Below are 56,820 nucleotides of genomic sequence, written 5' to 3'. Positions count from 1 at the left end.
CGCCAGGCGGGCGGCGTCAGCGCCGCCGGCGCGTAGGTCCAGAACGCGGTGGCGCCCTCGCCGGAGAAGAACGAGCAGTTGCGCGGACAGCCACCGCGCGGGTCCCACCACGGCTTGAACGGCAAATCGCCGCCGAACTGCGTCACGAACACCGGCCGCGGCCGGCCCCAATAGTTCTTGAAGGTGAGGTTGGTGAGCACGCCGGCCGAGAGCAGCATCGTGGTGAGCAGGAACACCGCGGCGCGGCCGGACATCAGCATCGGCCGGTCCGGCCGGATGAATTTCCAGACGATGGTCACGATCGCCGGCAGCACCAGCGCCCAGGCGATCCACATCGCCGCATCGCGCGCGAACTGCGCCACGGTATCGAGCTTCACGGGGAAGGTGTTCTGCGCGGCATTGTAGAACAGCGCCGCCAGCTTGAGGTCGAGCTCGGGATAGATCCCGAACAGGATGCCGACGACGAGCGCCAGCGCCAGCGCAATGAAAAGTCCGGTCCGGTTCATGGCGCGCGGTTTAGCCGAGGCGGGAGGGCATGGGAAGCATCACGGCCGCGGCGATTGCGACGGCAATGGCGGGGGCGGCGGCAGGGGACGCGGCGGCTCGCGCCAGGCGCCGGCAGCGCGGCCGGCGATCAGCCAGTAGACCAGCCCGGCGACGATGCCGGCGCCGGTCATGATCTCCATGTGCCGGCGCACGATGCCGTGGAACTGCATCGTGTCAGGATCGAATGGGATCAGCCCGAGATAGCAGGCCGCGCCGACGATGGCACCGCCGACCGCATAGGCCAGCACGCCCCTGATGAAGAACGCCTCGGTGATCAGCACCACGATCAGCGCCGGCAGCAGCGCAAAGCCCGAGATGAAGATAAAGCCGAAGCCGAGCACGATATCGATGGCGCTCTGGTCGATCCGCCCACCGAAATCAGAGATCTCGGGATACAGCACCGCGCCGACCACGATGATCCCGGCCACGAAGCAAGCCATCAAGAAGCCGAACGCGACGACGAACAGGCGGCCGATCAAGGCCATGCTACAGGCTCCCCGTCATTGCGAGCGGAGCGAAGCAATCCATGACCCACCATTGCTGAGGAATGGATTGCTTCGTCGCTTCGCTCCTCGCAATGACGGCACTTCTCAATCCGTCATCGCCATCGCGCGCAGCGCCTGACGCTCGCGGGCGGAGAGCTTCTCGGTCTCCGACTTGAGCTGGCCGCAGGCGGCGAGGATGTCGCGGCCGCGCGGCGTGCGCACCGGCGAGGAATAGCCGGCGTTGAAGATGTATTCGGAGAACTTTTCGATCTGCTCCCAGTCCGAGCATTCGTAGGCGGTGCCCGGCCACGGGTTGAACGGGATCAGATTGATCTTGGCCGGAATGCCCTTGAGCAGCTTGACCAGCAGCTTGGCGTCATCGAGCGAATCGTTGACGCCCTTGAGCATCACATATTCGAAGGTGATGCGCCGCGCGTTCGAGGCGCCGGGATAATCGCGGCAGGCCTGCAACAGCTCCTTGATCGGATATTTGCGGTTCAGCGGCACCAGCTCGTTGCGCAGCTCGTCGCGCACGGCGTGCAGCGAGATCGCGAGCATCACGCCGATCTCCTCGCCGGTGCGCTGGATGTTCGGCACCACGCCCGAGGTCGACAGCGTGATGCGGCGGCGGGAGATGCCGATGCCCTCATTGTCGCCGACGATCAACAGCGCATCGCGCACCGCGTCGAAATTGTAGAGCGGCTCGCCCATCCCCATCATCACGATGTTGGTGACGCGGCGCGTGCCGTCCTCGCGGTCGGCCCAATCGTTCAGCCGGTCGCGCGCCACCATCACCTGGCCGACGATCTCGCCCGCGGTGAGGTTGCGCACCAGCCGCTGCGTGCCGGTGTGGCAGAACGCGCAGTTCAGCGTGCAGCCGACCTGCGAGGAGACGCACAGCGTGCCGCGATCGGTCTCGGGGATGTAGACGCACTCGACCTCGTGCGCCCGCTCGACCTTGTCGCCGCTCGGCAGCCGCAGCAGCCATTTGCGGGTGCCGTCATTGGAGATCTGCTCGGCGACCACTTCGGGACGGTCGACGGTAAAATGCTTCTCGAGCTCGGCGCGCATGTCCTTCGAGACGTTGGTCATCTCGGCAAAGCTCTTGGCGCCGCGGAAATACATCCAGTTCCAGAGCTGCTGGGTGCGCATCTTGCGCTGGCCGGCCTGCACGCCGATCTCGCCCAGGAGATCGGCGATCTCCGCGCGCGACAGCCCGATCAGCGACGGCTTGGCCGGCGGCACATAGGTTTCGAGCGGAACCTTCTCGACCAGCGCGCTGGCGCCGGGTACGGCCTTGGTGGTTGCAGTGTCGGTCATGAAACCTCAAATAGGCCTTCCAGCCCGCGCTGGAAAGCCACCAAATATCTCGATTTTGCGTCTCTGAGCGGACTTTGTCGGCCGGATCGCGCTCTAGCGCCGGCAGTCCTGCCCCAGCCGGTCGAGTGCCTGCGCCAGACCCTTCAGCGAGAAGCTGTCGATCGTCTCGGTACCCTTCGCCGAAACGGCTTTTACCGTCAGATCGGCCGATTTGCGCATGGCTTCCACCATCCGCTCCTCCTCGGCCGCATTCTTGATCCAGAGGCCGTCGCCCTGCGTGTACATCGCATAGGTCCCGCCGCCGACCTGCAACGTCGATTCAGAGCCCGGCTTCACGGTATAGCCGATCATGATCGAGACTTCGTTGACGACCTTCTCGGCCGGACGGGTGGAGATGAAAGCATAGGCCGGATCGCGCGGCCGGTTCGGCGGGCTGGTCTTCGACGACGACGGCTTGGCGAGCGCAAAGCACACCTTCTTGCCGTTGGGCGAGGCGGTATACGCGCCCCAGGTGCCGAATTGGCCGATCAGCGTGGGCTCCGCACCGCCGGCCGCAGCCGCGGCGGCCGAAGGCGCCGGCTTGGCCGCTTCCTTCTTGGGCGCAGCCTGCGTCGGTGCAAGGGAGATGATCCCGCACAGAACACAAGCCGCCAATGATGTCAGAATCTGCCGCACGGCCAACTGGTTCCCCCATCATTGTGACTGCAAGATGGCCCGGCGATTCCCCCTCCGCCGGCTCGGATGGATAACCGGGAAACGCTTTTTTGGGAAGGCAGTTACGCGCGGACGCGCGTCAGCCAAAAGCCGCATACGCGTTGCCCGCATCTCAGTGCTTGTTGTCGCTGATCAGGTCTTGATCAACGCATGATCAACCCTTGGCGCGCGCCGCGCGCTGGCTCTCCCATTGCGCGTCGGTCCATTGCAGCAGGTCCTCGGCACCGGAACTGCGTAAGTGCGAGCCGCCGTCCTGCACCACCATCTCGCCATTGATGTAGCCGGCCTGATCCGAGATCAGGAAGGTCGCGAGATTGGCGAGCTCGGAATGCTCGCCGGCGCGGCCGAGCGGATTGCGGTGCGCCCAGGTCTCGCCGCGCCCTTCGGGACGCAACTGTCCGGTCGCACCTGGCGTCGGAAACGCACCCGGCGCGATCGCTACGGTACGGATACCCTTCGGACCCCATTCGACGGCGAGGCTCTTGGTCATCGCCAGCACCGCGGTCTTGGCCATCGACGACGGCACCGTGAAGGCGCGGCCGGTGATGGTCGAGGTCGAGAGGATCGAGAGCACCACGCCCTTGTGCTTGCCGTCAATCCAGCGGCGGCCGGCAGCGAGCGTGCAGTACATCGTGCCATGCAGCGTCGGCGCGAGGATCGCGTCCGCGGCACGGAATGACAAATGTTCGCTCTGCGCAATAAAGGTTGCGGCAGCATTGTTGACGAGTACGTCGATCGGCGCGTCCTGCCAGACCTGATCCATCATCGCCTCGACCGCGGCGCCATCGCGAATATCGCAGCGCGCGATCGAGACCTTGGCGCCGAGCTCGCTGCGGAATTTTGCGGCGGTTTCCTCCAGCAGCCCCTCGCGCCGCCCGCAGATGATCAATTCGGCGCCGAGTTCGGCGAAGCGTCGGCCCATCGCCGCGCCAAGACCGGAGCCGCCGCCGGTGATCAGGATGCGCTTTTTCGCTAGCAGGCCTTTTTCAAACATAGTTTGATCCCTCCGCACTGTATTGTCGCTCCGCCGCAAATCCGGCATGAAGCTTGTAGTCCACGATCTTGCAGCTCTTTCTGCGTCCGAAACTCAGGTGTGTCCATGAAAGCCATCCTCTGCTCGCAATACTGTCAACCCGACGATCTCGTGCTGGCAGACGTGCCCGATCCGGTGGCCGGACCTGGCGAGGCCGTGATCGCGATCAAGGCGGCGGCGCTGAATTTCTTCGACATCCTGATGATCCAGGGCAAGTACCAGATCAAGCCGCCGTTCCCGTTCTCGCCGGCCGCCGAAGTTGCCGGCGTGATCGAGAGCGTTGGCGCTGGCGTCACCGATCTCAGGGTTGGTGATCGCGTCGTGGCGTCATGCGGCCACAACGGCGCGCGCGACAAGATCGCGCTGCCGGCGAATACGATCGTGAAGATTCCCGACAATCTCGATTACGACCGCGCCGCAGGGATCATCATCATCTACGGCACTGCGCTGCATGCGCTGGAAGATCGCGCCAGCCCGAAGCCCGGCGAAACGCTCGCGGTGCTGGGCGCCGCCGGCGGCACCGGCCTTGCCGCGTGTGAGCTCGGCAAGTTGATGGGCCTCAAGGTGATCGCCTGCGCCTCATCGGACGAGAAGCTCGCATTCGCCAAGCAGCACGGCGCCGAGCTGACGCTGAACTACGCCAAGGAAGATTTGAAAGAGGGCCTGCGCAAGCTGACGAACGGCAAGGGCGCCGACATCGTGTTCGATCCGGTCGGCGGCGCCTATGCCGAGGCCGCGCTGCGCTCGACCGCATGGGAAGGCCGCTTCCTGGTGATCGGCTTTGCCGCCGGCGACATTCCGAAGATTCCGCTCAACCTCGCGCTGCTGAAGGGCTGCGATATCCGCGGCGTGTTCTGGGGCGCGTGGGCGCGGCAGAACCCGGAGAAGAACCGCAAGAACCTCGAGAAGCTCGTGCAGTGGACGGCGGAAGGCAAGATCTCCTCGCATGTCGACCGCACCTTCCCGCTGTCGCAGACCGCTGAAGCGCTGAAGGTGCTCGCCGGCCGCAAGGCGATGGGCAAGGTGATCCTGCATCCGGGCAGCTGAGCGCGGATGGAAGCTAAGTAGCCCGGATGGAGCGAAACGAAATCCGGGCTACGCGTACGCGCGCTTACTCCGCGTCCTCAGGCACGCCGCGCTTCAGCGCCGCTCGTGCGGCTTCGCGATGCTCCGGCGTGATGTGGCTTGCCACCATGCGGATCGCGGTTGCGAGCACCGCGGCATCGTCGGTGAAGCCGAGCACCGGCAGCATGTCCGGAATGAAATCGAACGGCAGGATGAAATAGGCTATCGCGCCGAGCAGCGCGGCCTGGACATGGCGCGGCGTCTGCCGGTCGAAGGCGCAGTAATAGGCGGCCAGCAGTTCCTCGGCGAAAGGCAGCCGCGCCACCACTTTCTTGAACTTGATCCAGAAACGGCGGCGCACGCTTTCGGGGTCCTGCGCCAGCCGGTCGGCAGGCCCAAATCCCACACCATAGTCGGTCGAAGGCATCGCTGGGTTCCTCGGCGCCGGGCGACGTTTGCGCGGCGAACGATGCGAATCTGGGGATGTCGGCCAACCGGCGCAAGGTTGCGGCCGGGTCAATTCGACCCAGCTGCCGTGCGATCGCGTTCATGGCCTTGGCGAGATCGATATCGCGCTTGGTTACCCCGCCGACATCGTGCGTCGCCAGCACGACCTCGACCGTCTTGTAGACGTTTTTCCATTCGGGGTGATGATCGTTCTTCTCGGCAACCAGGGCGGCCCGCGCCATGAAGCCGAAAGCTTCGTTGAAGTCCTTGAACACGAAGGTCTTTGCGATTGCCTCGCGTCCGGCCAGCTCCGACCAGCCGGCGAGTTCCCAGAGCGCAGCCTTCCTTGCTTCCGCTGACAGCTTCTCGACCATGGTAACCCTCCCGTCTGGCGCCGACCTTAGCCTAACAACCGGCCTCCGGGTGGGATCCATGCCGAAATTAAGGCCGAAATCGCGTCCTATCGCCGCTGGTAACCATGACGGAGATGTAACATCTGTCCGTTCAGTAATTTGCTACAAATAGAGGATGTATCCCCGTTGGTAGTTTGCGAAATTGAGCCCAGACGATTGTTTGCGAGATCGATGATCCCAGGCCGATGACAGACGGCTCCGCCAGCATATCGCCCAAGCCGTTGCGCTCCGCAAAGCGCCGGCTGATGTTCGTTTTGATCGCGGGCGCGCTCGCCATCATCGGCGCGCTGATCGCCGGCTACTATTTCGCGGTGCGTCCGGTGACGCTCAAGATCGCGGTCGGTCCTGCGAACAGCGATGACCTCAAGGTCGTGCAGGCGCTGGCGCAGGCCTTCAACAACCAGCAGCACACCCAGGTCAAACTCCGACCGGTGCAGACCGACGGCGCCACCGCCAGCGCGCAGACGCTGGCCGACGGCAAGGCCGATCTCGCCATCATCCGCGGCGACCTCGAGGTGCCGAAGAATGCGCAGGCGGTCGCGACCTTGCGCAAGAATGTCGTGGTGATGTGGGTTCCGCCGGCAAAGGGCAAGGTTCGCAAGTCCGCCAGGATCACCAAGATCGCGCAGCTGGCCGGCCGCAAGATCGGCGTGGTCGGCCGCACCCCGGCCAATGTCAATCTGCTGAAGCTGATCCTGCAGCAATATGGCGTCGATCCGATGAAGGTCGAGATCGTGCAATTCCCGGCCAATGAGGCGCCGGACGCGATCAAGAACCTCAAGGCCGACGCCTATCTTGCCGTCGGTCCGGCCAACAGCAAGCTCACGATCGACGCCATCACGGCATCGACCAGGGACGGCGGCGAGCCGACCTTCCTTCCGATCGACGCGTCCGAGGCGATCGCGCAAAACCATCCGGCCTATGAGGCCGCGGAGATCCCCGCCGGCTCGCTCGGCTCGGCCGACCGTCCCGACGACGAGGTGAAGACGATCAGCTTCTCGCACCACATCGTCGCGCGAAAGGGCCTGTCGGACTCGACGGTCGCAGCCTTCACCCGGCAATTGTTCGCGATCCGGCAATCGCTGAAGAACGACTTCCCGCTTGCCGCCAAGATCGAGACGCCCGACACCGACAAGGACGCCACCATCCCGGTGCATCCCGGCGCCGCCGCCTTCGTCGACGGCGAAGAGAAGACCTTCCTCGACCGCTACAGCGATTACATCTGGTGGAGCCTGATGGCGTTCTCGGCGATGGGCTCGGCCGGCGCGTGGTTCGCCGGCTATCTCAAGCAGGACGAGCGCAACACCAACACTTCGCAGCGCGAACGCCTGCTCGAGATGCTGAAGGCCGCGCGGCAGAGCGATTCGACCGAAGAGCTCGACCAGCTGCAGGCGGAGGCTGACGACATCCTGCGCCACACGCTGGACTGCTTCGAGCACGGCGCGATCGAGGAAGGCACGCTGACCGCGTTCAACATCGCGCTCGAGCAGTTCCACAACGCCGTCGCCGACCGCAAGGCGTTGCTGCTGAGCATGCCGCAGAATCTGCAGCGGGCTGCGTCGCAGTTCCGCGCGGCAGGAACGGCATAGGTCTTCCCACCTCCGCTGCTTTGTTGTCCGCGAACGGTCTCTCTCCGTTCCCTTCCCCTTGCAGGGTCACGCGCGAGGCAGGCGCGCTGCCAAAATATCGAAAACAACCCCATGCAAAGCACCCGGCAGTGGCCGGCGCTCGACCAGGCGCCACAGGCGATCGCTCTGCCCGCAAGCGGAAGGAGTTTGACGACCGAGCTCACCTGACGAGCCCGCTCGCTTCCCCCTGTAATCTCTCCGTCATGGAATTTTTCTAGGTATTGGCGGACCCGCGGCGCATTGTCGCTGCGCCCTGAGGAGGCCCCCATGACGATCCGGTTTTCGCGAAATCTCACCCGCCGACGCTTTCTCTCGACCGCGGCTGCGGCCGGTGCCGGCGTGATCGCGATGCCTTACCTGTCGCGCGCTGCCGATCGCCCCGTGATCACCCACGGCGTGCAGTCCGGCGATGTCGGCGTCGACGGCGGCGTGGTGTGGGCGCGTGCCGACCGGCCGTCCCAGATGATGGTCGAGGTCGCCACCACGGAATCGTTCAAGGACGCCCGCGCGCTGCCACCGATCACGGCGCTGCCGGAGAGCGACTTCACCGCCAAGATGCTGCTGGAGAATCTGCCCTCCGGCCAGGACATCTTCTATCGCGTCCGCTTCCGCGACCTCGCCCATATCGACGTTGTCGGCGAGCCGGTGGTCGGCCGCTTCCGCACCGCGCCGAGCGACCGCCGCGATGTCTCCTTCGTGTGGGGCGGCGACGTCGCCGGCCAGGGCTGGGGCATCAACCCCGACGACGGCGGCATGATCACCTTCGCCGCGATGAAGAAGCACAATCCGGATTTCCTGCTGCATTCCGGCGACACCATCTACGCCGACGGCGTGATCCCGTCCGAGGTGAAGCTCCCCGACGGCAAGATCTGGAAGAACATCACGATCCCGGAGAAGGCCAAGGTCGCCGAGACGCTCGACGAATACCGCGCCGCGCATAAATACAATTTCCTCGATAGCAACCTGCGCGCCTTCAATGCCGAGGTGCCGATCTTCGTGCAGTGGGACGATCACGAGGTGACCAACAACTGGTCGCTGTCGAAGCAGCTGCCGGCGGCCTACAAGGAGCGCGACATCACTGTGCTCGCCGCGCGCGCGGCCAAGGCCTTCCACGAGATGTATCCGATGCGCGAGAGCATCGTCGAGCCGGGCCGGGTCTATCGCACGCTGAGCTATGGTCCGCATCTCGACGTGTTCATGCTCGACGAGCGCAGCTATCGCGGCCCCAATGGTCCGAACCTGCAGGAAAAATATGGCCCCGACGCCTATTTCCTCGGGCCGGACCAGATGGCCTGGCTGAAGCGCGCGCTGCTCAACTCGCGCGCCACCTGGAAGGTGATCGCCTCGGACATGCCGCTGTCGCTGATCGTCTATGACGACGCCGCCAACAAGAAGGGCTCGGAAGCGTTCGCGCAGGGCGACGGCCCGGCGCGCGGCCGCGAGCTCGAGATCGCCGACATCCTGCGCTTCATCAAGACCGCGGGGATCGTCAACACGGTGTGGCTGACCGCCGACGTGCACTACGCGGCCGCGCACTACTACAATCCGAACAAGGCCCAGTTCCAGGAGTTCGACCCATTCTGGGAATTCGTCTCGGGCCCGTTGCACGCCGGCACGTTCGGTCCGAACGAGCTCGACAACACGTTTGGTCCCGAGGTGAAATTCGTCAAGGCGCCGGGCGATGCCAACCAGAACCTGCCGCCGTCGGCCGGCATGCAGTTCTTCGGCCACGTCAAGATCGACGGCAAGAGCGGACAGATGACGGTGAGCCTGCGCGATCGCGTCGACGCCGAACTGTGGGCGATCACGCTCGATCCGAAGCCGGTGTAGCCGGCCGCCGCCGCGACGGAACCGGACGGCGCCCCTGGCGTGAGGCAAGGGCGTCGCGATTGGCGGGGGATGGACGCGATCTGCCTCTTCCGGTACCGATGACAGAGCCGTTATGCTGGGGGCCCGGAGGGGCGGAGCATGAGGCGCTGCGAATCCATTCGCGTGCTCGGTGGCATCGTCGCGGGGCTTCGGCCTCGCCGTCTGCTTGTTGTTGCGATAGCGGTGATCGCGCTGCTGCCGATCGACATCAGCGAGGCCGGCTGGCTGCCTGATCTCTTCAAGAGCTCACCCAAGCACGTCAAGCCGCCCAAGCGCGCGAAATCGGCAAGGCAATCGACAAGGCCGGCCAAACTGGCAAGGCACCGCGCACCGCCGAAGCTCCACACCACCCGGCTTGCTGCCCTTGGGCCGGTCGCGCTGCCGCCTTCCGTGCTCAAGCCGTCCGCAGGCAAATGCGATCCCGCGACCTTCCGGATCGTTCTCGACGTCGGACATACCGCGGAATCGGAAGGCGCGATCAGCGCCCGCAATGTTGCCGAGTTCGCCTTCAACCTGCGCCTTGCGCGGCAGATCGAGGAGAGGCTGAAGACCGAAGGCTTTGCCGAAACCAGGCTGCTTCTGACCGAGGGCAAGGCGAGACCCAGCCTGTTCAGGCGGGTCGCGAGCGCCAACAATCTGCGCGCGGATCTGCTGCTGTCGATCCACCACGATTCCGTGCCCAACAAGATGCTCGAGGACTGGGAATTCGAGGGCAAGAAAAGCCACTTCAGCGACCGCTTCAGCGGCTACTCCGTATTCGTCTCCCGGGAGAACCCGGACTTCGAGACGAGTCTGCGGTTCGCCGAACTGGTCGCCGGCGAAATGAAGGCCCAGGGGCTTCGCTATGCCGAGCAATACAGCCAGGCGATCATGGGCCGCGACCAGCATCCGCTGCTGAACAAGGAAACCGGCGTCTACAGCTACGATGAGCTGATCGTGCTGAGAAAGACCGCGATGCCCGCGGTCCTGCTGGAGGCGGGCTCGATCATCAACCGGGACGAAGAGCTCAAAATGGGCTCGCCAGAGCGCCGCAACAGCATCGCCGGCGGCGTCGCTTCGGCCGTGAAGGAATTCTGCGACCCGCGATGGGCGCTGTTCGGTCCGCTCTGACGGCCGGGCGATCGGCACTTGCCCGCTCAGCCCGGCTTGCCCGCCTTGAGCTCGTAGAGCTTGGCCAGCGCCTGTTCGAACTTGGCGTTGAACAGCCACATCGCATCGAGGATTTCGCGGAAGGTCGCAGATGATTTGGCCCGGTCGGCACGGCCGAAGGCGAAGACGCTGTTGTTGCGCAGATACCCCATGATCCTGGGATCGGAAATCCTGTAGCCGACGAGATTGCCCGACTTCAGCGCGGCCTTGGTCGGGCTGGGAATGATCTGGATCAGCTCGAAGAGCTTCATTTGATCGATTGGATCGGGCAGCGCCTTTGCGATCGCCGGGACCTGCGGGAAGACATCTGCATGTGCGTTCATGAGCGCATCGCGCACCGCGGTCCAGTGATTGAACCGATGGTCGAGATTGCCGGCCCGGGCTTCCTCCCTGTCGTCGCGACGGTTTAGTGCCGGATCGAGGGCTGCAATCGATCCCTTGATGGCGGCCCACTTCTTCTGGCCGTTGCGATCTTCGGACGGGCCGGTCTGCAGGCTCCCCTTGTAGGTGTTCGACCGCGCATTTCCCGCATTCTGCTTGCCGTTCGTCTCGGCAAAGAACAGCCCGAGGCTGATGCGGCCCGCGGTGGCGGCGCCAGTCGCATCGAGCCCCTTCGCGCGCGCAATCACCGTCGCCAGGTCGACCACGTCCTTGAATGGCGTATCGGATGTTTGCGCACCGGCGGGCGGCGCCTCCATGACGTCGAACAGCTTCCGGTACTCGTCGAGCAGCGGCTCGTTGTCGGCGTCGAAATAGGCCGGCGGGATTCCCAGCCTGCTGGGCCTTCCGATCCGCGACGGCAGCGCATCGGTGAGATCCTTGTAGGCGCTCATCATCTCGACGCGGGCCAGATAGATCGCCTGGCCCGGCAGGTTCGGTAGCGGCTGCCCGGCATCGATCTGCGCGCGCCGCTGGCGCAGGATCGAGATGAAATTCTTCAGCGCATTGTCATAGGCCTTGAGCGCGGCTGCTTGCTCGCTCGTGAGCGCGGCCGGTTCAGCGATGGCTGGACCCGTCGCAACCGGCGCAAGCAGCAACCCGAGAGAGAGCGCCGCTGCGCGCGCAGCGGCAGACATCCTGATCGCCATCCTGATTGCCATGACGGCTTCCCGAGGCCTGTTCGTCACCGAATCCGACATCTCGGATCGTAGACCGCGAGGCCGAAGCCCGGCAATCGGTCAAAGCTCGTTTCTCAGCGCAGCTTCGAGCGTCTCGCTCGAACACGGTTTGGACAGCCGCGGCTTGCCGGCGAGCGATTCCGGCAGTCTGATGTCCGCGCCGTAGCCCGTGATGAAAGCGAAAGGCACTTTCAGGGCATCGAGCCGCTCGGCGATCACGAACGTCTTCTCGCCCCTGACGAGGCCGACGTCGAGCAGCGCGAAATCCGGCGCGCGTTCGGCGATCAATTCAAGCGCACGGGCGACATTCGCAGCGGTGCGCACCGTCCGGGCGCCGAAGCCGAGGATGGTGTCCTCGAAATAGAGCGAGATGATCGGATCGTCCTCGACCACAAGGACATCACCGGGCATGCCGGAATTGGGGGCGGATTCCATTGCTCAGGGTCCATTTCTTCGATGATGGATGAGAGACCGGAATCAGTCCGGCCGGATGGCCCGCGACCGGCGCCCGAAAGCACGCCGGCTGTTCCCGAGATGAAACCCACCACATCGCGAGCTGCCGCGTCTGTTCACTAGTGAACATAAAAGCTGGAACTTTTTCAGTATGGTCCGCGTTGGGTTTTCAGGATTTTCCAATGATTGCAAAACGGACCGATTTGGCCGGTACGAGCGACCGGCCGTTCAACAATCTCTTGCGCCGGCTCAATGCCGTCGACTACGAGCTGATCGCGCCGCATCTTGCGGTGGTCGAGGCCGCGGCCGGCGACCTGCTCTACAATCCCGGCGACGACGTCCAGATCGTGCATTTCCCATGCGGGCCGAGCCTTGCGTCCTACATGGTGCCCAACGAAGACGGGCGCGATGTCGAGACCATCCTGGTCGGCCGCGAGGGCGCGGTCGGCGGCATCGTCAGCCAGGGCTTCCTGCCGGCGTACACGCGCATCACCGTCAAGTTCGGTGGGCCGTTCGCGCGGCTGCCGATCAGCAAGCTCGACGCCGCCAAGCTGAAGTCGATCTCGGTGCGCAACATCTTCGCGCGCTACGCCGACTGCATGCTGGCGCAGATCTTCCAGTCGACCGCCTGCAACGCGATCCATTCGATCGAGCAGCGCGCCGCGAAATGGATCATCTCGGCGATGGAGCGCACCAACGGCAATGGCGTGGTGCCGCTGACGCATGAGCAGCTCTCGACCTTGCTCGGCGTCGGCCGCAGCTACACCAGCCGGGTGATCCAGAACTTCAAGGCCGAAGGCGTGCTGGATACCCGCCGCGGCGCGATCGTGATCCGCGACCCCGACAGGCTCAAGCTGCGCTCCTGCATGTGCAACGAGGCGGTGAAGGATCACTTCGAGGAAGTGCTGCGCGGCGTCTATCCAAGCGAGGACAACCCCGCGAATTGACGCCGCCGCCGACCTCTTCCCGTAAGAACGGGGAGAGGGAGAACAGCTACCGCGCGGATCAGCTATCGCGGACCGCGAAAATCACGCTACACTCGCCCGATGAGTGGGGCTGAACTTCACGCGATTTTCGACGTTGCAGCATGGGGCGCGGCCGCGGTCGCCATGTGGTGGCTGTCGCGCATACGCGGCCTGCAATTCCCGCGGCAATCCTTCGAGCTGACCTATATCGCCGCGTTGGTGTTCGGCGCCGGCATCGGCGCCTACATCTTCGGCACGCTGAACCTGTGGTTCTCGGGCATGCCCGGCATCGCCCGCTCGGTCGAGGGCGCACTGGCCGGCGGCATCGTCGCGATCGAGCTCTACAAATGGCTGCACGGCATTTCGCTGCGCACCGGGGCGCGGTTCGCGCTGCCGCTTGCGATCGGCGTCGCGATCGGTCGGCTCGGCTGCTATTTCGCAGGGCTGGAGGATTTCACCTATGGCACGCCGACCACGCTGCCCTGGGGCCACGATTTCGGCGACGGCGTCCTGCGCCATCCGGTGCAGCTCTATGAAAGCCTGGCGATGGCGGCGTTCGCGGTCTTCTACGTCTGGGCCGTATTGAACCGCAACGCCGCTGTGATCACCAATGGATTCTACCTCGTGCTGTTCTTCTACGGCCTGCAGCGCTTCGTATGGGAGTTCATCAAGCCCTACGGCGCGCTGATCGGCCCATTCTCGCTGTTCCACCTGCTGTCGCTGTTTGTCATGGTCTATGCCGCCGTCATGCTCGCGACGGCGCCGAATGTGAGTGTGAAGCATGAACGCGCCGCTGCGTAAGGCCCGCCCCTACATCTTCTGGGGCCAGACCCAGTCGCTCTGCGAGACCTGCCTGACCCTGGTGCCGACCAAGATCCAGATATCGGGCAACGAGGTCTGGTACGAGAAGCGCTGCAAGCAGCACGGCGTGCAGTCGACGCTGGTCTCGACCGATTCGGCCTATTGGCGGCTGTGCAAGGATTTCATCAAGCCGGGCGACCGGCCGCTCGCCTTCCAGCGCCACACCGAATTCGGCTGCCCCTATGATTGCGGGCTGTGCCCGGACCACGAGCAGCATTCCTGCCTGGCGCTGATCGAGATCACCGAGCACTGCAACCTGACCTGCCCGGTGTGCTTTGCGGATTCCTCGCCGGCGCGCACCAGCTTCACGCCGCTGGCCAAGATCGAGAAGATGCTGGACGCGCTGGTAGCAAGCGAGGGCGAGCCCGACCTGGTGCAGATCTCCGGCGGCGAGCCGACGCTGCATCCGGATTTCTTCGCGATCCTGGATGCGGTGCGCGCCCGGCCGATCCGCCATGTCATGATCAACACCAACGGCCTTAGAATCGCGCGCGAACGGAGTTCGTGGCGAAGCTCGCCGCGAACAAGCGTGGGCTGGAGGTCTATCTGCAGTTCGATTCGCTCACGCGCGAGGCGCTGGTCAACCTGCGCGGCGCCGACTTGCGCAAGATCCGCCAGCAGGCGCTGGAGAATCTCGAGCACCACGGCGTCTCGACCACGCTGGTCGCGACCATCAAGCGCGGCGTCAACGATGCCGAGATCGGCGACATCGTCCGCCATGCGCTGACCTGGAAGTGCGTCCGCGGCGTCACGCTGCAGCCGGTGCAGGACGCCGGCCGCAACCAGAATTTCGACAAGAACACCGACCGCATCATGCTGTCGGAGATCCGCCAGCGCGTGATCGAGACCGGGGTGTTCGGCGACAAGGACATGATCCCGCTGCCGTGCAATCCCGAGAGCATCTCGATCGGCTACGGCCTGCGCAACGCCGACAAGGTGTTGCCGCTGACCTCGCTGATCCCGCAGGAGCAGCTTGTCGCCGTGATGCCGAACACGATCAGCCCCGAGAAATATCCGGTGTTGCGCGAAAAATTCGTCGACCTGTTCTCGCTGTCGTCGGGCCCGCTCAACACCTCGGAGCGGGTCTGCGAATTGCTGTGCTGCCTGCCGAGCTTCGAAGTGCCGGAAGGCCTCTCCTACGAGAACGTGTTCCGCGTCACCATCGTGCAGTTTCTCGATCGCTCCAATTTCTGCGTCGGCAACGTCAAGCGCAGCTGCATTCACTTCGTCACCGAGAGCGGCGCGATCATCCCGTTCGACACCTACAATCTGTTCTACCGTGACGGAAAGATCGACGGCATCCGCGCGGGCCTCGCCGGCCAGACCTATCGCGAGGCGCGCCTGACGGAGGAGACGCCGAGGTGAGCGATACCAGCGCGCCCCCTCCGCCTCCGTCCCGCCCACCGGAGCAGCGCAACGGCTGCGTGACGGCGCTGATGATCGTCGCCGGCATCATTCTGTTGCTGCCCGGTCTCTGCGCGCTGATCTTCGTGTTCGCCGGCGTTGCCAAGACGGCGTCCGATGACCTTCAGGTCGTCGCCGCGTGCCTGCTGGTGGCGTGCTTCGGCGTGGCCCTGATCTGGTGGGCCATCCGCAGGCCTGCGTCCTAGGGACGGCCGGCATCGCGAACCGACTGGTGGACCCACAGCCATGAGCGAGACCAATCCCCCTTCCGTGCCGCCTGCACCAGCGCAGCCGCCCGACGTGCACCTCCCTCCGCCGCTCCCGCCACAACGCGGCGGCTGCGCGACCGCCTTCATGGCGCTGTTCGGGGTGCTCCTGCTGCTGCCCGGGCTCTGCGCCCTCCTGTTCGGGTTCGGCGTCCTGAGCGAGTCGAAAACCGATCCCTCCATCCTGTTCCTGATCCTGCTCGGGCTCGCGGTTTGCTTTGCCGGCGTGATGCTGATCCGTGCCGCGATCAAGGGCGATCGGTAACGGACAAATTTGCAGCCCATGAACACGCCGCCCGAGCCGCCGACGAATCCTCCTACAGCTGCGGAAGGCTGCCTGTCGATGTTGATGTTCCTGGCCGGCATAGTCCTGCTGCTTCCCGCGGCCTGCGCGCTATTGGGTCTCGGGCGCGGCGGGTTCGATTCGTCCTTCATCGGCTTTTGGCTCGCCGTCTCCGCGATTGGCTTCGTTGGCGCCTGGCTGATCTGGCTCGCGACGCGCCCCCGAAGTCAGTAGACGGACAATGGTCATGGGCAATTCCGACTCGCCGCCGTCGAACGGGCCACCACGCAACGGCTGCCTGACCGCGTTCATGCTGGTGGTGGGGATCCTCCTGCTGATCCCGGGCGTGCTGTGCGTCATCGTCAGCGTCGCGATGGGGCCCGGAGCCAACGTTAATCCCGTCACCATCATCGTGATCTGCCTGGCCTTTGCCGGGTTGACCTTGATCATCCAGGCGCTTTCCCGGAAATGACGCCGGATTCGGCCCCAAAAAGCCGCTCAAAACCGGCTTCCGGAACCAAAATCAGCCCTCCAAACGGCCAATAAACCGTTGTTTTTTGGCGTTTTCTGACTATATTGCGCCGCAACGCACGAGGTGCCCGGTCCTGAGACCGGGCTTCCTTTTTGGGGTGATGCGTCCCCGTCAAATTTCTTGGGTATGAGCGTGATCCGGGCCCCTGATGGGCCACGCGAGCGAGCGGCCGGCCAAACTGGTTCGGCGAGATCGCGCATCTGACCATTGCACGACCAGAAGAAGAGCCATGAACCTTCGCAACGTCGCCATCATCGCCCACGTCGACCACGGCAAGACCACCCTCGTCGACCGCCTGCTGCAGCAATCCGGCACCTTCCGTGAGAACCAGAAGGTCACCGAACGCGCCATGGACTCCAACGACCTGGAGCGCGAGCGCGGCATCACCATCCTGGCCAAGGCGGCCTCGGTGCAGTGGAAGGACATCCGCGTCAACATCGTCGACACCCCCGGCCACGCCGATTTCGGCGGTGAGGTCGAGCGCATCCTCAACATGGTGGACGGCGCGCTGGTGCTGGTCGACGCCGCCGAGGGTCCGCTGCCGCAGACCAAGTTCGTGGTCTCGAAGGCGCTCAAGATCGGCCTGAAGCCGATCGTCGTGATCAACAAGGTCGACCGTCCCGACGCGCGTCCGACCGAAGTCATCAACGAGGTGTTCGACCTGTTCGCGGCGCTCGACGCCAGCGAGGAGCAGCTCGACTTCCCGATCCTGTACGGGTCGGCCAAGCAGGGCTGGATGGCGGAGAGCCCGGAGGGTCCGAAGGACCTCGGCATGCAGCCGCTGTTCGATCTGATCGTGCGCCATGTCGAGCCGCCGAAGGTCGAGGAAGGTCCGTTCCGGATGATCGGCACCATCCTCGAGGCCAACCCCTATCTCGGCCGCATCATCACCGGCCGCATCTCCTCCGGCTCGATCAAGCCGAACCAGCAGGTCAAGGTGCTGTCCGCCGACGGCAAGCTGATCGAAACCGGCCGCCTGACCAAGATCCTCGCCTTCCGCGGCCTCGAGCGCACCCCGCTCGAGGAGGCCGAGGCCGGCGACATCGTTGCGATCGCGGGCCTCACCAAGGGCACCGTCGCCGACACCTTCTGCGATCCCTCGGTCGAGACCCCGCTGCCGGCGCAGCCGATCGATCCGCCGACCGTGTCGATGTCGTTCATCGTCAACAACTCGCCGCTCGCCGGCACCGAAGGCGACAAGGTGACCTCGCGCATGATCCGCGACCGCCTGATGCGCGAGGCCGAGGGCAATGTCGCGCTGCGCGTCGTCGAGGCCGCCGACAAGGATTCGATGGAAGTCTCCGGCCGCGGCGAACTGCAGCTCGCGATCCTGATCGAGACCATGCGCCGCGAGGGTTTTGAGCTCTCGGTGTCGCGCCCGCGCGTCGTGCTGCAGAAGGACGAGGCGACCGGCAATTGGCAGGAGCCGATCGAGGAAGTCGTGATCGACGTCGACGAGGAGCATTCCGGTGTCGTCGTGCAGAAGATGAGCGAGCGCAAGGCCGAGATGATCGAGATGCGCCCGTCCGGCGGCAACCGCCTGCGGCTGGTGTTCTACGCGCCGACCCGTGGCCTGATCGGCTACCAGGGCGAACTGCTCACCGACACCCGCGGCACCGCGATCATGAACCGTATCTTCCACGGCTATGCCGCCTACAAGGGCGAGATCCAGGGCCGCCGCAACGGCGTGCTGATCTCGAACGACCAGGGCGAAGCGGTGGCCTATGCGATGTTCAAGCTGGAAGACCGCGGCCCGATGATGATCGAGCCGGGCTGGAAGGTCTACAAGGGCATGATCGTCGGCGAGCACACCCGCGACAACGATCTCGAGATCAACGTGCTGAAGGGCAAGCAGCTCACCAACATCCGCACCACCTCGAAGGACGAAGCGGTGCGCCTGACGCCGCCGATCCGGATGACGCTGGAAAAGGCGCTGGCCTATATCGAGGACGACGAGCTCGTCGAGGTGACGCCGAAGTCGATCCGGCTGCGCAAGAAGCATCTCGATCCGAACGACCGCAAGCGCGCTGAAAAGGCCAAGGAAGCTGTGGCGTAAGCCATCGCGTAAACCAAACTGTCATGCCCCGGCTCGACCGGGGCATCTAGTACGCTGCGGCCTATCGGTTCAATCACAGCTGTCTCCTGGAATACTGGATCACCCGCCTTCGCGGGTGATGACAGTTATGCGTGTGTTGACTTTAGACGCTTCTCCAGACGTGCTAGAGCCGCGACATGAGTTCCCTTCCCTCCACGGTCGATGTTGCCATCATCGGCGCCGGCGCCGCAGGCCTCGGCGCCGCGCATGCGCTGAGGGGCACCGGCCTCTCCACCATCGTGCTGGAAGCCCGCGACCGGCTCGGCGGCCGGGCTCATACGATCCAGGCCGCGCCTGACGTGGTGTTCGACGTCGGCTGCGGCTGGCTGCACTCGGCCGACCAGAACAGCTTTGTCGGCATCGCCCGGCAACTCGGCTTCGAGCTCAACAAGGACCTGCCGCCGTGGCGCGAGCGCGCCTATGGCAAGGCGTTCCCGCAGGCCGACCGCGATGCGTTCATGCTTGCGCTCGACGAGTTCTACGATCGCATCGAAGAGGCGGCGCGCGGCGGCAAGGACGGTTCAGCCGATCGCTACCTCGAGCCCGGCAACCGCTGGAACCCGATGATCGATGCGATCTCGACCTATGTGAACGGCTGCGAGCTCGACCAACTCTCGATTCTCGATTTCGACGCCTATGAGGACAGCAACGTCAATTGGCGCGTCAGGCGCGGCTATGGCTCGCTGATCGAGGCCTATGGTCAGCAAGTGTCTGTCGCGCTGAACTGCGAGGTGAGGCTGATCGATCACTCCGCCAAGCGCGTCCGCATCGAGACGTCGCGCGGCACACTCGAAGCGGACAAAGTGATCGTCACCGTGCCGACCAACCTGATCGCCGACGCGGCGATCCGCTTCTCGCCGGCGCTTCCGGAAAAACTCGATGCCGCCCGCGGCCTGCCGCTCGGCCTCGCCGACAAGGTGACCTTGGCGCTCGCCGAGCCCGAGGCGCTGCCGAAGGAAGGCAATCTGCGCGGCGCCACCATGCGCACCGAGATGGGCACCTACCACATCCGCCCGTTCGGCCAGCCCTGCATCGAGGGCTTTTTCGGCGGCCGTTTTGCGCAAGCGCTCGAGGATGCCGGCGACGGCGCCATCGCCGCGCACAGCATTGACGAGATCGTCTCCTTCCTCGGCAATGATTTCCGCCGCAAGCTGAAGCCGCTCAGCGAGTCCCGCTGGGCCCACGACCCGTTCGCCCGCGGCTCCTATTCCCACGCGCTGCCCGGCCACGCCGACAAGCGCGCCGTGCTCGCAGCCCCGGTCGACGGCCGGCTGTTCTTCGCCGGCGAGGCGACGTCGCCGCACTTCTTCTCGACCGCGCATGGCGCGCGGGACAGCGGCGAGAGAGCAGCGAGGGAAGTGTTGGCTGTCGTAGCGAGCAAGTAGCCGCATCGTCATTGCGAGCGGAGCGAAGCTATCCATCGCGCCGCGTAACGGATGGAGTGGATTGCTTCGTCGCTTCGCTCCTCGCAATGACGGGGAAACTACTCCAGCACCCTCGCCCGCATATCCGTGTCCGGCACGAAACACGTCTCGTACTTGCCGAAGATTTTGTAGCGATTGCGGGCGACGAGGCTGTAGACGGCGTCGCGCAGCGGTTTCGGCACTGCGAACAGCACGCGCGTCCAGCCCCAGCCGGGGAGATGGCTCAGCACCGTCAGCGCGGCGTCCGACTTCATCCAGGCGATGCCGCCATGGACCACGGCGTTGGTGTCGGGATCCTCCGGGTCGATGCCGAAGGTTTTTGCCAGCCGCGTGCCGTAGTCGGACTGGATCGGCGTGAAGCGGAAGCGGCGCGCCGTGTCACGGTCGACGACGAAGCGGACCCAGCGCGAGCAGAAGATGCAGACGCCGTCGTAGAGGATCACGTCGTCGTCGGGCCAGCTCGTCATCTTGATTCCCTTCGACGCGTTTTCTTCACGCGAACCGGTTGCCACTTCGCTTGAAAACGCTATCGGTTATCCAATGTCAGCAGCGCGACCAGCATCAGCACGATCGCGGGTCCGGTCTTCACCAGCGCGCCGAGCGGCTCGATCCAGAGATCGGGCGTCAGGACCGCCGATCCCGCCATGTAGCCGAGCGAGGCAATGATGCCGGCGACAAGACCGAACGCCGCGGTGCGGCGGATCGCGATCAGCACGCCGATGCTCATGTCCATCAGGCTGGTCAGTACCGTCACCGGCCCGACCAGGGCGGGCGGGAAGTGATGCGCGCTCAGGATGCCGGCGGCGGCGTCATAGGAGATCACCAGCGAGATGAAGCCGGAGGCGACCCAGAACAGCACGAGGCTCGCGAAGATCAGCGCCTTGATCAGGAACAGCCGCGCGAACCATTTGTCCTGGATGGTCGCGGGTCGGCCGCCGATCGCCTGCGCGATCGTCTTCGGCACGATGCCAGCCGCTGCCATCCAGGCCGTGGGATCGCCGGTGACGCCGCGGCGCAGCTCGGCAATCGCATTGGAGCGCATCGGCGGCATCCAGCCGAGGCGGCTCGTGAGATCGCCGAGACGGGCGCCGAGATCGATCAGGAACGACGGCGAGGCGATACGGAATTGCTTCGCCGTGCCGAACGACCAGCGGAATTGGGCGATGACGCCGCCGAGCGAGACCGGCTGCTTCTGCATCAGATCCCAGCTCACCGAGCGCACCGCTTCGTCGTCGATGTCGCGCGAGGCAAGCCAGGCGATGGTCGCGGCGATATCCTCGACTGCAACCGGCTGGAATGGCGTAGCGGCCTCGTCGGCCGGCAAATCCACCGGCAGCGCCGCCAACGCGCGCAGCATGGCGCTGCCGCCATAGGCCGACGGCGCGATGACAAAGCCCGGGCGCAGGATCGCATGGGCGATCCCCGATGCCGCGATCAGCCGTTCGGCTTCGCGCTTGGTGGTGCTGAAGGCGGTGCGATCCTGATCGGCGCTGCCGGGAATCGAAATATGCACCAGACGGATGGCGCGATGGCTGTCGCGGATCGCTTCCAGCAGTCGCGCCACGAAGTCGCGATGCACCGCGCTTGTGTCGCTGCCCGGACCGTCCTGCAGCACGCCGAGGCAATTGACGACGACGTCGGCCTCGTGGCTGCGAAGCAGCTGCGTCAGCTCAGCGACATCCATCGCCATCACGGGCAGCTCGAGATCGGCTGCGCTCATCTTTTGGGCAGCCGTGAATTGCCGCGCGATCCCGATCGCGTGAAAGCCGCGCGCCCTGAGATCGTCGGTGACATAGCGTCCGATCAGGCCCGACGCGCCGAGCACGAGGATATTGTGTGATGCGCCGTCACTCATGAATTGGATCATGCGTTAGAATGGTTTTGCGATCATCAGCCAGAGGATGATCATCACCGAGCCGAAGCCGGGAATCCCGAACAGGAACCAGCGGCGAAACAGCGCAGTGTAGCGCGGCGGTAGCGGCAGACCCTTGTCGGCCGCCGCCTGTGCGAGGTCGCGCATCTCCATCTGCATGAAAACAACGGGAACCCAGAACACGCCGGCCAGCGCGTAAAGCGCAAGCGACAGCAACAGCCAGCGCTCGGTGATGCTGGTTGCCGACAGCAACATCAGCAGCGCCCCGCTCACCGGCTGCAGCAGCACCGCGCTCAGGGTGAAGATCATGTCCGCGACCACGACCGTCGACACCGTGCGCGCGATGAAGGACGGACTTTGCGTGCGATGCGCCGCCAGCATGAAGAAGGCGATCCCGCTCCCGGTGCCGAGGATCACGATGGCGCCGAGCACATGCAGATATTTGATCAGGAAATAGAGCGTCATCACAGTCCGCTCGCGATCGGGCCGGTTTCGGCACGCACAAATGCCGCCGCTGCCATAGGCCGTGCGCGCGCAAAAATCCACTGCGGCTGCGCACCCGGAGTACCCACATCGCGCTTGGATCGCAGGCCAAATCCTGGCGGCGAATCAGCCCCGGATGAGCCATTTCCAAGCGACGGCACTGTCATATTGCGTGCGCGATTCACACTTTGCACAGGGCCGAACCGGCGATCGGTCGTCTGAACCCGGCAAGTGTCCTCTTTCGGAACAAGTTTTCATCACACTGATGCAAAAAACCCACAGGTTAACCGATAATTAACGATGGACCTTGAAGGCGGCCCGCTGACTTGCTTTGATTGGCTGTATGAGCACAACGCTAATCGAGGTCCGGCCAGCCAAAGCTGCAGACGCAGCCTCGGTGGCGTCTACCCATGACGAAGCCTGGCGCTCGGCGTATCAGGGCATCATCCCCGGCGCCGAACTCGAAAAGCTGATCAATCGCCGTGGCCCGCAGTGGTGGGACAGCGCCATCCGCAAGGGCAGCCGCGTCAGCGTGCTGGTGTTCGGCGACAGGATCGCGGGCTATGCCAATTACGGCCGCAACCGCGCCCGCAGTCTGCATTTCGAAGGCGAGATCTACGAGCTCTATCTGCGGCCGGAATTCCAGGGCCTCGGCTTCGGCCGGCGCCTGTTCGCCGCAGCCCGCCGCGACCTGATGCAGAGCGGCCTGAAGAGCATGGTGATCTGGGCGCTCTCCGACAACGAGCCGGCGACCGAGTTTTATCGCGCGCTGGGCGGCCGGATGGTGGCGCGCTCCTCGGAACGGTTCGGGCCGAAGTCGCTCGACAAGGTCGCTTTCGCCTGGGCCAACTGAAAATCCTGCTTCTCTCGCAGCTGCAGCAAGGCTAAACCAGCCTCTAGCGCTGCGCGCGACGGCCAGCCCGGCCCCACGGCCGGGCCTGATGCCGTTTGCGGCCTGGCGGCGCCAACCAAAAAATCACATCGTTCTCAACTTCCAAAAGGCCACGCGGAGCAATCCATGCGTATCGACGCCATATCGATCGGAAAAAATCCGCCACACGACGTCAACGTCATCATCGAGGTTGCCGTCGGCGGCGAGCCCATCAAGTACGAGATGGACAAGGAGGCCGGCACGCTGGTGGTGGACCGCTTCCTCTATACGCCGATGCGCTATCCCGGCAATTACGGCTTCATCCCGCACACGCTGTCGGGCGACGGCGATCCCTGCGACGTGCTGATCGTCAACACCCGCGCGATCGTGCCGGGCGCCGTGATGAGCGTGCGCGTGGTCGGCGTCCTCCTGATGGAGGACGAGGCCGGCGGCGACGAGAAGATCATCGCGGTGCCGTCATCGAAGCTGACCCAGCGCTACGACAAGGTGCAGAACTACAGCGACCTGCCCGACATCACGCTGCAGCAGATCCAGCACTTCTTCGAGCACTACAAGGATCTCGAAAAGGGCAAGTGGGTGAAGGTGCTGCGCTGGGGCGACGCCGACGAAGCCCGCAAGCTGATCCTCGAAGGCATCGAACGCGCGAAGAAGAAGTGACGGGCTAAGGTCCTGCCGCCTCCTCCGTCATTGCGAGGAGCGTAGCGACGAAGCAATCCATGGTCCGCGAACGCCGCGCGATGGATTGCTTCGCGGAGCCTGTCATCGGGCGCGCGTCCGCGCGACCGTTGGCTCGCAATGACGACTTCGAGATTCTCCCGCGAACTTACACCGCCGGCGCCGGCAGGCCCGCGATCGCGCAGGCGGCGCGCAGCGTGTTGACCAGAAGGCATGCCACCGTCATCTGTCCGACGCCACCGGGCACCGGCGTGATCGCGCCGGCGACGCCGAGCGCTTCCTGGAATGCGACGTCGCCGACCAGCTTCGGCTTGCCGCCGGGCACCGGAATGCGGTTGATGCCGACATCGATCACGGTCGCGCCCGGCTTGATCCAGTCGCCGCGCACCATCTCGGGCCTGCCGACCGCGGCATAGACCAGATCGGCCTGGGCGCAGAGCTTGGGCAGATCGCGCGAACGCGAATGCGCGATCGTCACCGTCGCGTTCTCGTTCAGCAGCAACTGCACCAGCGGGCGGCCGACCAGATTGGAGCGGCCGATCACGATCGCGTTCATGCCCTCGAGCGAGGCATGCACGCTCTTGGTCAGGATGATGCAGCCGAGCGGCGTGCAGGGCGACAGCGCGGCAAGGCCGCCGGCGAGCCGGCCGGCATTGTTCGGATGCAGGCCGTCGACGTCCTTGGCCGGATCGATCGCATTGATGATGGTCTCGGTGTGCAGCGATTTCGGCAGCGGCAGCTGCACCAGGATGCCGTGCACCATGGGGTCGCGGTTGAGCCGCGCGATCAGCGCCAGCAGATCGGCCTGCGACACATCCTCCGGCAACTTGTGCTCGAACGAAGCCATGCCGGCGGCCTGGGTCTGAGTGTGCTTGCTGCGGACATAGACCTCGCTCGCGGGATCGTGGCCGACCAGCACGACGGCGAGCCCCGGCGTGAGCGCATGGTCGCGCTTGACCCGGGCGACCTCGTCGGCGACGCGGGCGCGGAGCTCTGCGGCGATGGCTTTTCCGTCGATGATGCGGGCAGTCATGTCAGTCCTTCGTGTCTTGATTCGGCCCGGTCGCAGTCAATTTCTTCAAGGTGTCGCCAAGCTGCCTCGGATCGCCATCGACCGCCACCTGCTTCAGCCGCGAAGTGGCCCCCGACAGCAGCTTCACCCTGGCCTTGGGTACGCCGAGCGCCTTCGCCAATAACTCCGTCACCGCCCGGTTGGCCTCACCGCCCTCGGCGATGGCGCGAACCCGCACCTTCACCACCGAACGGCCGTTGGCCAGCGTCTCGATCCCGTCGATGTCGTCGCGGCCGCCGCGCGGCGTCACGCGCAACGCGATGCTGATGCCCTCGGTGGAATAGCGCCAAGGATCCATCAGCAATCCATCAGCAGCGGTCCATCGCCAGGGATCAGATCACGTTGGGATAGATGTAATAGGCGATCACCCGCTGGATGAACATGATGATCAGGATCACGATGATCGGCGAGATATCGAGACCGCCCAGATTCGGCATCACATTGCGAATCGGCCGCAGCACCGGCTCGGTGATCCGGTACAGGAACTCGGCCACCGCCGAGACGAATTGATTGCGCGTGTTGACCACGTTGAAGGCGACCAGCCAGGACAGGATGGCGGAGGCGATCAGAAGCCAGACATAGAGGTCGAGGACGATGATGACGATGTCGAGAACAGCGCGCATATGATGGGGGCTCGCGGGTAGGACGACCAGGTAAAGCGCAACGAAACCGGACTTGAACCGCCAGCGCGCTTCTTGTTTGAGCAGGATCTTCTCGGAAAACCGCTACGTACTTCTCGCTAACGCGGCCCGCCGGGTCCGGATCATGCTCTAAATATCGGTTCGTCCCCCCGCAAACAAGGGAAGTTCCGGGCGGGAAAGGCCGAAAACCGCTGTTTCAGCGTTCTTGACTTGGCCTTGGGCGGGACTGTAAATGGCGCCCGACTGACGGCCGGGACACTCAGCAACACCCGGCCGCAATGGGGCCATAGCTCAGCTGGGAGAGCGCGTCGTTCGCAATGACGAGGTCGGCGGTTCGATCCCGCCTGGCTCCACCAGCCTTCGCTCGCTTCGCGAGCTTCGGCTCGGCAAGCCGTCTCGTAGCGAAGGCTGCCGCGACGTAGCCCGAAGGGCGAAGCCGGGCTGATCGGCAAAATCGCCCCCCCCACTATCCCCCCTCACGTCCCCGTAAACCTTGGCGGCCGCTTCTCGACAAAGCTCGCGACGCCTTCCCGGAAATCGTTGCCCTTGAGCGCGATCTGCATTTCGCGATTGGCGTCGATGGTGGCTTCCGCGAGGGTCTGGAACGGCACGTCGTAGACTTGGCGCTTGATCACCGCGATCGCGCTCGGCGAGACGAAATCGGCGAGGTCCCGGGCATAGGCGTAAGTTTCCTCGCGCAGCTGCTCCGGCGAAGAGAGCCGGTTGACGAGCCCGATGCGCAGCGCCTCCGCGGCCGACACGCGACGCGCCGACATCAAGAGATCCAGCGCGTTGGCATGGCCGACGATGCGCGGCAGCATCCAGCTGATGCCGTGCTCGGCGATCAGGCCGCGCCGCGCGAAGGCTGTCGTGAACACCGCGCTGTCAGCGGCGAAGCGCAGGTCGCAATAGAGCGCGTGAACCAGGCCGATGCCGGCGGTGGCACCGTTGAGCATCGCAATCACCGGCTTCTTGATGGCGGGATAATAGGCGTAGCGCGTCTGCCAGTCGGCGCGGCGGTTCATGTCGAACGGAATGCTCTCGCCGCGCCTGACCTCGTTGGGATCGATCCCCTGCAGCGCTTCCATGTCGGCGCCGGCGCAGAAGCCGCGGCCCGCGCCGGTCAGGATGATGACGCGCACATTGTCGTCGTTGGATGCGGCCTCCATCGCATGGCGCACGTCGCGCTCCATGATCGCGGTCCACGCATTCATGCGGTCGGGGCGATTGAGCGTGATGGTCGCGATCCGGTCGCTGACCTCATACAGGATGTGCTGGTAGCTCACGGCGTTCTCCCTGGGCCTTGTTGTTATTGATACGCGCGGCGATACGGCCGGCGCGCGGCAGGCGACAGTAGCACATCCATCAGAATGAAAAGGCGGCGCGAAATTCCGCGCGGCGGCTATTCCGCCGCCTGCAACAGCAGCGGCCGCGGTACGCGCGCAATCCAGCCGTCAATGAAATGCTTCAGCCACGCGCGCTCGGCGGCATCGTGCACGGCGCGCCCGGCGAAGTGCTGATGGACCGATTGCGCGCCTGGCTGCTCCATCCGCGCGCAACCGCGCGTGGTCCAGCGATGCATCATCGCGTAGGTCACGTCGGGATGGAATTGCAGGCCGAAGGCATTGCCGAACTGGAACGCCTGCACCGGGAAATCATCGCCCGCAGCAAGCAGGTCCGCGCCGTCGGGCAGTTGGAATCCCTCGCCATGCCAGTGATAGACGCGCGCCGGCCAATCCGGACAGAGCGCGAGACCCGCCTGCGTCGGCCTGACCGGGTAGTAGCCGACCTCGACACGGCCCTGCGGATGCGGCGCGACGCGCGCGCCGAGTTGCCGCGCCAGCATTTGCGCACCGAGGCAGATGCCGAGAACGGGCGCTGCTCACGCAAGGGAACTGAAATCCAGTCGATCTCGCGCCGGACGTAGTCGTCGGCATCGTTGGCGCTCATCGGGCCGCCGCAGATCACCGCGCCCGCATGCGCCTCGAGCGTGTCGGGCAGCGCGTCGCCAAAGCGCGGACGGCGGATGTCGAGGGGGTAACCCAGCGCACGCAGGGCGTTGCCGATCCGGCCGGGAGTCGAGGTCTCCTGATGCAGCACGATCAGCACCGGCCGCCGCGAGGCTTGATCCGAAACCTGATCCACCGGCGTGACCGCGGCCGGCCTTCGGCTTGCGAAGGGCACCACGACGCGGGTTTGGTCAGACCGGAACGACATTGCCTCTGCTTGAAGGTTTGGCCTCTGCTTAAGGATTCGGCACGTAAGGTGCGATCATAGCTAAGTGGTCGTTAACATCGTGTGAGTTTGCGCACAGACGTGGCGAAGCAAATCGCGGGCCAGAAACAGCCTTAACGACGACCGAGGGGACGTTTCAGGAAGGCTAACGCTTGCGGAGCTGGAAGCCGCCGACCGCCGTCAGGATGAAGGAGCGCGGGAACAGCCGGAGCAGGAACGGCACGACCTTGATGAAGGCGCCAGGCAGCACGGCGCGCTTGTTGGCCATCAGGCCGCGATAAGCCTGGCGGGCGACTTCGGCGGGCGCGACGTTGAGGATCGCGGAATCGAACCCGGGCGCGAAGCCGGCGCGGTCCTGAAACTCGGAGGGCACGGGACCCGGGCAAACCACGGTGACGCGCACGCCCTTCGGCGCCAGCTCACAGCGCAATGCCTCGGAGAACGAGAGCACATAGGCCTTGCTGGCGTAGTACACCGCCATGCCGGGGCCCGGCAGGAAGCCGGCGATCGAACCGAGATTGAGGATGCCGCCGCGGTTGCGGATCAGCTGATCGGCAAAACGCAGCGTCAGATCGGTCAGCGCGCGGATGTTGAGGTTGATGATGTTGAGCTGCTCGGCACGGTCGCGCTCGACGGCAAGGCCGAACAGGCCGAAGCGGCATTGTTGACGAGATATTCGACCTCGACCCCGGCCTCGGTCAGGGCTTGCGCGATCCGCTCACCCGCATCGGTCTGCTGCAGATCGCAGGAGATCACGATCGGGGCCGCGCCGCCCTTGGCTCCGAGCTCATCGGCGAGTGCCGTCAGGCGATCAGCGCGCCGCGCCACCAGCGCCACGCGGTGACCATTCGATGCAAACACGCGCGCCAGTTCGGTGCCTATGCCCGCCGATGCCCCGGTTATCAGCGTCACACGCTCAGTCACGTTTCAAACTCTTATTGCAAATTCTAGTGAGGGTCCCCAACGGGGCGACGAGAGCATAGGCATGCGGTGGGATGCAAGCCGTGTATGGGCTTGTGGATAGCCGCCGGGGCGCCGGTTTCGGGACGAAACGACCGATTTTCAGTCGGATCGCACCCAATCGAGGCAGACATTAAAGTTTCGTCATCCGTGATGCCGGCGACGGTGCTCCGCTTGCGCAGCCGACCGTGTCAGATTGCCGCGTCTGCCGTGCCCCAGGGGCCCTTCGGCAACTCCGCCTGCTTCTCGGCGACCCGGTGCTTGAGGTCGATGCGGTCGCGCGAGGAAATGCCGAGCAGATCGGCCGCGCGCCAGACCACATTGTCCTCGAACTCGCTGACCTGACCGTCGGCATAGACCAGCTCCCACATCATCTCGACGATGCGCAGCCGCCCCTCCTCATTCACCGAGCGCATGATCACACTGGTGAAGTGATAGAGGTCCACGGCCTCGCCTTCGACGCGCATCGCAGAAGCGATCAGCTTGTCGGCGGTGCCGGGATCAAGCTGGAAACGGCTCTCGATCAGGCTGTGCAGCTTGCGCGTCTCGGCAGGCGTCGGCTCGCCGTCCAGCGAGACCACATGCACCAAGAGCGCGGTCGCCGCCAGGCGATAGTCGCTATCATCGAAAGCGCGGTCGGCCTTTGCATCGGGGGAGACGATATCGGCAATGAATTGGCGGAGTCCGTCGAGCATCGCTTTCTCTATGCAATGAAGCTGAAGTGTATATGGCGTGGAAACAGAACCGGCGCAATCCGCGCGGGTTCCCGCTGCGGCATTACGTTTCGGCAAGCATTACATTTCTGCAATATGACTACGGTATTTCATACACCACGAGCTTGTCGGCAATGCCGCGCAGCGCCGCTTCCTTCTGGATCGGCTTGATCGCCGCGCGATCGAGGATGCCGGCCACTTCAGCCGATTCCATCACCGGTTGGGTCAGATGGATCTCCTGCGACGTCGACAGGCTCTGCACCCTGGCTGCGATATTCACGGTCTGGCCGAAATAATCCTGCCGCTCGTTCAGCGTCACCGCGAGGCACGGCCCCTCATGGATGCCGATCTTGACGACGAGATCCTCCTTGCCGCGCTCGGTGTTGAGCTGCTTCATCGCCGCCCGCATGCGCAGGCCCGCCGACAATGCGTGCTCGGGCCGGATGAAGGTCGCCATCACGGCATCGCCGATCGTCTTCACGACGGCGCCGCGCTCGGAGGCGATGATGTCGAGCAGTGCGTGGAAATGCGCGCGCACCAGATCGAACGCGGCGAGATCGCCGACCCGCTCATAGAGCGCGGTCGAGCCCTTGAGATCGGTGAACAGGAAAGTCAGCGCGGTGATCTTCAGCCGCTGGTCGACGGTGAGGTTGTCGGCCTTGAACACGTCGCGGAAAGTCTGGTTCGACAGCATCCGCTTCGCGGTGAGGATCGGCTTGCGCTTGCCGAGCAATTTGTGCAGCGGATCGCCGGCGATCCACACCGACGGCAGCACGCGAACGTCGGCATGATTCTCCAGCGTGAGCCGCAGCGGCCCCGGCCGCATTGTCGAAGTGCCGGTCGGCGCATGCGACTTGTTGAACGCGATCGAGAATTGCTGACGATCGGTGGTCGGCTCGCCCTCGACGGCAAAGAAGTGCGCCGAATGCGTCACCGGCTCGAACACGATGACGAACTGGTTGGGCAGGTTGAGCGACAGGATCGCCTTTTCGCCGGGCGGCAGCTCGAGCCCCTCCAGCGTCACCTCATTGATCAGGGTCGACACCGAGCTCTCGTCGAACTCGATCCCGGAACTCCAGAAGATCTGCCGGAAATATTCCCAGATCGGCAGCGTATTGGGATCGTGCGCGGCAATGTGCCGGACGCGCGGGCTGACGGTGAAGGCAACCTCGACCAACTCGTCGACCGAGGCCTCGTAGCCGGCCGCGCACAGCGCGCAATTGTAATCGTCATGGCGCAGCGACTTCAGCGTGGTGTGAGCATCGAGCACGCCGCCACAGCCCGGACACAGCACGTTCCAGCTCATGTCGAACAGGCCGAGCCGCGACGCATGCAGGAAGCCGGAGATCACCTTCTCCTGGTCGAGCCCGGTACGGCCCGCGAAATCCAGAACGTTGATGCGATTGAGCTCGCGATCATGGCCATCGGAGATCAGCTGCTGCATGGCATCGACGACGGCCGGATCGGTCGTCTGCCTGAGGACTGCGAAGTGGGCCTGCGTATCGCTCATGGTGAGCCCCTAGATGAGCATCGGAACACCGCCGCGCAAGGTCAGCGCGGCTTGATCGTGAACACCGGAGAGCGGTTCGGCTGTGTCGTCACCACGCCGATCGGAAGCACCGGGTCCTTGTCCGCCAGCGCGACGCGGAACGCGCCGATGATCTTCGCGAGCGCGAGCGTCGCCTCGACCAGCGCAAAATGTGCGCCGATGCAGACCCTCGCGCCAACACCGAACGGCAGATAGGCAAAGCGATCCGGCGGCGTTTCCGCCATGAAACGCTGTGGTACGAACGCATTCGGGTCGCGCCACAGTTTCTCATGCCGGTGCAACAGCCACGGCGCGATCAGGATTACGTCACCCTTCCTGACCGGACGGCCCATGATGGTGTCGGGACCGCCCGCCGCACGCGCGATCAGGAATGCCGGCGGATAAAGCCGCATGGTTTCATCGATCACGGCGCGGGTGAACTTCAGCTTCTCGAAATCGAGCGCACCCGATGTCGCCACGCTGCTGACTTCTGCTGCCAATTGTTCCTGGGTCTCGGGATCGAGCGCCAACAGATAAAGCGCCCAGAACAGCGCAGTCGCGGTCGTCTCATGGCCGGCCAGGATCATGGTCGCGACCTGGTCGCCAAGCTGGGCATCGGTGAAGGCCTGGCCGGTTTCAGGATCGCGCGCGGCGCCCATCAGGTCGAACAGGTCGCGGGCCGGCGCGTTGTCATCCTTGCCGGCGGCGCGGCGCTCGGCCATCAGCATGCCGACGAATGCGGTCCAGCGCTTGCGGAAGCGGGCGCGGCGGAAATCCTGCGGAGTCGGCCAGTTCAACGGCAACAGCAGGTCCAGCATGTGCGGCCGCGCCAGCGTGTCGCCATACTCCATCACGAAGTCGCGCAGCGCGGCGCCGTGGCGATCCATGCCGAACGAGAACATGGTGCGGCCGGCGATCTCCAGCGTCATGCGTTGCATCACCTCGCGCAGATCGACCGGACCGCCGCTCGCGGTCTTCAGCTTGGCGATGGTCTCGTCGATCGCCGCGATCATGTAGGGCACCAGCGTCGTCACCGCGCGCGGCGTGAACGCCGGCGCCAGTGTGCGGCGCTGATGCTTCCACGCACGGCCTTCGGCGATCAGCAATCCCTCGCCCAGCATCGGACGCAGCACGCGCAGCCCGGCCGGCGTGCGGTGGTAGTTCTCGTAATTGTCGACCAGCACATGGCGGATCGCATCCGGCGTGTTGAGGATGAAGCTCGAATGGTTGAGGAAGCGGCCCTGGACGATGTCGTCCTCATAGGCGCGCTGGCCCCAAGTCTCGATCGGCGAGTTGCGCATCACCCGCATCCGCTGGAACGCGCCCATGTCGGCGGGTGCGCGCGGCGGGGCCGGCGGGACCAAAGGACGCCGCGTGACCGTGATATCGTAGACTTCAGCTATGCTCATGGTCCTCGCTTCCTGCCTCACGCAACGGCCGATCCGGCCATGCGATCCCGGCGCCATGAAGGCGCGCGGACCCTCCACCAGACCTAATAAGTCAGCTCGGCCACCGCAATCCGGTTCTCCGACGCCGGCCAGGCCCGCATCACGATGCGCTCGGCGTTGAAGATCGCGGCGACCGGACGGCCGACCTCGGCGGCGGTGAGCCGCAACGTCGTCACCGCGTCCGTCGGCACGCCGGATTTGACGTCGGCCGGCTCCTTGCCGTCGAACAGCACGATATCGCGCGGCAGGCCGAAATAGCCGCGCGGCCGCGACATCAGCACGATGGCGCCTGCACCAGCATCGGCCGGCGGCATGGGCCGCGCGGCGCGCAGATGCACGATGTCGGATGAACGCGGAAACGGCGAGCGATAGATGTGCGTCGTCACCGCAGCAGGCGAGGTCAGCACGAATTCGAGTGGCCAGGACGGATCGACCTGCGCCGGCCCCCAGCGCCCGTCGGCGCCGGTCTGCGAGCTGTGCAGCGGGCCGCCGAGGCGCTCGCCGGTCTCTGCCGACACATGATAGATGTCGACCACGGCGCCCGGTACCGGCCGGTTGGTCGGCACACCGCCCGGCGTGCCCGTGACGAGTCCGCTCAATCGCACCGCCGTCTCCGGCACGATCTCGATCCGCGACGGCTCACGGCCGGCGACGAACCTGTAGATCTCGCGAAAGGCGCGCGGATGATACGCGGTCTCGCGATGATCGACCGCGCCGAGCACCAGATTGGTCGCGCCCTTCAGCGCCGGACCCTCCGTCGTGACGTTGGTCGGCGTACCCGGCTTGCCGATGAAGCGGCCGTCGGTCTGGGCGTATTTGTCGAGCCCGTCGCTGCGCAAGGTCAGGAACGCGGTGCCCGCGGTCACCTCGCTGTCGCCATCGTTCAGCCCGCGCAGGAACGGACCGCGCCCGTTGAACTCGTTGCCGAGACCGTCGTCGGACGCATAGACGCCGTGATTGGGCGTGCCGCACAGCACCGCGTGGCTGATGTCGCCGCCACCACCATTCTTGACGGTGTTGCGGATCGCATTGCCACCACGCGAATTCCCGACCAGCGCGATCCGCGCGGCGCCGCTGCTCTGTTTGAGCTCCCTGACCGCCTCGGCGAGCGCGCGGCGCTGATCCTCGGTCGAGGAGCGGCCCGCCTGCTCGACCTTGTCGTCGGCGCGCGCCAGCGGATCGGTGAAATTGATTGCGGCCATCCGTTCGCGCGGCACGCCGTTGGACTCCATCCGCCACAGCGTCGTCATCCAGAGCGCGGCGTGATCGCCATTGCCGTGCACGAACAGGATCGGCGGGATGTCGCCAGCCGGCGCCGACTGGGCGAAGGCCGGGACAGGGAGGCGGCCCGCCAGCAGGGTCAGGGCGCCGGCCCCTTGAAAAAATCTCCGCCGCGACAGCGCCATTGATCCCCTTCCCCAAGCCTTTCAGGGCTTTAGCTGTGTCCTACCCCCTTAAAGGATACCGTAAGCGCTGGACAGGACACGCGTTTGCCGGGCATCAGTTGATGCAGCCGGAATCATTCAACAAACCATAGCAGGCCAACCGGAACCGGATATGACCGAACCGCCGAAGCGCCCAGACAGTATCACTGCACCGTTGCGGCATTCAATCTTCCGGCGAATCTGGCTCGCCAGCCTGCTCTCCAATCTCGGCATCCTGATCCAGGGCGTCGGCGCCGCCTGGGCGATGACCCAGATGACCGCGGAGGCCGACAAGGTGGCGCTGGTGCAGACCGCGCTGATGCTGCCGGTGATGCTGATCTCGATGCCGGCCGGCGCCATCGCCGACATGCATGACCGCCGCATCGTGGCGCTGGTGTCGCTGGCGATCGCGCTGTCCGGCGCCACCACGCTGACCGTGCTGGCCTGGCTCAACATGGTGACGCCGAACGTCCTGCTCGCGCTTTGCTTCGTGGTCGGCAGCGGCATGGCGCTGTTCGGCCCGGCCTGGCAATCCTCGGTCAGCGAGCAGGTGCCGTCGGAAACGCTGCCCGCCGCGGTCGCGCTGAACGGCATCAGCTACAACATCGCGCGCAGCTTCGGTCCCGCGATCGGCGGCATCGTGGTGGCGTCCGCCGGCGCCGTGGCGGCCTTCGCGGCCAATGCCGTGCTGTATCTGCCGCTGCTGGCGGTGCTGTTCCTGTGGAATCGCGTCAGCGAGCCGTCGCGGCTGCCGCGCGAGCGGCTCAACCGCGCCATCGTCTCCGGCGTGCGCTACATCACCAATTCACCGTCGATCAAGATCGTGCTGACCCGCACCATGGTGACCGGCATCATCGGCGGCTCGGTCTCGGCGCTGATGCCGCTGGTGGCGCGCGACCTCTTGCACGGCGGCGCACAGACCTACGGCATCATGCTCGGCGCCTTCGGCATGGGCGCGGTGATCGGCGCACTCAACATCAGCGAGATCCGCAGCCGGCTCAGCGGCGAGGCCGCGGTGCGGACCTGCGCGCTGCTGATGGGCGTTGCGATCGCGATCGTCGCGGTGAGCAAGCAGCCGGTCATCACCGCCGCCGCGCTGGTGGTTGCCGGCGCGGTATGGATGCTGGCCATCGCGCTGTTCAATATCGGCGTGCAGCTCTCGGCGCCGCGCTGGGTCGCCGGCCGCTCGCTGGCGGCCTTTCAGGCCTCGATCGCCGGCGGCATCGCGATCGGAAGCTGGTGCTGGGGCCGCATCACCGACCTCGGCGGCGTCGAGATGGCGCTGTTGATCTCCGCCGGCCTGATGCTGTTGTCGCCGCTGCTCGGGATCTGGCTCCGGATGCCGCCGGTCGGCGCGCGCAACGAGGACGCGACCGAGACGCTGGCCGATCCCGAAGTGCGGCTGCAACTGACCGGCCGCAGCGGCCCGCTGGTGGTCGAGATCGAATACCGGGTGGCACAGGACAACGCCCGCGCCTTCCACAATGTGATGCAGGACGTGCAGCTCAGCCGTCAGCGCAACGGCGCCTATGGCTGGTCGATCGCGCGCGACATCGCCGATCCCGAATTGTGGACCGAGCGCTATCATTGTCCGACCTGGCTCGATTTCCTGCGCCAGCGCAACCGCGCCACCCAGATCGAGCGCGAGCTGCATCAGAAGGCGGCCGACTTCCACATCGGCGCCGAGCCGATCCGGGTGCGCCGGATGCTGGAGCGCCCGTTCGGCTCGGTACGCTGGAAGGACGAGACCCCGGACCGCGCCGCCAAGGAAGTGATCCCGGTGGTCGCGACCGCGGCAGGCAGCAGCACGTGAATCTGGTTACTGCCCGTTATCGGTGAGCGTCTGCTGGCAGGCCTTGCTGAGCCGGCTGCGATGCTCCTTCAGGCAGGCCAGCACGACCTGATCGCCCTCGCTGAGATGGGCGCGGCAGAACCGCGAGGCATCGCGCGAGCAGGCATCACGCCCCTGCTGCTGTGCCGAGGCGGCCGACGTCAGCAGAACCAGTGGAACGACGGCAAACAGAAATCGGGTCATCTCTCAAAGCCTCTAAGGAATAGAACGCCGGTTCTATAGCGTTTCAGCGCTGCCAAGAAGCTTGAAACTGGCGCGCCGGCTGGTTTCGGCCCGAGGTGACGGCGTGGGGCGGGCCTGCGTCCCGTCGCCGCAGGTCCATCCCAACCGAGGCCGGCAGATCACTCCGCGGCGGCCCGGCGCTGCGCGGCGAGATCGCGATCCAGCACGACGCGGCAGCTGCTGCTCAGCTGGGAGCGATTCCTGACCATGCAGGCGGTTATCCTGGGGATGTTCGGTATCTCGGAGCTGCACAGGCGGAACGCATCGCCTGTGCACATCTGCTGCGCTTCGGCGCTGAACGCAAAACCCGCGGTCGGCGACAGCACGGCAACGGTGGTCACAATCGCCAGTGCGATGCTGGCGCTGCGGACGTGAACCCGGCTCTTGAAGATGGCGGTCATGATCGGCTCCCATCGGCGCCGCAAATCGCGGGCCCTTGTTTGATGGTCCGATCCTGCATGGGAGCGGGCTGGCCGACTGTGATGGTCATCACGCATGGATAAGGCCCGCTTTTTCTTGTCGTTCCGCCGCCTTGTTGGGACCGCGTTAAGACCTTGTTGGCATTAATCGCTCGTTACGGCTGTGGCGTATCCTTAAGTTCCGAGAGAGTGTGTAGCGATGCGTAGTGCGTTGGGCCTGATGCTGGCCAGTGTTGTAGCGGCGATCGTGATTGCCGGCGTGTGGTTCTGGACCTCCTCCCCGCGTGCCGACGCGGCTCCTCCGCAGACAACGGCAGCAGCCCAGGCCGATCCGCTCCCAGCGGCGGCAAAGCAGGCCGCCAGGGACGACGTCGACACGACCGCCGCGCTGTCGAAGCGCGCCGACGCCACCCAGGCGGCAGCCCCGGCCGCCGCCCCCGCACCGGCGCCGATGCCGGCCCCCGTCGCGGCCATGCCCAAATGCGCCAATCCCGATGGGCTCGGCGTCAGCCGCACCGTCGTGGTCGACACGACAGGTGGCCCGGGCTTCGGCTTCCTGCAGTACAAGCAATATGACTTCCTGACCGACCATGAGGTCGTGCTGACCTTCGACGACGGTCCGTGGCCGACCACGCCCGCCGTGCTCAAGGCGCTGGCGGACGAGTGCACCAAGGCGGTGTTCTTCCCGATCGGCCTGCACACCACCTATCACCCTGACATCCTCCGCCAGGTCGCCGCCGCCGGCCACACCATCGGCGCCCACACCTGGTCGCACGCACATCTGGCGGGCAAGAAGATCACCGAGCAGCAGGCCAAGGACGAGATCGAGAAGGGTTTTAGCGCGGTGAAGCTGGCGCTCGGCGCCAATCCGGCTCCGTTCTTCCGCTTCCCGGCACTGGCGCACACGCCGGCGACCACTGCCTATCTCGGCACCCGCAACATCGCGATGTTCTCGGTCGACGTCGACTCCAACGACTTCAAGTCCAAGAGCTCCGACGAGGTGATCAACAACGTGATGACCAAGCTCGACAAGGAGCACAAGGGCATCATCCTGATGCACGATTTGCAGAAGCATACCGCGCAGGCGCTGCCGACATTGCTGCGCAAGCTGAAGGCCGGCGGTTACAAGGTGGTCTGGATGAAGGCCAAGACCCAGATCGAGACGCTGCCCGAATACGACGCGATGATGGCAAAGACCGAGAAGCCGATCGCAACGGGCCGGCCGATCGGCAACGTCGTGCAGACGGTCGCCGACTAACGCAGCCAACGCACTGAACACGCTCGACGCAAGGCGCCCCTGGATCCGATCCAGGGGCGCTTTCGTTTGTGACGCCGCCGGCGTCTACCAATAGATGCCGTGGCGATGCAGCTCGCCGATGATGCGGCCCTCGGTCCAGCGCCGCGCGTGGCGGCGATGGCTCGACCTGTGCCAAGTCGTCGGCTGCTGCGGCGCCGGCCGTGCGTCCGATTGCACTGATGGCCGAACATTCGCTTGCTGTTGCGCCGGCGCCTGCTGCGCGGCGGGCTGAGCTTGCTGCTGCGGAGCGGGAGCTGGCGGCGCGACGGGCGCTGCGCGCTCAACATACTTTGGCGCAACCGGTGGCTCGACGGCGGGCGCGACCGGCGGATCGGCAACCCTGCCTGCCGTCATCACCGAATTCGACGCCGCCGCCGGCAGCGACCCGGCCCCGCCCAACGACAGGCTTCGTTCGCCCGCCTGCGCAGAGGCAGATATCAAAACCATCGCCGCGATCAGGATGAGTTTGCGCATTGTTGTTCTCCCGTTGTTGGGCGGGAAAATAGCGCGGTCGAGCGGCGTACTTTGTGAGATGCCTCACGCCATCTGGACAGCAGCGGTCAACAGATTGGCATAGTCCAGTCGGATTGTTGGAACTTGGTCCTATCGGCGGCCTCGTATCACCGTAGGTTATGGCCCTGAGACATGGTCTCGACACGACGACGTCCGCCCGTGCACGCTGGCGTCGACAGCACGGGCTTGTGTGCCACGCCTCCGATGATGACCTGGAATAGATTCGTCGGTCTGGCCTTCTCTTTCACGATGCTTGAAGTCTGGAGAATTCAGTGAGTGCATTTGATCAAGGTCGCGTGCGGCCCGGCGATGATGGTTTGGCGAATGCGGCCGCCGAAAAGCTCCGTTCGATGACCCCGGTCGCTGGAGCGATGGCTTATCCGTTCCTGCTCGATGCATTTCACCTCGCGGTCTCACCAATCGATGGGCGAATGTCATTCGGGCGACTTGCCCTGGCGGCCCTCTGCCTGCTGGCCGCGACGGTCGTGCCCTTGCTCGGTCTTGCGTGCGCCTATTGGATGACTATGGCCGCGCCTTCGTCGTTCGAACTGCGTGCACGGCGCCTCGCATACATCAGCGTCGGTGCGCCGCCGTTGTTCGTGCTGACCGGCGTCGGCCTCGGACTGCTGCACATCCCCGTCAGCGACGAGCTGGTATGGGTCGCGGCCTGGCTCGCCGCGGGTCTCTACGTGCTGCTCGGCGGCGAGCCGGAACGGCCGGCGACGTCAGCCGCGATTGCTCCCTCCATTGCCAAATGGCGCGTCACGCATGGCATCGCTGCAGCGATCATCCTGTTCTACGTCGCGTTTCATCTCACCAATCATCTGCTGGGCCTGTTCGGACCCGAGGTTCATGGCGCCGTGATGAAGATCGGACGCACGGTCTATCGCTCCTCCGTGATCGAACCGATCCTCGTCGGCCTGATGCTGTTCCAGATCGCCGTCGGTGTGCGGCTGGCATGGCGCTGGAGCGCGCTGCCGGCGGATGCGTACCGCGTGTTTCAGATCGGCTCCGGCGTCTACCTCGCAGCGTTCATCGTCACCCATCTGAATTCCGCATTCGTCTCGGCGCGGGCCGTGCACCACATCGACACCAATTGGGACTGGGCCTCGGGAGCACCGACCGGCCTGATTCATGACCCCTGGAGCATTCGCCTGGTGCCGCACTACGCGCTTGGTGTCTTCTTCGTCCTCGGCCACCTGGCTTCAGGATTGCGCGGCGTGCTGATCGCGCACGGCGTCGCCACCACAATTGCCAACCAGATCTGGACAACCGGTGTTGCCGCCGGTGCCCTGATCGCGATTGCGATCATGAGCGGATTGTGCGGAGTGCGGATCTAGGCGGAGGACGGCCTTGCGAATTGGTACCGCTTTGTCGCGCCAGGCCGCTACGGGATGTCACCCACGTCTCCAGGCTGGACAGTTCCTGCGTCGCAGCGGGGAGAGGTACTCGGACCTCCGCCCCCGTCATTACGACGGGTGAGTAGGCTGTGTCCGCCGGCGCCATTGCGAATGCTCGCCAAGGAAACCGCCGGGCCTGCTCACGGGAGCGTCTTTCAAAAATGCCCTTGACCCATAGCCAACGTAAGTCGCAGGCTGCCAATCGAAAATAAAAAGCGGAGGAAGGGAGATGATGCCTGTGAACAGGAAAGCGCAATTGCGCGCGGTGTTCAGCTCTCTGGGTGGCGTTATCGCCATCTTTTCCGCGGTATCGGCCGCTTCGGCTCAGTCCGGTGAGCAGGTTTCTGCGGGGCCCACCGACATCGCCGGCATTGTCTCGAGCACTGCGGGACCGGAAGGGGGCGTCTGGGTTATTGCCGAAACGACGGAGCTACCGACGAGGTACGCCAAGATCGTCGTTACGGATGACACGGGCCGCTATCTCATTCCGGATCTGCCGAAGGCAAAATACAAGGTTTGGGTCCGCGGTTACGGCCTGGTCGATTCAAGCCGTGTGGAGGCCGAGCCGGGACAGCAGCTCAGACTGAATGCGACGCTGGCGCCAACCCCGGCCGCGGCTGCGAAATATTATCCCGGCATGTATTGGTACGCGATGCTGAAAATCCCGGCAGCGGATCAGTTTCCCGGCACGGGCGATAACGGCAATCACGTGCCGAGCTTCATGAAGAACCAGGGAAACTGGATCGACCTCATCAAGAACACCTGTCAGTCCTGTCACGCGCTCGGAAGCGAAAACATCCGTTCGCCTCACGTCAAGGAGCTCGGGGAATTCAAGAACTCGACCGAGATGTGGATGCGGCGAATTCAGTCCGGTCAGGCGATGACGCGGATGGCGACCGGCATCGCCCGCGTCGGGCCGGACCTTGGTCTGTCGCTTTTCGCGGATTGGACAGACCGGATCGCGGAGGGCCAATTGCCCGCGACCAAACCGCAGAGGCCCACCGGGCTGGAGCGGAATGTCGTCGTCACACTCTGGGATTGGGCGTCGCCGACACACTACATGCACGACGCCATTTCGACCGACAAGCGCAATCCGCGCGTCAATGCCAACGGCTACATTTACGGCTCGCCGGAGGAATCGACGGACCTGGTGCCGGTCCTCGATCCCGTGAACAACAAGACCTGGAACATCGAGCACCCGTTCATGCCAGGAACACCGTCGGTGAAGGACGATCCGCTCGGAACCTCGGTTTTCTGGGGCGATGAGCCGATCTGGGATGGCCACACCTCCAACCACAATCTCATCATCGATGATGCCAACCGCGTCTGGTTTGCAGCCCGCGTCCGCAGTGCGGACAATCCCGACTGGTGCAAGGCAGGGGGCGATCATCCGTCGGCCAAGGTCGCGCCGCTGAAAGAGTCGGTACGTCACCTCTCGCTCTATGATCCTGCGACGAAGAAGTTCGAGCTCATTCCCACCTGCTTCACCACCCAGCATCTCTACTTCGGGCATGATCGCGACAACACGTTGTGGACCAGTGCCGGTGGAGCAGGTTTTCCCGCGGTCGGCTGGCTGAACACCAGGAAGTATCTGGAGACCCACGATGCCAAGACTTCGCAAGGCTGGGCGCCGCTGATCGTCGACGTCCCGGGATGGGGCAAACGTGGCGAGTATGTCGAGATCGGCCAGCCGGTGGATCTCACGAAGCAGAAGCGCGTGGTGGCAGGTTGGTACGGCGTCCAAGCGAGCCCGGTCGACGACACGATCTGGGGTCAGTCGATGGACAGCGGCTTCTCTAACCTGGATCAGCCGGGATATCTCGTCCACTTCATTCCCGGTTCGGATCCCGCCAACACCGCTTTGGCCGAACTTTTCCAGCCGCCGCCCGGTACCTGGGGGCCGCGCGGTCTTGATATCGACGGCAAGGGCGTCGCCTGGACCGCGCTGTCGAGCGGCCAATTGGCGAGCTTCGACCGATCGAAGTGCAAGGAGCCATTGACGGGAGCCAAGGCGGTCACCGGCGAACAATGCTATGAGGGCTGGACGGTCTATCGCTTCCCCGGTCCGCAGTTCGAGGGGGTCGACAATAGAGGAAGCGCCAACCACGCCTATTATGTCTGGGTCGATCGCTTCAACACCTTCGGCCTCGGTGAGGACGTGCCTCTCGCGATGACAAACGGCGGCGAGGCCATTACTGCGCTGGTCGGCGGCAAGATGCTCGAATTCCACGTCCCCTACCCGGCGTCCTTCTTCACCAAAAACGTGGACGGCCGCATCGACGACCCCAACGGCGGGTGGAAGGGACGTGGACTGTGGACCACGTCGGGTACACGTGCGGTGTTTCACGCCGAAACCGGGAAATCGGAGCAGCCGCGCGTCTACAAGCTGCAACTGCGCCCCGATCCACTGGCGCATTGAAGAGTCGTCGCGACCGAGGACGTCGCTGCTCCGCGCGTCTTTGGTCAGGCTGCGCTCGCACGCCTGGCGTCCGGGTTGGAGGAACCGCGCGCCTTTGGTTTGGGGGCAGAGCGGACATTGCCGGATGCCGGAGCTGATCGCCGGTCGGCGGGAGACTAGCCACGTCGCATGAGCGGCTGTGTGAGTGCATGATCGCGACTGCGATCATGAGCTGGCTGTGCGGCGTGCGGATCTAGGGCGTTGAGCGAAGTGGTAGGGAAGAACTCTAGGCGGCGCAAATCGTCCTGTAGGCGGCCAGCTGGAGCGCGACCACGCGCTGCGCGGAATGACATTGCTCGAACCACCGACGCGCGGCGTCGCCGCGGCCATCGTCGTCCAGCGGATCGGCAAGAACTTCGGAAATACGGGCCGCACACGACTCGATGCTGTCGGCGACCAGGCAGGGCGGAGCCACTCCAAAGAACTCCGCCGATTGGGCTTCATCAAGATTGGTGATGACCCGGCGTCCGAGCGCCATGGCCTCAAAGGTCACTCCGCCCATCGCCGGGATCCTGAACTGATCGACCACGACGTCGCTCGCGCAGTAGAGCTGCCGAAGCTCCGCCTTGTTGAGCGACGGGATCCACGAGACCATGTCTTCGATGCGAAGCTCCCGAATGAGCTCCCTGCTTCGGTGAACGTCAACGCCCCACTCGACCAGGATGATGCGAAAATCGCGATCCGTCTGCGCAACCTGCGCTGCGGCCCTCAAGAAGAGATCATTGCCCTTCTGCATCGAGACAGGTGCGGCGCGCCAGTGATGCCGCGTCGGGCTAAAGAATGTGGTGATCTTGGAGTCCCGCTCCGGGATATTGTGCCTTGCGCGAAAGGTGGAAATCTTTTCATCATCGAAGGCGTGCGGAAGGTAAACCGTCCGCTCCCTCTTCAATCTGAGCCGCTTCACGGACGGCAGCACGTCCGAGTTGGTCACGAACGAGAACGCCGCATTCTTGTATGACGCTGAACAAAGAATGCCATTGTAGGTCTTCTCGAAAGGCACTTCCCGCAGCGTGCCGTGTTCATAACACGTGTAGTTCTTGAATCCGTTGATGAACGGAATGAACCCGTCGATCGAATACCCCTGAATGATGTCGTAATGCTCCAACACGTCCGCAAACTCATTGGCGACGGACGATGCGAAGGCTTCGACGGAGACCAGGGCTTCTGCCGGGTAGTCCGTGAATTCCCGCAGCACGTCACCAAGCAGTGCCGCGCGTTGCGGGGCGTTTCGATCCTCTCCCTTGCCGTACTTTTCGAAGTAGCGAAACTCCGGACGATCGTTGACGTTCGGGCGGGTGACCACGGGGATGACCAACGCTCCGACGTCGGCGGCCGCGCTCATGCTTGCGGCCGGCGCTGCGGTGCCAGAATCCGGGATCGCAAGGACATGGCTTTCGCTCGCAACCGGCGTCGCGGTGTCAGGATCCGCGGCCGTGAAGGCATCGGCCGGAAACTCGAATCCAAAACGCGGCAGACCGCGGCTGTGTCGCTGACTTCGCCAGATGGCAACCGCCAGGCTCGACCCGGCGGCAACGCCGGTCTCCGCCTCACGCCGCAAATGAATGAACACATGCTTCATGAGCAAGGCACGATAGGTCGATATCAGGCGGCCTGGCCGCTTGGGATCCGGCGGCTGCGGACCGCGAAACGACCGATAGTCGTTGTCTTCGCTTGCAGTTGGCGCAGCGGCGTCGGGATTCGGGATCGTGAAGACTTCAGGCGGAAACTCGAATCCGAAGCACGGCAGGCCGCGGCTGCGTCTCTGGCTCCGCCAGATTGCGACCGCCAAGCTCGGCTCGCGGACAACCCCGGATTCCGCCTCGCGCCGCAAATGAGCAAACACATGCTTCGTGAGCAAGGCGCGATAAATCGATAAGAGGCGGCCTGGTCCCTTGAGGTCTGGCGGCTGCGGACTGCGAACCGCGCGATATTCGTTGCCTTTGCTTGCAGCCGGCACTGCGGTGTCGGGATCCGGGATCGTGAAGACGCCAGGGGGAAACTCGAATCCAAAGCGCGGCAGGCCGCGGCTGCGTCTCTGGCTTCGCCAGATTGCGACTGCCAAACTCGGCCCGGCGGCAATTCCGGTTTCCGCCTCGCGGTGCAAATGAGCAAACACATGCTTCGTGAGCAAGGCGCGATAAATCGATATCAGGCGGCCCGGTCCCTCCGGATCTGGCGATCGCGAGCCGCGAAACGCCGGATCTTCGTTGGCGCCTGAGCGGCCTCGCTCAGTCAGCGGATCCGGCGAGGCGATCTCTGATGACGTCGGCGAAACGGCGGAGAGCGCAGGCTCTATGGTCGAATCCGGCGGAGCGATGGTCTGCTCATCGAGCAGTTGCAGGATTTCTGCCGACTTCTGGGCCTGGAAGTCCTGAAAATCGCGTGCAATCGTGATCGCCTCAGCCAGATGCTCCGGCACTTCCGGACGGACCCGACTCTCTGCGGCGGCGATGCCGTCAAGCATCTCCCAATATCGCGCCTGCAACAGCGTCCAGAAGAATGTTGCGGCTTCACTGTCGCCGGCGTTCTTCGCGCGAAGGTACGAAAGGCAATCGAGCACGGGGCCTTGCACAAACCAATCCGGTCGCCGCCAACCGCCCAACTCGGTGGCCCACCAATCCGGGAACATGTTGTCGACACGGCCGTCGAAGCTTGCGGCCTCCCATTCCGGGCAACCCATGACGTGGTAGTAGTTGTAGCAAACGACGTCCGCTTCGATGCCAAAGCGACGCTGAATCAGAGCATTGTTGTAGGCGTTGTTCGCGATATTACCGATATGCAGGACGCGCAGCGGGCGGTCGTGAGCGCGCTGGAATTCGTTCACGAACGCAAGCTGTCCTTGAAGCTCGCTCTCATGACCCTCGCGTCCCAACGCCATTCCCCCGGCAATCGCATTTCAAAGTATTAAGCCGCGTTTCAAAGTATTAAACCTTTCGCGCGAGCACATACAACCCAGGATCGTACGACCGGCGAATACTGATTCCGTGTGCGGCAATTTTGCGCCACGTCGCGCCCGATCTCACCCATCATTTAGTCGGCTTGCGCGGACCGAATTGCCGTGATGGCGGCTTGGTCGCGGTGGCGATCGTGAGTGGATGGTGCGGCGCGGGAATCCAGCCGGCCAAGGCGCGACCGCGGATCGAGGCGGGAGATGTTCCTGGGGAGTGGTGCCGCAAGAGGGACTCGAACCCCCGACCCCGTCATTACGAATGACGTGCTCTACCAACTGAGCTATTGCGGCGAACCGTTCGGCGACGGCCTGAGCTCGCGCGCCACCTGATATCGGGCATGACCCCGATTGGCAAGGAAAACGCGGCTATCGAACCAACCCACCTGCCATCTAACCGCAAATTAGCTTCCCAAACGTGACAGAAATCCGCGCCAACCGCCCGCCTGGGCCTTGGGCGGGCCGATTTGTTCCGCAAACTCGTCCACGGCACCGTCCTCGTCGACGCCGGGGTCGTCAGGGGCCCGAATGATCGGGATCACGGCCGGAATCGGCGCCGGCGCCGCCTTGGGCAGATCGGTCCGGGAACGGAACAGGGGGGCCGGCGCAGGCGGCGCTGATTCGGCCGCCCGCGGCGGAGCCGGCTCCGGTGCTGGGGAATCGGCTGAAGTGGGGGATGGCTCGGCCTCGATCGCCGCCGGCAGCGGGGCGTTGTCCTGCGCAGCCGGCATGGCAGGCTCCGCGGGTTTGGGCTCAATTGGTTTGACCTCGACCGCCTCGACCGGCTTGGCTGCCTCCGGCGGCTTGGCCGCCTCCGGCTCGATGGCCACCTCCTTGGGCGGCTCGACCCGGCGCGGCGCCAGCATCGCCTCCTCGAACGGCGAGGGCTCGATCGCATTGCCCTTGTCGGACGGCAGCGCGGCCACCGGCGTCTGCCACTGGAAGGCATCGAGACGGCCGGTGACCGGCGAGACCGGACGCCAGCGATCCGAGACATAGCCATCCGCGGTCCAGACCGGATCGTGCAGCGCGCGCACCGCGCGCAGGGTCCACGCGCGCGCCCGGCCGCTGTCGCCATGCTCGGTGCGCTCGATCTCGGCCATCAGCAGCGCAACGCGCTGCGTCGGCGCCGCCGTGAACGGCTCCAGCGCCGCGCGCGCTTTGGCAAACTCGGACGCATCGATCGCGGCCCGCGCGATCGCCAGCGCGCCTTCGATATGGCCGGGCGTCTTCGCCGCCAGCGTCTCGACCCGCACCAGGCGCTGGCGCGCGGAATCGCCGAGCCGCACATGCGAATAGGCGTCGGCGAGGTCGGGATGCGGCTGCGCCAGCCACCCGGTCTCGACGATGCGCATCGCGCGGCGCACCTGATGCGCTTCGCTCTCGAACTTGGCCGCGAGCACGGCGGCCGGGATCAGCGTCGGCGCCAGCTTGAGCGCCTCCATCGCGCTCGAGCGCGACAGGTCGCGATCGACGGTCTCGAATTCCAGCGCGCGCGCCGTCAGCAGCACGCCGCGCTGCCGCCGATAGGTCGCCTTGTCGATCAACCCGGCAGTCTGGTTGTTGTCGATGATCGACAGCGCGCCGGCCCAATCACCCTTGGCGCAGCAGAAGCCGAGCACCGCATGCGAGGCCCATGACGAGGACGGCGACATCTTCAGCGCCTCCTCGGCGATCATCACGGCCGCCACCGGATCGTCGGCGCGCTGCGCCTCGATGAACAGGCCGCGCAGGCCGAGCAGCCGCGTGTCGGCGCGTTCGGCCATGGCACGGAAGGCGCGCTGCGCGCCGTCGCGGTCGCCGTCGAGCTGCGCCGATTGCGCGTGCAGCAACAGCGCCAGCGGATCACCTGCCGCGTGACGCCGCGCCACCTCGGCATGCGCACGCGCCGCAGAGGAATCGCCATGCCCGATCGCGAGCAGGCCTTGCGTGATGGCGTGACGGCCGCGGGCGTGGCGCCGCTCGCGCTGGCCGCGGCGGATGTGCCCGGGGACCTTCCACAGCGCGCGCAGGACCATGCCGGCGACCATTGCGACGACGATGATAAGGCCGAGCAGGTACATCGGCTGCTTGGACGTCAGCCGCAAGCCGCCCCAATTCAGCACGAGATCGCCGGGCTGATCGGCCAACCAGGCGGCACCCATTGCAGCGAGCGCGATCAGCAGCAGGAACAGAATGATCCGGATCATCAAGAACCCATTGCAAGAATCTATTGATTGACCGTGGCGAGCGCCGCCATGGCGTTGTCGGCAAATTTCCGCGACGCGTCGAGCGCGGCGCGGCGTGCGTCCACCTTGGCGAGCCAGGCTTGAGCCGCGGTGCGATCGGCCGGCGGCAACGACTTCAATTCGCGTTCGGTCAAGGCGAGATCATTATGTACGGCGGCCGATGTCACGCGCGCGACGATGCTGCCGCGGTCGGTGCCCGTGCCGTCGGTCCGCTCGATGCGGATCAGCTTGGATGCGCCGGCCTGCAGGCGGTCGACCAGCCCGGCGCTGGCCGCAGCAGCTTCCGGCGGCGGCGGCGCAAGCTTCGGCACGATCTCGATCAACTCGCGGCACAGCTGGTTCGGATTCGGCACGCCTGACGCAGCGAACACGTCGAGCGGCTTCAGCATGTCGGGATTGTCGGTGATCGCCTTGGCGGCCTCGAGCGCCGACGCATAGGGATCGCCGTGACGCACCGCGACGTCGAGCAGCGACGCCGCGACCACGCGGCGCAGCGGCACGTCATCCGCCTTCGCCTCGGCCTTGGTGTCGGCGATCTTGCTGTCCTGCTTGGCGATCGCGGCGCCCTGCGCCTTCACCGCACCCTCGACCTTGTCGATGCGCGCCGTGATGCCGGAGATGTCAGGCGCCGCCGCGCCATCGCGTGGCGCAGACTTCGCGTCATTGGCCGCAGTGGCAAGCTTGTCGGATTGCGCCCGCGTCGCGGCAAGCTCGGTGCGCAGTGCGGCGATCGATTTGTCGAGTGCCTCGAGCCTTGCGGTTGCCGCGGGATCGGCGACCGCAGCGGCCGGCCGGCTCGCCTTTGTTTCGAGCGCGGTCAGGCGCGTGCCGAGTTCGTCGATCGTTGCGGCGCCGGGCTGCGGCGCGGACGCCGACGGCACCGAGGGCCAGCCGAGCAGCCAGCCGACCCCGATCACCAGCGCGGCGGCGACCGCGCCCGACACCGGCGCCACCACCCAGGGCGACACCGGCCGCGACGGCTCGGTATCCGGCGCGGCGGATGCGGCCTCCGGCTGCGGCTCTGCATGAGGGGCAGGATCGGGATGCGGCTCCGCCGCAGGCGCAGCTGCCTCCGCGGCCTTGTCAGCGTCGTTGGCGGCGTCCGCGCTGGCCTCGGCCTTCGACGGTTCGCTGGAGATCTCGGTCGCCTGCAGATCGATGGTCGGCGGCGCGCGCTTGGGCCGGGAATCCGGCGAAGGTCCTGTGTCGTCGGGCCTTTCTTCAGCCATCGCGAGGGTCCTCAAAACTACTGGCCGCACATTCTAGAGCATGATCCGACCCGATTGAATCGGATCATGCCCTCATCCATTTGTTTGGTCGCGTTACCTTAACGCGACCCGCTCCGTCAGGCTCTTAGAGCACGATCCGAAAACCGGAGCATTGCCTAACATCATGGTCAGACGAAAGAATTATTCCGCTCACGGCCGCATTGTACGGTCGAGCGCCTCCAGCAGGGCGTTTTCGTCCGGGCGCGCCGCCACCACCACATTGGTCGCGCCGGCGTCATGGAGCACCGTGGCCACCGCAGCCGAGATGCAGCACTGCGGCAGCGCGAGCGCCGAAATCTCCAGACCGTCGGCCCGGATTGTGTCCAGGAAGGCCTGCGCGCTGCGGCGGGAATAATGCAGCACCGCCGTGATCCGGTTCGCCATGAAGGCGTCGCTGACCTCCCTTGGAAGGGCGGCCACCGGCGCCATCCGGTAGGTGGTGTGGGTGACGACGGTCAGGCCCCCCTCGCTGAGTTCGCCGGCGAGATCGCGCGACAGGTCGGCGCCGGCGAGGTAGAGCAGCATGGCGGACGCCGGCAGCTCGCCGGCCTTGACCCGCGCGAGCACGAGATCGCGCAGCGAGATCGCGTCGCCCTTGGCGACGATCACCTTGTCGAAGCCCGCCGCGCGCGCGGCATCGGCGGTATGCGCGCCCACCGCGAACAGCGGCAGCCGCAGCAGCCGGCTGGCGCCGAGATCGATCGCCCGCAGCGCGTTGGCGCTGGTCAGGATGACCGCCTCATAGTCCGCATCATCGTCACGGAACGGCAGCGGCTCGAAGCGCAGCACCGGCGCCGCGAGGGCCTCGTAGCCGCGCTGGCGCAGCGTCGCGAGCGTCGCGTCACTGTCCGGATGCGGTCGTGTGACAAGGATGGTCACGGGGTCAGGCCTCCAGCCTCGGAAATTGGACCTTGCCGACCGATTGCACTTTCAGACCTCGCAATGCTACCCCGGAGGGGACATTTGATGAGCATGATCTTGCCGGAAACCGGTTCCGGCCTGTCCGGATCATGCTGGTAGCACAAGGGCCGAATTTGGGACACGAACCACCGATGCTGGTGTTGGGGATCGAGACCACCTGCGATGAAACCGCAGCCGCCGTGGTCGAGCGCCAGGCTGACGGACAGGCAAGGATTCTGTCCAACGTCGTCCGCTCGCAGACCGAGGAGCATGCCCGCTTCGGCGGTGTGGTGCCGGAGATCGCGGCGCGCGCCCATGTCGACCTGCTCGACGGCATCGTCGCTACCGCCATGAAGGAGGCCGGCGTCGGCTACGGACAATTGTCGGCGGTGGCGGCCGCCGCCGGTCCCGGCCTGATCGGCGGCGTGATCGTCGGCCTCACCACCGCGAAGGCAATCGCGATGGTGCACGACACGCCGCTGATCGCGGTGAACCATCTCGAGGCGCACGCGCTGACGCCGCGGCTGACCTGCGCGCTGGCGTTTCCCTATTGCCTGTTCCTGGCCTCGGGCGGCCACACCCAGATCGTCGCGGTGGTCGGGGTCGGCGAATATGTCCGGCTCGGCACCACGGTCGACGATGCGATGGGCGAGGCGTTCGACAAGGTGGCGAAGATGCTGTCGCTGCCCTATCCCGGCGGACCGCAGGTCGAGCGCGCGGCGGCCGGCGGCGACCCGACGCGGTTTGCCTTTCCGCGCCCGATGCTCGGCCGTCCCGATGCGAACTTCTCGCTGTCGGGATTGAAGACGGCGGTGCGCAATGAAGCGAGCCGGTTGGAGCCATTGGAGCCGCAGGATATCAGCGACCTCTGCGCGAGCTTCCAGGCCGCCGTGCTGGAAGCGACCGCGGACCGGCTGACCGTCGGCCTGCGGCTGTTCCAGGAACGCTTCGGCACGCCGCGCGCGCTGGTCGCAGCCGGTGGTGTTGCCGCCAACCACGCCATCCGCAGCGCGCTGCAGGATGTCGCCGCGAAAGCGCAGACCACGCTGATCATTCCGCCGCCGGCGCTCTGCACCGACAATGGCGCGATGATCGCCTGGGCCGGCGCCGAGCGAATGGCGCTCGGACTCATCGACACGCTCGAAGCGCCGCCGCGCGCCCGCTGGCTGCTCGACGCCAACGCCAAGCGCCGGCCGGCCACGCCAACAGCCGCGCCGGATATTGAACCGAGGGGTCCAATGCCCGCGCACATGTCAGTCAGCGTGATCGGAGCCGGCGCTTGGGGCACGGCATTGGCCGAGGTCGCGGCACGCGCCGGGCGCAAGGTGACGCTGTATGCGCGCAATGCCGGACATGCGGCGCAGATCCAGGCCACGCGGGTCAATCCGAAGCTGGCCGGCGTCCAGCTTCAGCCAAGCATCGCAGTGACATCGGATATCGCCGCGACCGCGCGCGCGGACATCATCCTCGCGGTGACCCCGGCGCAGCATCTGCGCGCAGCGGTCGGACATCTTGCGCCGCACCTCAAACCCGACACACCGGTGATTGCCTGCGCCAAGGGCGTCGAGCACGGCACGCGCAAATTCATGACCGAGGTGGTCGCGGAAGCCGCGCCGCGCGCCGTGCCTGCGATCCTGTCGGGACCGAGCTTTGCCGACGACGTTGCGCGCGGATTGCCGACGGCGGTGACGCTGGCGGCAAAGGACGAAGCGCTCGCGCGCGCACTGGTCCAGGCGCTCGGCTCGGCGACGTTCCGGCCCTACCACACCACGGACGTGCGCGGTGTCGAGATCGGTGGCGCGGCCAAGAATGTGCTGGCGATCGCCGCCGGCATCGTCGTCGGCAAGAACCTCGGCGCCTCCGCGCTCGCTGCCCTGACCACGCGCGGCTTCAGCGAGCTCGCACGCCTGGGCCGCGCTTGCGGTGCGCGCACCGAAACGCTTTCCGGCCTCTCGGGGCTTGGCGATCTCCTGCTCAGCTGCTCGACCGCGCAGTCGCGCAATTTCGCGCTCGGCCTCGCGCTCGGACGCGGCGAAGCGGCACCGGTCGGCAAGCTCGCCGAAGGCGCGTTCACCGCGCCGGTGTTGTGCGAGCTCGCCGCAGCGCAGAAGGTCGATATGCCGGTGTCAAACGCGGTTGCCGCAATCCTGAGCGACCGCCTGACGATCGATGCCGCGATCGAGGGCTTGCTGACGCGGCCATTCAAGGCCGAGTAACACGCGTCACGCGGTCGCGAAGGTGACGAGATCGTTCAATCCTGATCCGATTCCATCGGGCATGACGCCGAGCTCCTCGACGGTCGCATGGGCGCGATTGATCCAGAAGGTCGGATAGCCGAACCACTTCGCTCCAGCGACATCCCAGCCCGCAAACGCCGCAAAGACGATCTCCTCTTTGCGCAGCCCGAAGGCATCGACACCCATCTGATAGGCGCGGGCGTCGGGTTTGAAGGCGCGAACCTTGTCGGTCGAGAGGTGAGGCTCGAATAGTCCTTCCAGCCCGGAATTCCTGACCACAGCATCGAGCATCGACGCGGTGAGATTTGACACGAACGCCATGCGCACGCCGGCCGCGCGGAGTTGCCTGAGCGCCGGCAGAACATCGGGCCACGCCTTCAGCTCCAGATATGTCTGCATCAGACGGTCGCGCTGTTCCGGTGACAGATCGATCTTCATGGCCTTGGCTGCGAAGACGAGCGCGTCCTCGGTGATATGCCAGAAATCGGTGTAGCGTCCGCCGAGAGTCCTGAGCCAGCCATACTCGAACTGCCGCGTTCGCCAGGAGGCGCTCAACTCGGCGCCCTTGCCCGGAAACATCTCGTCCACCCGCGCGAACACCGGACGCGGATCGATGATCGGAAAGCCGTCGAAGGCAATGGCCTTGAACGATGGACGGCCTGCGGTGCGGGCCTGGTGCGGCAGCACTGCCGCCGCCGCAACGGAAGCTGCGGTGAGGGCGGTGAAGGTCCGGCGATTCAGAAGCATGTAATCTCCTGCAAGACGGGCCGGCACCGTTCACAGGAAAAGCGTCACGGCACAATTGCCGGATTTCGGCAGAGATCATTCCAGATTTCAGAACAATCAGCGCCTGCAGACCTCCCTTCACGGACTGAACCTGCCGTACTAGCGTGGCGGCCAACCGTCGGATCCCGGTCGAACAATCGAGAAACGGGTCCCAAGGAAAAACCCATGCGTCAACCGCATCGCGCCATCCTCCTGATCAGCTTCGCCGTTGCCATCGCCGCCTCGTCCACCGCAGCCCGCGCCCAGACCACGACCTCCTACGACGACCTCGCAAAGATCGAAGCGGCCGCCAATGCCGACAACGGCAAGCGGGTTGCACCGCTCAAATCAATCGGCAATCCCACCACCGATGTGTCCCCCGAGATGCAGGCGATGATCGGCACGCCCTATCCGCCGCATTTCAACGCCGACCCGAAGACACCAGCGGAATGGAAGGAGCTGATCGATCGTCGCGCCAAGGAGGCCATCGCGAATATTCCGGCGATGAAGGCGAAGCTCGGCGTCAAGGTCGAGGAAACCAGACTTGCCGGCGTGCACTGCTATATCGTGACGCCGAACAAGATCGCGCTCGAGAACCGGCGGCGCCTGCTGATCCATGTGCACGGCGGCGGCTACGTGTTCGGCCCCGGCGAGGCGGCGCTGCCGGAAGCATCATGATGGCGGGCTTCGGCGGCTACAAGGTCATCTCGATCGACTACCGGATGCCGCCGGACTTCCCGTATCCGGCCGCGATGGACGACGCGATGGCGGTGTGGAAGGAAGTCCTGAAATCACACGAGCGCCACCGGCTGGCGATCCTCGGCACCTCGACCGGCGGCGCGATGACGCTGGCGATGGTGTTGCGGGCCAAGGACGAGAAGCTGCCGCTGCCCGCCGCCATCGCGCCGGGCACGCCATGGTCCGACATCGACAAGATCGGCGACAGCTACACCAGTAATGAATGGGTCGACAATGTGCTGGTGACCTGGGACGGTTGGCTCGGCCGCGCGGCCAAGCTTTATGCCAACGGAGCCAGCTTGAAGAATCCCTACATCTCGCCGATCTACGGCGACTTCAAGGGTTTCCCGCCGACCATCCTGACCTCGGGCACGCGCGACCTGTTCCTCAGCAACACGGTTCGCACCCATCGCAAATTGCGCCGCGCCGGCGTGATCGCCGATCTCAATGTCTATGAGGGGCAGTCTCACGCGCAGTATCAGATGAACATCGATGCGCCCGAGACCAGGGAGGCGTTCACCGACATCGCCAAGTTCTTCGATCGATATCTGAAGCAGTGAGCGCTGCCATCGAGACGCGACGCCTGTGCTTGTCGCGGGCGTCCGGCTGCCTGTAGATTGCCGCTCAATCGGCGTTCAGGAACGGGGTGAGTCGCGATGAATTACTGGCTGGTGAAATCCGAGCCGTCGGTCTGGTCGTGGGACCAGCAGGTCGCCAAGGGCGCGAAGGGCGAGGCGTGGACCGGCGTGCGCAACTTCACGGCACGGCAGAACCTCGTCAACATGAAGAAGGGCGACAAGGCATTCTTCTATCACTCCAACGAGGGCAAGGAGATCGTCGGCATCGCGAGATCATCAAGGAAGCCTATCCCGATCCGACCGACAAGACCGGCAAGTTCGTCTGCGTCGACATCAAGGCCGACAAGCCGCTGAAGACACCGGTGACGATGGCCGCGATCAAGGCCGACAAGAAACTCGCCGACATGGCGCTGGTGAAATATTCGCGGCTCTCGGTGCAGCCGGTGACATCGGAGGAATGGAAGATGGTCTGCAAGATGGGCGGGCTGTAGCGTTCCATCTCAACCGTCGTCCCTGCGAAAGCAGGGACCCATAACCACAGGGCTGCGTTGTCGAAGCTCGCTGCGGCCCCAACTCACTCGAATGTTTGGCTACTGTGGTTATGGGTCCCGGCTCGCGCTTCGCTTGGCCGGGATGACGATGGGGGATGCTGAGCTTACGCCCCCGCCGCCAGCACCACCTGCGCCAGCAACTGCTCGCGCTTGCTCTGGGTGCGGTAGCCGCCCATCGTCGCGGCGAAGCGTTCGAGGATGCCGTCCTCGAAGGCGGTAACGATGGTGTCGTGGACGTAGCTCTTGCGGCAGATCGCCGGCGTGTTGGAGAGCTGGTCGGCGGCGGCACGGATTGCGTCCAGCACCTGGCGCTTGCGGCCGCGCTGGCTGGCGGCCGGGGTGATCCGCGACAGCGATTCCACGACGACGGCCGACGCCATCAAGGTGCGGAAATCCTTCAGCGAGATCTTGATGCCGGCGAGCTCGCGCAGGAACGCGTTCACCGCCGTGGTCGAGGCGGCCCGCACCACGCCGGAGCGGTCGTAATACTGGAACATGCGCTTGCCCGGAACGCCGCGCAGGATGCCGATCGCGCGCACCAGCTTGGCCGCGTCGCATTCCTTGCGCACGGCCTTGCCGCCCTTGGCCTTGAAGGTCAGCACAAGGCTGTCGTCTTCCAGCGTGACGTTGGACTTCAGCAGCGTGGTGGCGCCGCGGGTGCCGTTGAGGCGAGCATAGGATTCGTTGCCGGGCCGGATCGCGGTGCGCGCGATCAGCTCGATCACCGCCGACAGCGCGAATTCGCGGGTCGGCTCGTCGCCGGAGAGGAACGCCGAGACCTTGCGCCGGATCTTCGGCAGCGCGGCCACCAGCTTGGCTAGGCGGTGCGCCTTGCGCTGCTCGCGGACCTTCTCCCAATCGGCGTGATAGCGATATTGCAGCCGTCCGGCGGCATCGAGGCCGACCGCCTGCAGATGCGTGTTCGGATCGGTGGAGTAGCGCACCTGGCGATAGGCAGGCGGCATCGCCATCGCGTGCAGCCGGCGGATCGTGCGGGCGTCGCGGACACGCGAGCCATTGGCGCGCACGAACGAATAATTCTTGCCGCGCTTGACGCGGCGGATGGTCAGCTCGTTCTGGTCGCCAAGCCGCAGGCCCAGGTCGCGGGCGAGATCCTCGACGGAGGTCTTGATGGCGGCCGAAGCGTCGAGCTTGATCTTGGCTCGCGGCGGCAACTTTGCCTGCGGCGGCTTGGGCCATTGGCCCAGCGCCTTCGCCAAGGCGACAGCGGGATCGGCGGACATGGGCCGCACAGCCGCGATGTTCTGCTGATCCATCATACTCGTCAGACGCCTTGTTCCGCTGTTCTCCCGGTAATGCCGTTGCTTCGGGCTTCGTTCCGGTGGCCGTGGGCCTCGGTTTGGCGATTTAGGGCGTCAGGGCCGACATTGCGAGTCGCGAATCGGTTATTGACGGTTTCTGATTACCTTTCATGGGTGCCATTCGCCCGCTAACCTTGATTTTGGCTCCTCCAGGACCGGTCAAAATGGCGGGAGCACCGGCCGGGAACCGGATGCCAAGGGGTCGATCTGCACGACCTGCCGCGCGAACAGGTCAGAGATCGTGCCCTTTCTTGCGCAGTTCCTCGATGACCCGCTGCTTCATATCGACACCCACCGACTGGCCGAACTTCTGGCCGGCAATCAGGGATTGCTGCGTCACCGCGGGCGTCTTCGCGAGCAATTTCTGCCCCACGGGGCTCTTGTAGAAGGCGATCAGGCCGCGCAGTTCATCCGGGGTGAAGTTGTTCGCGTAGATGATGGCCATGGCGTCGGACAATTCGCTGAACCGTGTCTGGAAGCTTTCGAGCAATACCGGCGTCACGGCATCATAGTCGCGGTCGACATCGGTGCGGCCCTGGACGATGGCCGGCTTGAGGCTTTTCAGGATCGTCGGCATCAGCGCTTTGAATTGGTCCACCAGATGGATGGTGGTGACCAATTCCTTTGCTACGGCGAGCGCCTCAGGTGAGGACGCCGGTGCGGCGTTCTGGGCGCGGGCAAGCGGCACAGCCGACAACATCACTACGACCAAGAGACCAGTGACCCGGAGCAGGCGATGGAGCATAGGTTTCTCTCGTCAATGCGTTGCGGTAAGCCGTCTTATCACAAACGGAAGCCGGCCTGATGTCTGCCGGCTTCGACGCGACAAAAGTGACAGTCCTTTTTCCTTGCCGGGCCGGAATGCGGCAACGCATAATCGCGGCAATGATCAAGACGGCTTGCCGTCGCGACGTTTGCGATCGGCAATGAGTGGAGGAAAGCGATGTCCGAGAAGATCTATGACGTGTCGGCCGAGTGGGCCAAGCGCGCTTATGTCAACGACGCCAAATATCGCGAGATGTACGCGCACTCGGTCAAGGACCCGAACGGCTTCTGGGCCGAGCACGGCAAGCGGATCGACTGGATCAAGCCCTACACCAAGGTCGAGAAC

General features: G+C 65.0%; 49 protein-coding genes, 2 tRNA genes and 7 pseudogenes (1 of these 58 only partly in view). 25 read left to right on the top strand and 33 right to left on the bottom strand.

The genetic code is table 11. The features are described from left to right. The 5 genes from ALC15_RS35540 to ALC15_RS35520 all read right to left on the bottom strand — a co-directional run. Nucleotides 1-506: the 5' portion of a phosphatase PAP2 family protein gene (locus tag ALC15_RS35540; RefSeq protein ID WP_050631311.1), read on the bottom strand. Its footprint begins 277 nt before the window's first position; the window shows 506 of its 783 coding nt (coding positions 1-506); its start codon is at nt 504-506; its stop codon lies off the left edge, out of view. 39 nt (nt 507-545) lie between these two features. Then, entirely contained in the window at nt 546-1,031 is a 486-nt protein-coding gene (locus ALC15_RS35535; protein ID WP_050631310.1) for a hypothetical protein, read from the bottom strand. A 105-nt stretch (nt 1,032-1,136) separates the two neighbouring features. Continuing rightward, nucleotides 1,137-2,351 (bottom strand): dual-specificity RNA methyltransferase RlmN, encoded by a 1,215-nt coding sequence (gene rlmN, locus ALC15_RS35530; protein ID WP_050631309.1) that lies wholly within the window; start codon nt 2,349-2,351, stop codon nt 1,137-1,139. Nucleotides 2,352-2,444: 93 nt separating this feature from the next. Beyond that, on the bottom strand, nt 2,445-3,005 hold the full coding sequence (locus ALC15_RS35525) for an invasion associated locus B family protein (RefSeq protein WP_430649221.1): 561 nt from the start codon (nt 3,003-3,005) through the stop codon (nt 2,445-2,447). 214 nt (nt 3,006-3,219) lie between these two features. After that, the gene (locus tag ALC15_RS35520; RefSeq protein ID WP_050631307.1) at nt 3,220-4,059 is read right to left on the bottom strand and encodes an SDR family oxidoreductase; all 840 of its coding nucleotides are present in this window, start codon (nt 4,057-4,059) and stop codon (nt 3,220-3,222) included. A gap of 105 nt (nt 4,060-4,164) precedes the next feature. On the opposite strand from ALC15_RS35520, the gene ALC15_RS35515 reads away from it, so the two are divergent. After that, entirely contained in the window at nt 4,165-5,145 is a 981-nt protein-coding gene (locus ALC15_RS35515; RefSeq protein WP_050631306.1) for an NADPH:quinone oxidoreductase family protein, read from the top strand. 64 nt (nt 5,146-5,209) lie between these two features. Here ALC15_RS35515 and ALC15_RS35510 read toward each other — a convergent pair whose 3' ends face one another. Continuing rightward, nucleotides 5,210-5,590, bottom strand: coding sequence for a YkvA family protein (locus tag ALC15_RS35510; RefSeq protein ID WP_050631305.1), 381 nt, complete (start codon nt 5,588-5,590; stop codon nt 5,210-5,212). Nucleotides 5,591-5,690: 100 nt separating this feature from the next. Next, nucleotides 5,691-5,984: pseudogene (locus tag ALC15_RS42445) on the bottom strand (4a-hydroxytetrahydrobiopterin dehydratase); the annotation flags it as partial. Between the two features lie 224 nt (nt 5,985-6,208). Between ALC15_RS42445 and ALC15_RS35500 the strand changes: the two are divergent. The 3 genes from ALC15_RS35500 (at nt 6,209) to ALC15_RS35490 (ending at nt 10,630) form a co-directional block, all read left to right on the top strand. Next, nucleotides 6,209-7,612, top strand: coding sequence for a TAXI family TRAP transporter solute-binding subunit (locus ALC15_RS35500; protein ID WP_244486396.1), 1,404 nt, complete (start codon nt 6,209-6,211; stop codon nt 7,610-7,612). Between the two features lie 306 nt (nt 7,613-7,918). Next, complete coding sequence (locus ALC15_RS35495) at nt 7,919-9,481, top strand: alkaline phosphatase D family protein (RefSeq protein ID WP_050631303.1); 1,563 nt, start codon at nt 7,919-7,921, stop codon at nt 9,479-9,481. 138 nt (nt 9,482-9,619) lie between these two features. Further along, nucleotides 9,620-10,630 (top strand): N-acetylmuramoyl-L-alanine amidase family protein, encoded by a 1,011-nt coding sequence (locus tag ALC15_RS35490; RefSeq protein WP_094194317.1) that lies wholly within the window; start codon nt 9,620-9,622, stop codon nt 10,628-10,630. Nucleotides 10,631-10,656: 26 nt separating this feature from the next. On the opposite strand, the gene ALC15_RS35485 is transcribed toward ALC15_RS35490, so the two are convergent. After that, entirely contained in the window at nt 10,657-11,757 is a 1,101-nt protein-coding gene (locus ALC15_RS35485; protein WP_050631322.1) for a hypothetical protein, read from the bottom strand. Nucleotides 11,758-11,847: 90 nt separating this feature from the next. Next, nucleotides 11,848-12,222 (bottom strand): response regulator, encoded by a 375-nt coding sequence (locus ALC15_RS35480; protein WP_050631302.1) that lies wholly within the window; start codon nt 12,220-12,222, stop codon nt 11,848-11,850. Nucleotides 12,223-12,422: 200 nt separating this feature from the next. Between ALC15_RS35480 and ALC15_RS35475 the strand changes: the two genes are divergently transcribed. From ALC15_RS35475 to ALC15_RS35435, 9 genes and pseudogenes are all read left to right on the top strand, one after another. Then, nucleotides 12,423-13,187, top strand: a complete 765-nt coding sequence (locus ALC15_RS35475) for a Crp/Fnr family transcriptional regulator (protein WP_050631301.1) — start codon at nt 12,423-12,425, stop codon at nt 13,185-13,187. Between the two features lie 99 nt (nt 13,188-13,286). Further along, a complete protein-coding gene (locus ALC15_RS35470; RefSeq protein WP_050631300.1) occupies nt 13,287-14,006 on the top strand; it encodes a prolipoprotein diacylglyceryl transferase in 720 nt (239 codons plus the stop codon). Continuing rightward, nucleotides 13,987-15,431 (top strand): annotated as a pseudogene (locus ALC15_RS35465) (radical SAM protein). Before ALC15_RS35470 ends, ALC15_RS35465 begins: the two are co-directional and overlap by 20 nt. Continuing rightward, on the top strand, nt 15,428-15,676 hold the full coding sequence (locus ALC15_RS35460; protein WP_050631299.1) for a hypothetical protein: 249 nt from the start codon (nt 15,428-15,430) through the stop codon (nt 15,674-15,676). Before ALC15_RS35465 ends, ALC15_RS35460 begins: the two are co-directional and overlap by 4 nt. Before the next feature lie 40 nt (nt 15,677-15,716). After that, nucleotides 15,717-16,001 (top strand): hypothetical protein, encoded by a 285-nt coding sequence (locus ALC15_RS35455; protein ID WP_050631298.1) that lies wholly within the window; start codon nt 15,717-15,719, stop codon nt 15,999-16,001. Nucleotides 16,002-16,019: 18 nt separating this feature from the next. Further along, the gene (locus tag ALC15_RS35450) at nt 16,020-16,253 is read left to right on the top strand and encodes a hypothetical protein (protein ID WP_050631297.1); all 234 of its coding nucleotides are present in this window, start codon (nt 16,020-16,022) and stop codon (nt 16,251-16,253) included. Between the two features lie 13 nt (nt 16,254-16,266). Next, nucleotides 16,267-16,491 carry a hypothetical protein gene (locus ALC15_RS35445; protein ID WP_050631321.1) on the top strand — a complete coding sequence of 75 codons (225 nt, stop codon included), beginning with the start codon at nt 16,267-16,269 and terminating at the stop codon, nt 16,489-16,491. A 289-nt stretch (nt 16,492-16,780) separates the two neighbouring features. Beyond that, a complete protein-coding gene (typA, locus tag ALC15_RS35440) occupies nt 16,781-18,607 on the top strand; it encodes a translational GTPase TypA (RefSeq protein ID WP_050631296.1) in 1,827 nt (608 codons plus the stop codon). A gap of 176 nt (nt 18,608-18,783) precedes the next feature. After that, nucleotides 18,784-20,031: a flavin monoamine oxidase family protein gene (locus ALC15_RS35435; protein ID WP_050631295.1), complete on the top strand. Its 1,248-nt coding sequence runs from the start codon at nt 18,784-18,786 to the stop codon at nt 20,029-20,031. A gap of 98 nt (nt 20,032-20,129) precedes the next feature. On the opposite strand, the gene ALC15_RS35430 is transcribed toward ALC15_RS35435, so the two are convergent. Genes ALC15_RS35430 through ALC15_RS35420 form a run of 3 tightly spaced genes read right to left on the bottom strand, consistent with a single transcriptional unit; the run spans nt 20,130 to nt 22,408 of the window. Beyond that, nucleotides 20,130-20,537, bottom strand: a complete 408-nt coding sequence (locus ALC15_RS35430; RefSeq protein ID WP_050631320.1) for a thiol-disulfide oxidoreductase DCC family protein — start codon at nt 20,535-20,537, stop codon at nt 20,130-20,132. A gap of 59 nt (nt 20,538-20,596) precedes the next feature. Continuing rightward, entirely contained in the window at nt 20,597-21,925 is a 1,329-nt protein-coding gene (locus ALC15_RS35425) for an SDR family oxidoreductase (RefSeq protein ID WP_050631319.1), read from the bottom strand. A 15-nt stretch (nt 21,926-21,940) separates the two neighbouring features. Continuing rightward, nucleotides 21,941-22,408, bottom strand: coding sequence for a DUF2269 family protein (locus ALC15_RS35420; protein ID WP_050631294.1), 468 nt, complete (start codon nt 22,406-22,408; stop codon nt 21,941-21,943). A 361-nt stretch (nt 22,409-22,769) separates the two neighbouring features. On the opposite strand from ALC15_RS35420, the gene ALC15_RS35415 reads away from it, so the two are divergent. Together ALC15_RS35415 and ppa are read left to right on the top strand one after the other, a co-directional pair. Beyond that, nucleotides 22,770-23,279 (top strand): GNAT family N-acetyltransferase, encoded by a 510-nt coding sequence (locus tag ALC15_RS35415; protein ID WP_021078234.1) that lies wholly within the window; start codon nt 22,770-22,772, stop codon nt 23,277-23,279. A gap of 165 nt (nt 23,280-23,444) precedes the next feature. Then, entirely contained in the window at nt 23,445-23,975 is a 531-nt protein-coding gene (ppa, locus tag ALC15_RS35410; protein ID WP_016847249.1) for an inorganic diphosphatase, read from the top strand. Between the two features lie 166 nt (nt 23,976-24,141). Here the strand turns inward: ppa and folD are convergent, their stop codons facing one another. Genes folD through ALC15_RS35395 form a run of 3 tightly spaced genes read right to left on the bottom strand, consistent with a single transcriptional unit; the run spans nt 24,142 to nt 25,688 of the window. Next, a complete protein-coding gene (gene folD, locus ALC15_RS35405) occupies nt 24,142-25,026 on the bottom strand; it encodes a bifunctional methylenetetrahydrofolate dehydrogenase/methenyltetrahydrofolate cyclohydrolase FolD (RefSeq protein WP_050631293.1) in 885 nt (294 codons plus the stop codon). 1 nt (nt 25,027) lies between these two features. Continuing rightward, the gene (locus tag ALC15_RS35400; RefSeq protein ID WP_094194316.1) at nt 25,028-25,363 is read right to left on the bottom strand and encodes a DUF167 domain-containing protein; all 336 of its coding nucleotides are present in this window, start codon (nt 25,361-25,363) and stop codon (nt 25,028-25,030) included. 34 nt (nt 25,364-25,397) lie between these two features. Continuing rightward, the gene (locus ALC15_RS35395) at nt 25,398-25,688 is read right to left on the bottom strand and encodes a YggT family protein (protein WP_021078230.1); all 291 of its coding nucleotides are present in this window, start codon (nt 25,686-25,688) and stop codon (nt 25,398-25,400) included. 298 nt (nt 25,689-25,986) lie between these two features. Here ALC15_RS35395 and ALC15_RS35390 point away from each other — a divergent pair. Continuing rightward, a tRNA-Ala gene (locus tag ALC15_RS35390) sits at nt 25,987-26,062 on the top strand. A gap of 120 nt (nt 26,063-26,182) precedes the next feature. Here the strand turns inward: ALC15_RS35390 and ALC15_RS35385 are convergent. The 7 genes and pseudogenes from ALC15_RS35385 to ALC15_RS35355 form a co-directional block, all read right to left on the bottom strand. Further along, complete coding sequence (locus ALC15_RS35385; protein ID WP_050631292.1) at nt 26,183-26,992, bottom strand: enoyl-CoA hydratase; 810 nt, start codon at nt 26,990-26,992, stop codon at nt 26,183-26,185. Nucleotides 26,993-27,108: 116 nt separating this feature from the next. Further along, nucleotides 27,109-27,923, bottom strand: a pseudogene (locus tag ALC15_RS35380) (glutamine amidotransferase). 163 nt (nt 27,924-28,086) lie between these two features. Then, nucleotides 28,087-28,865: pseudogene (locus ALC15_RS35375) on the bottom strand (SDR family NAD(P)-dependent oxidoreductase). 227 nt (nt 28,866-29,092) lie between these two features. Continuing rightward, the gene (locus ALC15_RS35370) at nt 29,093-29,596 is read right to left on the bottom strand and encodes a tellurite resistance TerB family protein (RefSeq protein ID WP_050631291.1); all 504 of its coding nucleotides are present in this window, start codon (nt 29,594-29,596) and stop codon (nt 29,093-29,095) included. Between the two features lie 118 nt (nt 29,597-29,714). After that, nucleotides 29,715-31,124, bottom strand: a complete 1,410-nt coding sequence (locus ALC15_RS35365) for an adenylate/guanylate cyclase domain-containing protein (protein ID WP_050631290.1) — start codon at nt 31,122-31,124, stop codon at nt 29,715-29,717. Between the two features lie 41 nt (nt 31,125-31,165). Further along, nucleotides 31,166-32,551, bottom strand: a complete 1,386-nt coding sequence (locus ALC15_RS35360; protein ID WP_050631317.1) for a cytochrome P450 — start codon at nt 32,549-32,551, stop codon at nt 31,166-31,168. 83 nt (nt 32,552-32,634) lie between these two features. Then, entirely contained in the window at nt 32,635-33,996 is a 1,362-nt protein-coding gene (locus ALC15_RS35355; protein ID WP_050631289.1) for a hydrolase, read from the bottom strand. A gap of 151 nt (nt 33,997-34,147) precedes the next feature. Here ALC15_RS35355 and ALC15_RS35350 point away from each other — a divergent pair, with 151 nt between their 5' ends. Next, entirely contained in the window at nt 34,148-35,827 is a 1,680-nt protein-coding gene (locus tag ALC15_RS35350) for an MFS transporter (protein WP_050631288.1), read from the top strand. 6 nt (nt 35,828-35,833) lie between these two features. Here ALC15_RS35350 and ALC15_RS35345 read toward each other — a convergent pair whose 3' ends face one another. Beyond that, entirely contained in the window at nt 35,834-36,049 is a 216-nt protein-coding gene (locus tag ALC15_RS35345) for a cysteine rich repeat-containing protein (protein WP_050631287.1), read from the bottom strand. A 158-nt stretch (nt 36,050-36,207) separates the two neighbouring features. Further along, on the bottom strand, nt 36,208-36,489 hold the full coding sequence (locus tag ALC15_RS35340) for a hypothetical protein (protein WP_094194315.1): 282 nt from the start codon (nt 36,487-36,489) through the stop codon (nt 36,208-36,210). Nucleotides 36,490-36,706: 217 nt separating this feature from the next. On the opposite strand from ALC15_RS35340, the gene ALC15_RS35335 reads away from it, so the two are divergent. Continuing rightward, on the top strand, nt 36,707-37,765 hold the full coding sequence (locus ALC15_RS35335; RefSeq protein WP_050631286.1) for a polysaccharide deacetylase family protein: 1,059 nt from the start codon (nt 36,707-36,709) through the stop codon (nt 37,763-37,765). Between the two features lie 84 nt (nt 37,766-37,849). Here the strand turns inward: ALC15_RS35335 and ALC15_RS35330 are convergent, their stop codons facing one another. Further along, nucleotides 37,850-38,278 (bottom strand): hypothetical protein, encoded by a 429-nt coding sequence (locus ALC15_RS35330; protein WP_050631285.1) that lies wholly within the window; start codon nt 38,276-38,278, stop codon nt 37,850-37,852. 311 nt (nt 38,279-38,589) lie between these two features. Between ALC15_RS35330 and ALC15_RS35325 the strand changes: the two genes are divergently transcribed. Together ALC15_RS35325 and ALC15_RS35320 are read left to right on the top strand one after the other, a co-directional pair. Beyond that, the gene (locus tag ALC15_RS35325; RefSeq protein ID WP_244486395.1) at nt 38,590-39,657 is read left to right on the top strand and encodes a hypothetical protein; all 1,068 of its coding nucleotides are present in this window, start codon (nt 38,590-38,592) and stop codon (nt 39,655-39,657) included. A 292-nt stretch (nt 39,658-39,949) separates the two neighbouring features. Then, nucleotides 39,950-42,136: a carboxypeptidase-like regulatory domain-containing protein gene (locus ALC15_RS35320; RefSeq protein WP_050631315.1), complete on the top strand. Its 2,187-nt coding sequence runs from the start codon at nt 39,950-39,952 to the stop codon at nt 42,134-42,136. 265 nt (nt 42,137-42,401) lie between these two features. Here ALC15_RS35320 and ALC15_RS35315 read toward each other — a convergent pair whose 3' ends face one another. From ALC15_RS35315 to ALC15_RS35295, 5 genes are all read right to left on the bottom strand, one after another. Continuing rightward, nucleotides 42,402-44,999, bottom strand: a complete 2,598-nt coding sequence (locus ALC15_RS35315) for a glycosyltransferase family 4 protein (RefSeq protein ID WP_157860965.1) — start codon at nt 44,997-44,999, stop codon at nt 42,402-42,404. A 341-nt stretch (nt 45,000-45,340) separates the two neighbouring features. Beyond that, nucleotides 45,341-45,416 (bottom strand) — tRNA-Thr (locus tag ALC15_RS35310). Nucleotides 45,417-45,526: 110 nt separating this feature from the next. Continuing rightward, complete coding sequence (locus tag ALC15_RS35305; RefSeq protein ID WP_050631282.1) at nt 45,527-47,311, bottom strand: heme biosynthesis protein HemY; 1,785 nt, start codon at nt 47,309-47,311, stop codon at nt 45,527-45,529. Between the two features lie 20 nt (nt 47,312-47,331). Further along, nucleotides 47,332-48,579, bottom strand: coding sequence for a COG4223 family protein (locus tag ALC15_RS35300; protein ID WP_050631281.1), 1,248 nt, complete (start codon nt 48,577-48,579; stop codon nt 47,332-47,334). Nucleotides 48,580-48,768: 189 nt separating this feature from the next. After that, nucleotides 48,769-49,497, bottom strand: a complete 729-nt coding sequence (locus tag ALC15_RS35295; RefSeq protein WP_050631280.1) for a uroporphyrinogen-III synthase — start codon at nt 49,495-49,497, stop codon at nt 48,769-48,771. A 173-nt stretch (nt 49,498-49,670) separates the two neighbouring features. Here ALC15_RS35295 and tsaD point away from each other — a divergent pair. Next, nucleotides 49,671-50,743, top strand: a pseudogene (gene tsaD / locus ALC15_RS45235) (tRNA (adenosine(37)-N6)-threonylcarbamoyltransferase complex transferase subunit TsaD). 13 nt (nt 50,744-50,756) lie between these two features. After that, complete coding sequence (locus ALC15_RS45230; protein ID WP_200914729.1) at nt 50,757-51,734, top strand: NAD(P)H-dependent glycerol-3-phosphate dehydrogenase; 978 nt, start codon at nt 50,757-50,759, stop codon at nt 51,732-51,734. Nucleotides 51,735-51,740: 6 nt separating this feature from the next. Here the strand turns inward: ALC15_RS45230 and ALC15_RS35280 are convergent, their stop codons facing one another. Beyond that, nucleotides 51,741-52,502: a haloacid dehalogenase type II gene (locus ALC15_RS35280; RefSeq protein ID WP_050631279.1), complete on the bottom strand. Its 762-nt coding sequence runs from the start codon at nt 52,500-52,502 to the stop codon at nt 51,741-51,743. Nucleotides 52,503-52,706: 204 nt separating this feature from the next. Here ALC15_RS35280 and ALC15_RS35275 point away from each other — a divergent pair. Both ALC15_RS35275 and ALC15_RS35270 read left to right on the top strand, forming a co-directional pair. Continuing rightward, nucleotides 52,707-53,818, top strand: a pseudogene (locus tag ALC15_RS35275) (alpha/beta hydrolase). 96 nt (nt 53,819-53,914) lie between these two features. Then, a pseudogene (locus ALC15_RS35270) lies at nt 53,915-54,327 on the top strand (EVE domain-containing protein). Nucleotides 54,328-54,491: 164 nt separating this feature from the next. Here the strand turns inward: ALC15_RS35270 and ALC15_RS35265 are convergent. Both ALC15_RS35265 and ALC15_RS35260 read right to left on the bottom strand, forming a co-directional pair. After that, nucleotides 54,492-55,667, bottom strand: coding sequence for a DNA topoisomerase IB (locus tag ALC15_RS35265; RefSeq protein ID WP_050631278.1), 1,176 nt, complete (start codon nt 55,665-55,667; stop codon nt 54,492-54,494). Nucleotides 55,668-55,941: 274 nt separating this feature from the next. Continuing rightward, nucleotides 55,942-56,454 (bottom strand): DUF2059 domain-containing protein, encoded by a 513-nt coding sequence (locus ALC15_RS35260; RefSeq protein WP_063781912.1) that lies wholly within the window; start codon nt 56,452-56,454, stop codon nt 55,942-55,944. Between the two features lie 198 nt (nt 56,455-56,652). Between ALC15_RS35260 and ALC15_RS42435 the strand changes: the two genes are divergently transcribed. Next, nucleotides 56,653-56,820 (top strand): acetyl-coenzyme A synthetase N-terminal domain-containing protein (locus ALC15_RS42435; protein WP_157860964.1); only part of this gene is annotated, 168 nt, incomplete at its 3' end.

It is taken from the genome of Bradyrhizobium viridifuturi (assembly GCF_001238275.1).
GTDB classification, from domain to species: Bacteria; Pseudomonadota; Alphaproteobacteria; order Rhizobiales; family Xanthobacteraceae; genus Bradyrhizobium; species Bradyrhizobium viridifuturi.
This window is presented reverse-complemented; position numbering and strand designations above follow the sequence as displayed.

Bases quoted from the DNA above. Each gene is read 5' to 3' on its own strand.
- ALC15_RS35485 (WP_050631322.1), bottom strand. From the start codon at position 11,757: ATGGCGATCAGGATGTCTGCCGCTGCGCGCGCAGCGGCGCTCTCTCTC.
- rlmN (WP_050631309.1), bottom strand. From the start codon at position 2,351: ATGACCGACACTGCAACCACCAAGGCCGTACCCGGCGCCAGCGCGCTG.
- ALC15_RS35425 (WP_050631319.1), bottom strand. From the start codon at position 21,925: ATGAGTGACGGCGCATCACACAATATCCTCGTGCTCGGCGCGTCGGGC.
- ppa (WP_016847249.1), top strand. From the start codon at position 23,445: ATGCGTATCGACGCCATATCGATCGGAAAAAATCCGCCACACGACGTC.
- ALC15_RS35400 (WP_094194316.1), bottom strand. From the start codon at position 25,363: ATGGATCCTTGGCGCTATTCCACCGAGGGCATCAGCATCGCGTTGCGC.
- ALC15_RS35305 (WP_050631282.1), bottom strand. From the start codon at position 47,311: ATGATCCGGATCATTCTGTTCCTGCTGCTGATCGCGCTCGCTGCAATG.
- ALC15_RS35520 (WP_050631307.1), bottom strand. From the start codon at position 4,059: ATGTTTGAAAAAGGCCTGCTAGCGAAAAAGCGCATCCTGATCACCGGC.
- ALC15_RS35515 (WP_050631306.1), top strand. From the start codon at position 4,165: ATGAAAGCCATCCTCTGCTCGCAATACTGTCAACCCGACGATCTCGTG.
- ALC15_RS35475 (WP_050631301.1), top strand. From the start codon at position 12,423: ATGATTGCAAAACGGACCGATTTGGCCGGTACGAGCGACCGGCCGTTC.
- ALC15_RS35355 (WP_050631289.1), bottom strand. From the start codon at position 33,996: ATGGCGCTGTCGCGGCGGAGATTTTTTCAAGGGGCCGGCGCCCTGACC.
- ALC15_RS35450 (WP_050631297.1), top strand. From the start codon at position 16,020: ATGAACACGCCGCCCGAGCCGCCGACGAATCCTCCTACAGCTGCGGAA.
- ALC15_RS35470 (WP_050631300.1), top strand. From the start codon at position 13,287: ATGAGTGGGGCTGAACTTCACGCGATTTTCGACGTTGCAGCATGGGGC.
- ALC15_RS35495 (WP_050631303.1), top strand. From the start codon at position 7,919: ATGACGATCCGGTTTTCGCGAAATCTCACCCGCCGACGCTTTCTCTCG.
- ALC15_RS35445 (WP_050631321.1), top strand. From the start codon at position 16,267: ATGGGCAATTCCGACTCGCCGCCGTCGAACGGGCCACCACGCAACGGC.
- ALC15_RS45230 (WP_200914729.1), top strand. From the start codon at position 50,757: ATGCCCGCGCACATGTCAGTCAGCGTGATCGGAGCCGGCGCTTGGGGC.
- ALC15_RS35500 (WP_244486396.1), top strand. From the start codon at position 6,209: ATGACAGACGGCTCCGCCAGCATATCGCCCAAGCCGTTGCGCTCCGCA.
- ALC15_RS35480 (WP_050631302.1), bottom strand. From the start codon at position 12,222: ATGGAATCCGCCCCCAATTCCGGCATGCCCGGTGATGTCCTTGTGGTC.
- ALC15_RS35340 (WP_094194315.1), bottom strand. From the start codon at position 36,489: ATGACCGCCATCTTCAAGAGCCGGGTTCACGTCCGCAGCGCCAGCATC.
- ALC15_RS35350 (WP_050631288.1), top strand. From the start codon at position 34,148: ATGACCGAACCGCCGAAGCGCCCAGACAGTATCACTGCACCGTTGCGG.
- ALC15_RS35260 (WP_063781912.1), bottom strand. From the start codon at position 56,454: ATGCTCCATCGCCTGCTCCGGGTCACTGGTCTCTTGGTCGTAGTGATG.
- ALC15_RS35455 (WP_050631298.1), top strand. From the start codon at position 15,717: ATGAGCGAGACCAATCCCCCTTCCGTGCCGCCTGCACCAGCGCAGCCG.
- ALC15_RS35430 (WP_050631320.1), bottom strand. From the start codon at position 20,537: ATGACGAGCTGGCCCGACGACGACGTGATCCTCTACGACGGCGTCTGC.
- ALC15_RS35330 (WP_050631285.1), bottom strand. From the start codon at position 38,278: ATGCGCAAACTCATCCTGATCGCGGCGATGGTTTTGATATCTGCCTCT.
- ALC15_RS35370 (WP_050631291.1), bottom strand. From the start codon at position 29,596: ATGCTCGACGGACTCCGCCAATTCATTGCCGATATCGTCTCCCCCGAT.
- ALC15_RS35415 (WP_021078234.1), top strand. From the start codon at position 22,770: ATGAGCACAACGCTAATCGAGGTCCGGCCAGCCAAAGCTGCAGACGCA.
- typA (WP_050631296.1), top strand. From the start codon at position 16,781: ATGAACCTTCGCAACGTCGCCATCATCGCCCACGTCGACCACGGCAAG.
- ALC15_RS35435 (WP_050631295.1), top strand. From the start codon at position 18,784: ATGAGTTCCCTTCCCTCCACGGTCGATGTTGCCATCATCGGCGCCGGC.
- ALC15_RS35320 (WP_050631315.1), top strand. From the start codon at position 39,950: ATGCCTGTGAACAGGAAAGCGCAATTGCGCGCGGTGTTCAGCTCTCTG.
- ALC15_RS35280 (WP_050631279.1), bottom strand. From the start codon at position 52,502: ATGCTTCTGAATCGCCGGACCTTCACCGCCCTCACCGCAGCTTCCGTT.
- ALC15_RS35300 (WP_050631281.1), bottom strand. From the start codon at position 48,579: ATGGCTGAAGAAAGGCCCGACGACACAGGACCTTCGCCGGATTCCCGG.
- ALC15_RS35420 (WP_050631294.1), bottom strand. From the start codon at position 22,408: ATGACGCTCTATTTCCTGATCAAATATCTGCATGTGCTCGGCGCCATC.
- ALC15_RS35360 (WP_050631317.1), bottom strand. From the start codon at position 32,551: ATGAGCATAGCTGAAGTCTACGATATCACGGTCACGCGGCGTCCTTTG.
- ALC15_RS35365 (WP_050631290.1), bottom strand. From the start codon at position 31,124: ATGAGCGATACGCAGGCCCACTTCGCAGTCCTCAGGCAGACGACCGAT.
- ALC15_RS35510 (WP_050631305.1), bottom strand. From the start codon at position 5,590: ATGCCTTCGACCGACTATGGTGTGGGATTTGGGCCTGCCGACCGGCTG.
- ALC15_RS35395 (WP_021078230.1), bottom strand. From the start codon at position 25,688: ATGCGCGCTGTTCTCGACATCGTCATCATCGTCCTCGACCTCTATGTC.
- ALC15_RS35535 (WP_050631310.1), bottom strand. From the start codon at position 1,031: ATGGCCTTGATCGGCCGCCTGTTCGTCGTCGCGTTCGGCTTCTTGATG.
- ALC15_RS35345 (WP_050631287.1), bottom strand. From the start codon at position 36,049: ATGACCCGATTTCTGTTTGCCGTCGTTCCACTGGTTCTGCTGACGTCG.
- ALC15_RS35265 (WP_050631278.1), bottom strand. From the start codon at position 55,667: ATGATGGATCAGCAGAACATCGCGGCTGTGCGGCCCATGTCCGCCGAT.
- ALC15_RS35490 (WP_094194317.1), top strand. From the start codon at position 9,620: ATGAGGCGCTGCGAATCCATTCGCGTGCTCGGTGGCATCGTCGCGGGG.
- ALC15_RS35335 (WP_050631286.1), top strand. From the start codon at position 36,707: ATGCGTAGTGCGTTGGGCCTGATGCTGGCCAGTGTTGTAGCGGCGATC.
- folD (WP_050631293.1), bottom strand. From the start codon at position 25,026: ATGACTGCCCGCATCATCGACGGAAAAGCCATCGCCGCAGAGCTCCGC.